This is a genomic window from Lysobacter sp. Hz25 (genome assembly GCF_046097045.1).
In the GTDB taxonomy this organism is placed as follows: Bacteria; Pseudomonadota; Gammaproteobacteria; order Xanthomonadales; family Xanthomonadaceae; genus Lysobacter; species Lysobacter antibioticus_B.
On the sequence record NZ_CP175666.1, the window covers coordinates 1,252,965 to 1,310,039 of the forward strand.

General features: G+C 67.9%; 49 protein-coding genes (2 of these 49 running past the window's edge). 26 read left to right on the plus strand and 23 right to left on the minus strand.

Annotation, left to right across the window (positions count from 1 at the left end; translation table 11 throughout):
* From ACKN61_RS05215 to ACKN61_RS05240, 6 genes are all read right to left on the minus strand, one after another.
* A protein-coding gene (locus tag ACKN61_RS05215) for a DegT/DnrJ/EryC1/StrS family aminotransferase (RefSeq protein WP_408952605.1) crosses the window boundary here: on the minus strand, positions 1–965 show its 5' portion. It extends 154 nt beyond the left edge of the window; the window shows 965 of its 1,119 coding nt (coding positions 1–965); its start codon is at positions 963–965; the stop codon falls past the left edge of the window.
* A gap of 4 nt (positions 966–969) precedes the next feature.
* Positions 970–1,371 carry a GtrA family protein gene (locus ACKN61_RS05220; protein ID WP_408952606.1) on the minus strand — a complete coding sequence of 134 codons (402 nt, stop codon included), beginning with the start codon at positions 1,369–1,371 and terminating at the stop codon, positions 970–972.
* Positions 1,372–1,381: 10 nt separating this feature from the next.
* Positions 1,382–2,005, minus strand: coding sequence for a NeuD/PglB/VioB family sugar acetyltransferase (locus ACKN61_RS05225; protein WP_408952607.1), 624 nt, complete (start codon positions 2,003–2,005; stop codon positions 1,382–1,384).
* A gap of 233 nt (positions 2,006–2,238) precedes the next feature.
* Positions 2,239–3,180, minus strand: a complete 942-nt coding sequence (locus tag ACKN61_RS05230; RefSeq protein WP_408952608.1) for an electron transfer flavoprotein subunit alpha/FixB family protein — start codon at positions 3,178–3,180, stop codon at positions 2,239–2,241.
* The gene (locus ACKN61_RS05235) at positions 3,180–3,926 is read right to left on the minus strand and encodes an electron transfer flavoprotein subunit beta/FixA family protein (RefSeq protein ID WP_408952609.1); all 747 of its coding nucleotides are present in this window, start codon (positions 3,924–3,926) and stop codon (positions 3,180–3,182) included. Before ACKN61_RS05235 ends, ACKN61_RS05230 begins: the two co-directional genes overlap by 1 nt.
* 189 nt (positions 3,927–4,115) lie before the next feature.
* Complete coding sequence (locus tag ACKN61_RS05240; RefSeq protein ID WP_408952610.1) at positions 4,116–4,952, minus strand: D-hexose-6-phosphate mutarotase; 837 nt, start codon at positions 4,950–4,952, stop codon at positions 4,116–4,118.
* Positions 4,953–5,108: 156 nt separating this feature from the next.
* Between ACKN61_RS05240 and ACKN61_RS05245 the strand changes: the two genes are divergently transcribed.
* Positions 5,109–6,521, plus strand: a complete 1,413-nt coding sequence (locus ACKN61_RS05245; RefSeq protein WP_408952611.1) for a mannose-1-phosphate guanylyltransferase/mannose-6-phosphate isomerase — start codon at positions 5,109–5,111, stop codon at positions 6,519–6,521.
* A gap of 103 nt (positions 6,522–6,624) precedes the next feature.
* Here ACKN61_RS05245 and ACKN61_RS05250 read toward each other — a convergent pair whose 3' ends face one another.
* Positions 6,625–7,536: a RimK family alpha-L-glutamate ligase gene (locus tag ACKN61_RS05250; protein ID WP_408952612.1), complete on the minus strand. Its 912-nt coding sequence runs from the start codon at positions 7,534–7,536 to the stop codon at positions 6,625–6,627.
* Positions 7,537–7,653: 117 nt separating this feature from the next.
* Between ACKN61_RS05250 and ACKN61_RS05255 the strand changes: the two genes are divergently transcribed.
* The 3 genes from ACKN61_RS05255 to ACKN61_RS05265 all read left to right on the plus strand — a co-directional run bounded on the left by ACKN61_RS05255 (position 7,654) and on the right by ACKN61_RS05265 (position 11,832).
* Positions 7,654–8,391 (plus strand): CoA transferase subunit A, encoded by a 738-nt coding sequence (locus tag ACKN61_RS05255; protein ID WP_408952613.1) that lies wholly within the window; start codon positions 7,654–7,656, stop codon positions 8,389–8,391.
* A 276-nt stretch (positions 8,392–8,667) separates the two neighbouring features.
* Positions 8,668–9,300, plus strand: coding sequence for a CoA transferase subunit B (locus ACKN61_RS05260; protein WP_408952614.1), 633 nt, complete (start codon positions 8,668–8,670; stop codon positions 9,298–9,300).
* A gap of 279 nt (positions 9,301–9,579) precedes the next feature.
* Positions 9,580–11,832, plus strand: coding sequence for an FG-GAP-like repeat-containing protein (locus tag ACKN61_RS05265; protein ID WP_408952615.1), 2,253 nt, complete (start codon positions 9,580–9,582; stop codon positions 11,830–11,832).
* 107 nt (positions 11,833–11,939) lie between these two features.
* Here ACKN61_RS05265 and ACKN61_RS05270 read toward each other — a convergent pair whose 3' ends face one another.
* Positions 11,940–13,589: an electron transfer flavoprotein-ubiquinone oxidoreductase gene (locus ACKN61_RS05270; RefSeq protein WP_408952616.1), complete on the minus strand. Its 1,650-nt coding sequence runs from the start codon at positions 13,587–13,589 to the stop codon at positions 11,940–11,942.
* A gap of 231 nt (positions 13,590–13,820) precedes the next feature.
* Here ACKN61_RS05270 and ACKN61_RS05275 point away from each other — a divergent pair, with 231 nt between their 5' ends.
* Positions 13,821–14,414 carry an alpha-ketoglutarate-dependent dioxygenase AlkB family protein gene (locus ACKN61_RS05275; protein WP_408952617.1) on the plus strand — a complete coding sequence of 198 codons (594 nt, stop codon included), beginning with the start codon at positions 13,821–13,823 and terminating at the stop codon, positions 14,412–14,414.
* 244 nt (positions 14,415–14,658) lie between these two features.
* Here ACKN61_RS05275 and ACKN61_RS05280 read toward each other — a convergent pair whose 3' ends face one another.
* The 6 genes from ACKN61_RS05280 to ACKN61_RS05305 form a co-directional block, all read right to left on the minus strand.
* The gene (locus tag ACKN61_RS05280) at positions 14,659–15,846 is read right to left on the minus strand and encodes a family 16 glycosylhydrolase (protein WP_408952618.1); all 1,188 of its coding nucleotides are present in this window, start codon (positions 15,844–15,846) and stop codon (positions 14,659–14,661) included.
* A 168-nt stretch (positions 15,847–16,014) separates the two neighbouring features.
* Complete coding sequence (locus tag ACKN61_RS05285) at positions 16,015–16,701, minus strand: ABC-type transport auxiliary lipoprotein family protein (protein WP_408952619.1); 687 nt, start codon at positions 16,699–16,701, stop codon at positions 16,015–16,017.
* A 77-nt stretch (positions 16,702–16,778) separates the two neighbouring features.
* Positions 16,779–17,708, minus strand: a complete 930-nt coding sequence (locus ACKN61_RS05290) for an MlaD family protein (protein WP_031371531.1) — start codon at positions 17,706–17,708, stop codon at positions 16,779–16,781.
* Between the two features lie 46 nt (positions 17,709–17,754).
* Entirely contained in the window at positions 17,755–18,639 is an 885-nt protein-coding gene (locus ACKN61_RS05295) for a lysostaphin resistance A-like protein (RefSeq protein WP_408952620.1), read from the minus strand.
* The gene (locus ACKN61_RS05300; RefSeq protein WP_408952621.1) at positions 18,636–19,481 is read right to left on the minus strand and encodes an ABC transporter ATP-binding protein; all 846 of its coding nucleotides are present in this window, start codon (positions 19,479–19,481) and stop codon (positions 18,636–18,638) included. Before ACKN61_RS05300 ends, ACKN61_RS05295 begins: the two co-directional genes overlap by 4 nt.
* A gap of 81 nt (positions 19,482–19,562) precedes the next feature.
* Positions 19,563–20,684, minus strand: coding sequence for an ABC transporter permease (locus ACKN61_RS05305; protein WP_408952622.1), 1,122 nt, complete (start codon positions 20,682–20,684; stop codon positions 19,563–19,565).
* A 133-nt stretch (positions 20,685–20,817) separates the two neighbouring features.
* Between ACKN61_RS05305 and ACKN61_RS05310 the strand changes: the two genes are divergently transcribed.
* On the plus strand, positions 20,818–22,068 hold the full coding sequence (locus ACKN61_RS05310; protein WP_408952623.1) for a threonine/serine exporter ThrE family protein: 1,251 nt from the start codon (positions 20,818–20,820) through the stop codon (positions 22,066–22,068).
* 206 nt (positions 22,069–22,274) lie between these two features.
* Here the strand turns inward: ACKN61_RS05310 and ACKN61_RS05315 are convergent, their stop codons facing one another.
* The 3 genes from ACKN61_RS05315 to ACKN61_RS05325 all read right to left on the minus strand — a co-directional run bounded on the left by ACKN61_RS05315 (position 22,275) and on the right by ACKN61_RS05325 (position 25,458).
* Entirely contained in the window at positions 22,275–22,658 is a 384-nt protein-coding gene (locus ACKN61_RS05315; protein ID WP_408952624.1) for an H-NS family nucleoid-associated regulatory protein, read from the minus strand.
* Between the two features lie 445 nt (positions 22,659–23,103).
* On the minus strand, positions 23,104–24,816 hold the full coding sequence (locus ACKN61_RS05320) for a proline--tRNA ligase (RefSeq protein ID WP_408952625.1): 1,713 nt from the start codon (positions 24,814–24,816) through the stop codon (positions 23,104–23,106).
* A gap of 159 nt (positions 24,817–24,975) precedes the next feature.
* Positions 24,976–25,458, minus strand: a complete 483-nt coding sequence (locus ACKN61_RS05325; protein WP_408952626.1) for a DUF4124 domain-containing protein — start codon at positions 25,456–25,458, stop codon at positions 24,976–24,978.
* 112 nt (positions 25,459–25,570) lie between these two features.
* On the opposite strand from ACKN61_RS05325, the gene pssA reads away from it, so the two are divergent.
* The 3 genes from pssA to rimI are packed head-to-tail and all read left to right on the plus strand — an operon-like array spanning position 25,571 to position 27,209.
* Positions 25,571–26,347, plus strand: coding sequence for a CDP-diacylglycerol--serine O-phosphatidyltransferase (gene pssA / locus ACKN61_RS05330; protein ID WP_408952627.1), 777 nt, complete (start codon positions 25,571–25,573; stop codon positions 26,345–26,347).
* Positions 26,344–26,721 carry a hypothetical protein gene (locus ACKN61_RS05335; RefSeq protein WP_408952628.1) on the plus strand — a complete coding sequence of 126 codons (378 nt, stop codon included), beginning with the start codon at positions 26,344–26,346 and terminating at the stop codon, positions 26,719–26,721. Before pssA ends, ACKN61_RS05335 begins: the two co-directional genes overlap by 4 nt.
* Positions 26,722–26,774: 53 nt before the next feature.
* Entirely contained in the window at positions 26,775–27,209 is a 435-nt protein-coding gene (gene rimI, locus ACKN61_RS05340) for a ribosomal protein S18-alanine N-acetyltransferase (RefSeq protein ID WP_408953762.1), read from the plus strand.
* A 28-nt stretch (positions 27,210–27,237) separates the two neighbouring features.
* Here rimI and ACKN61_RS05345 read toward each other — a convergent pair whose 3' ends face one another.
* The 5 genes from ACKN61_RS05345 to ACKN61_RS05365 all read right to left on the minus strand — a co-directional run bounded on the left by ACKN61_RS05345 (position 27,238) and on the right by ACKN61_RS05365 (position 34,013).
* Positions 27,238–28,119, minus strand: a complete 882-nt coding sequence (locus tag ACKN61_RS05345) for a DUF2785 domain-containing protein (protein WP_408952629.1) — start codon at positions 28,117–28,119, stop codon at positions 27,238–27,240.
* Between the two features lie 415 nt (positions 28,120–28,534).
* Entirely contained in the window at positions 28,535–31,585 is a 3,051-nt protein-coding gene (locus ACKN61_RS05350; protein WP_408952630.1) for a valine--tRNA ligase, read from the minus strand.
* A gap of 143 nt (positions 31,586–31,728) precedes the next feature.
* Entirely contained in the window at positions 31,729–32,154 is a 426-nt protein-coding gene (locus ACKN61_RS05355) for a DNA polymerase III subunit chi (protein ID WP_408952631.1), read from the minus strand.
* A gap of 9 nt (positions 32,155–32,163) precedes the next feature.
* Positions 32,164–32,541 (minus strand): hypothetical protein, encoded by a 378-nt coding sequence (locus ACKN61_RS05360; RefSeq protein WP_223619705.1) that lies wholly within the window; start codon positions 32,539–32,541, stop codon positions 32,164–32,166.
* A 2-nt stretch (positions 32,542–32,543) separates the two neighbouring features.
* Entirely contained in the window at positions 32,544–34,013 is a 1,470-nt protein-coding gene (locus ACKN61_RS05365) for a leucyl aminopeptidase (protein ID WP_031371546.1), read from the minus strand.
* Positions 34,014–34,213: 200 nt separating this feature from the next.
* On the opposite strand from ACKN61_RS05365, the gene lptF reads away from it, so the two are divergent.
* On the plus strand, positions 34,214–35,296 hold the full coding sequence (lptF, locus tag ACKN61_RS05370; protein ID WP_408952632.1) for an LPS export ABC transporter permease LptF: 1,083 nt from the start codon (positions 34,214–34,216) through the stop codon (positions 35,294–35,296).
* Positions 35,293–36,393, plus strand: a complete 1,101-nt coding sequence (gene lptG / locus ACKN61_RS05375) for an LPS export ABC transporter permease LptG (RefSeq protein ID WP_408952633.1) — start codon at positions 35,293–35,295, stop codon at positions 36,391–36,393. Before lptF ends, lptG begins: the two co-directional genes overlap by 4 nt.
* Before the next feature lie 567 nt (positions 36,394–36,960).
* Here the strand turns inward: lptG and ACKN61_RS05380 are convergent.
* Positions 36,961–37,449: an RDD family protein gene (locus ACKN61_RS05380; protein WP_408952634.1), complete on the minus strand. Its 489-nt coding sequence runs from the start codon at positions 37,447–37,449 to the stop codon at positions 36,961–36,963.
* Between the two features lie 44 nt (positions 37,450–37,493).
* Between ACKN61_RS05380 and xerD the strand changes: the two genes are divergently transcribed.
* The 15 genes from xerD to ACKN61_RS05455 all read left to right on the plus strand — a co-directional run.
* The gene (gene xerD / locus ACKN61_RS05385) at positions 37,494–38,441 is read left to right on the plus strand and encodes a site-specific tyrosine recombinase XerD (RefSeq protein WP_408952635.1); all 948 of its coding nucleotides are present in this window, start codon (positions 37,494–37,496) and stop codon (positions 38,439–38,441) included.
* Between the two features lie 1,135 nt (positions 38,442–39,576).
* The gene (locus ACKN61_RS05390; protein WP_408952636.1) at positions 39,577–40,458 is read left to right on the plus strand and encodes a DsbC family protein; all 882 of its coding nucleotides are present in this window, start codon (positions 39,577–39,579) and stop codon (positions 40,456–40,458) included.
* 269 nt (positions 40,459–40,727) lie between these two features.
* The gene (gene purL, locus ACKN61_RS05395; protein WP_408952637.1) at positions 40,728–44,684 is read left to right on the plus strand and encodes a phosphoribosylformylglycinamidine synthase; all 3,957 of its coding nucleotides are present in this window, start codon (positions 40,728–40,730) and stop codon (positions 44,682–44,684) included.
* Positions 44,685–45,043: 359 nt separating this feature from the next.
* Positions 45,044–46,837 carry a type II secretion system ATPase GspE gene (gene gspE / locus ACKN61_RS05400; RefSeq protein WP_408952638.1) on the plus strand — a complete coding sequence of 598 codons (1,794 nt, stop codon included), beginning with the start codon at positions 45,044–45,046 and terminating at the stop codon, positions 46,835–46,837.
* Positions 46,838–46,965: 128 nt separating this feature from the next.
* A complete protein-coding gene (gene xpsF, locus ACKN61_RS05405; protein WP_408952639.1) occupies positions 46,966–48,183 on the plus strand; it encodes a type II secretion system protein XpsF in 1,218 nt (405 codons plus the stop codon).
* Positions 48,184–48,412: 229 nt separating this feature from the next.
* The gene (gene gspG, locus ACKN61_RS05410; RefSeq protein ID WP_057916903.1) at positions 48,413–48,847 is read left to right on the plus strand and encodes a type II secretion system major pseudopilin GspG; all 435 of its coding nucleotides are present in this window, start codon (positions 48,413–48,415) and stop codon (positions 48,845–48,847) included.
* 142 nt (positions 48,848–48,989) lie between these two features.
* Positions 48,990–49,433, plus strand: coding sequence for a type II secretion system protein XpsH (gene xpsH / locus ACKN61_RS05415; protein ID WP_408952640.1), 444 nt, complete (start codon positions 48,990–48,992; stop codon positions 49,431–49,433).
* Positions 49,430–49,918: a type II secretion system protein XpsI gene (gene xpsI / locus ACKN61_RS05420; protein WP_408952641.1), complete on the plus strand. Its 489-nt coding sequence runs from the start codon at positions 49,430–49,432 to the stop codon at positions 49,916–49,918. Before xpsH ends, xpsI begins: the two co-directional genes overlap by 4 nt.
* 29 nt (positions 49,919–49,947) lie before the next feature.
* Entirely contained in the window at positions 49,948–50,610 is a 663-nt protein-coding gene (locus ACKN61_RS05425; RefSeq protein ID WP_408953763.1) for a prepilin-type N-terminal cleavage/methylation domain-containing protein, read from the plus strand.
* A 134-nt stretch (positions 50,611–50,744) separates the two neighbouring features.
* On the plus strand, positions 50,745–51,596 hold the full coding sequence (locus ACKN61_RS05430) for a general secretion pathway protein GspK (RefSeq protein WP_408953764.1): 852 nt from the start codon (positions 50,745–50,747) through the stop codon (positions 51,594–51,596).
* Positions 51,593–52,765 carry a PilN domain-containing protein gene (locus ACKN61_RS05435; protein ID WP_408952642.1) on the plus strand — a complete coding sequence of 391 codons (1,173 nt, stop codon included), beginning with the start codon at positions 51,593–51,595 and terminating at the stop codon, positions 52,763–52,765. Before ACKN61_RS05430 ends, ACKN61_RS05435 begins: the two co-directional genes overlap by 4 nt.
* Positions 52,755–53,420, plus strand: coding sequence for a type II secretion system protein GspM (gene gspM / locus ACKN61_RS05440; RefSeq protein WP_223619711.1), 666 nt, complete (start codon positions 52,755–52,757; stop codon positions 53,418–53,420). The genes ACKN61_RS05435 and gspM overlap by 11 nt, the downstream gene beginning before the upstream one ends.
* On the plus strand, positions 53,410–54,240 hold the full coding sequence (locus ACKN61_RS05445) for a hypothetical protein (protein ID WP_031371562.1): 831 nt from the start codon (positions 53,410–53,412) through the stop codon (positions 54,238–54,240). The genes gspM and ACKN61_RS05445 overlap by 11 nt, the downstream gene beginning before the upstream one ends.
* A 9-nt stretch (positions 54,241–54,249) precedes the next feature.
* Positions 54,250–56,490 carry a type II secretion system secretin GspD gene (gene gspD / locus ACKN61_RS05450; protein WP_408952643.1) on the plus strand — a complete coding sequence of 747 codons (2,241 nt, stop codon included), beginning with the start codon at positions 54,250–54,252 and terminating at the stop codon, positions 56,488–56,490.
* 363 nt (positions 56,491–56,853) lie between these two features.
* Positions 56,854–57,075: the 5' portion of a glycosyltransferase family 2 protein gene (locus tag ACKN61_RS05455; protein WP_408952644.1), read on the plus strand. It continues 618 nt past the right edge of the window; 222 of the gene's 840 nt are visible here — the first part of the coding sequence; its start codon is at positions 56,854–56,856; its stop codon lies off the right edge, out of view.

Genomic DNA, 57,075 nt, shown 5'->3' on the forward strand with positions numbered 1-57,075 from the left:
AACGCCGGATGTGCACGCAAGGACGGCGAGTACCAGCGACGGCTCTGGATGCCCTGTTTCGCCAGGTGCTCGCTCCAGCGGGCGGCAGAGGCTCCAGAGGGCAGCAGGACGGGCAGCAGCGGATAGATGCCGTCGGCGGGTTTGGTCTGATAGCCCAGGAACGGACAGTTCTGAGCCAGTGCTTGGGCATAGCGGCCGCTCAAGTCGCGCCGGGCGCGCTTGGTGTCGTCCCATTGATCGAACGAGGCCAGGCCGATGGCAGCGTGGTACTCGCTCATCTTGCCGTTGGTGCCGATGGAGTCGAGCATCCCGATCGAGGTGTCGATCCCGAAATTGGAAAGCTTGCGGATATGTTTGATCCGCTCGAGCGAACGCGACAGCACCGCACCGCCCTCGGCGGTGCCGAAGGATTTGGTGGCATGGAAGCTGTACACGACATCGATCAGTTCGCCTGGGCCTTGGTTGCCGAAGGCGCCGGCCGCGTCCACCACCACCGGTAACGAGGTATCGCGAACGAAAGCATCCCATTCGGCGGTGTCGTGCGGGCAGGCGAAGGTCGAGACCGGGATGACCGCATCGATACGGCCGCTGGCAATGGCCGCGCGGGCCAATCGTGGGTTCAGCAGCCAACTGTGACGGTCCACGTCGGACAGCACCGGCGTCATTCCGACCCGAATGACCGAGGTCACGGTCGCCGCGAAGGTGATGGCTGGAATCAGGACGCGCGCTCCCGGCCGCAGCTTCAGCGCCTGCAGCGCGAGCTCGAGGCCGACGGTGCAATTGGAGACGGTCGTGACCTGCTCAGGCAGCCATTGCCGGCCCGCATCGGCGGCGATGCGGCGTTCGAACTCGGCGTTGAGCGGACCGAAATTGGTGTAGTGCCGGTTCTGATCGATCTGCCGTAGATACGGCAGCAGACTGTCCGCTTGCGGCATGTGGGGCACAAGCAAAGGAATGATGGTCATGGAGTCAGCCGGCGAACGAGTAATGCTTATGGACGAGATAGCTTGCGACCGTCGAGCCGACGATAAACAAAGCCTGGCCGAGCAGGGGGCTCGTGTCGGTCATCGCTACGAAGAGGGGGAGCAGGATCAGGTTCGCCGCGAATATGGCGCTGTTGCTGCCGAGGAACCGCAGGAACTGCCTGCGCCAATCGTGTTGGGCGCGTTGGAACACCAACAGGCGTTGGGTAAGGAACGACTGAGGCAAGGCGAGGCAGTAGGCGGCCACGACGGTTGCGGTCGGATGCCATGCCCGACCGAACAGCAGGTGCACGGCCACGAACGCCAAATAGCCGAACAGGGTGTTCCAGGCTCCGACGATCAGGAACCGTCGCTTTTCGGACCGCCAGGCGTGGCGCAGCCACTTCATCGGTGTGCGGTCAACCGATGGGTTTGAGGCGGGCGGGGTTGCCGATGTAGACGCCGCCGGCTTCCGCCAAGTCGCCCACGACTACCGCGCCCATGCCGACGATTACATCGGCAGCGACGGAGACTTTCTCGCGCAGGCAGCTGTTGGTGCCGAAGTATGAGCCGGCGCCTAGGAGGCAGTTGCCGCTGATGTTTACCGAGGGGGCCGTGGTCACGAAATCCCCGAGGCGGCTGTCGTGCCCGACGATCGTCGCCAGATTCAGGTTGACCTGCTGGCCGATGATCACGTCGCAAGTGACGATGCTGCCCGCGCAGACGATGCTGCCTTCGCCGACGCTACTGCTGCGATGGATGCGCGCATCGGGGTGCACCAAGGTCGGGTATCGGGTCTGCTTCGGCAGCGAGGACCGCATCTTGCGCCGTGCCTGCGGGGTGCCGACCGCTAGCACCAATTCAGTGGTGGCGGGATCGAAACGGCTGATGGGCTGGGTGGCGATGCCGGCGACGACGCGCTCGGTCCAGATGTCGTCGCTTTCGTACAGGGCCGCCACGCGGTCGCCCAAGCCCATGTCTTCCAGCAGCATCAAGACTTCGCGCGCGAAACCGCCACAACCATAAAGTGCGAGCTTTCTCATGCTGCCTGTTGAGTGCTGGAGTGGCGGCTAAGTGACATCGACGGGATGTTCATTGGGGCCCGGGTACGGTCGCGGACGCATGTCTGGCTGGCCAATCGCGAGTCTGGGACCATTTCCCGCATCCGTGCGTGACTGCCTTGCGTTTGCGCGTAAGCCGAGCCTTATAACAACCCCGCCGGCGCGGTCTTGCCGGCGGGTATCACGGTCCTGTTGAAAGCGGTCGCGAAGGCGGGTTAGCCCAGCGCCGCTTCCAGCTCCGGCAACAGCTTGAACAGGTCGCCGACCAGGCCGATGTCGGCGATCTCGAAGATCGGCGCTTCGCCGTCCTTGTTGATCGCGACGATGGTGCCGGCGTCCTTGATGCCGGTCAGGTGCTGGATCGCGCCGCTTATGCCGACGGCGACGTAGAGCTCCGGCGAGATGATCTTGCCGGTCTGGCCGACCTGCATCTCGTTGGGCACGTAGCCGGCGTCGACCGCGGCGCGCGAGGCGCCGACCGCCGCGCCAAGCTTGTCGGCGAAGTCGTAGATGATCTTGAAGTTGTCCGCCGAGCCCACGCCGCGGCCGCCGGAGACGACGCGCTTGGCGCTCTGCAGGTCGGGACGGTCGGACTTGCCGGCGGCCAGGCCGACGTAGCGGGTGTGGCTCGGCAGGGTCGCTTCGACCGAGGCGGCCTCGACCGAGGCGCTGCCGCCCTTCGCCGCTTCAGGCCACGACGCGGTACGCACGGTGGCGACCACGGTGTGGTCGGCCGGGGCTTCGACGGTGACGATGGCGTTGCCGGCGTAGATCGGGCGCTTGAAGGTGTGGCTGCCTTCGACGGCCATGACGTCGGAGACCTGGGCCACGCCGAGCAGGGCGGCGACGCAGGGCAGGAGGTCCTTGCCGAAGGTGGTGCTGGGGCCGAACACGTGGCTGTAGCCCTTGGCCAGCGCGGCGACCTGCGGTGCGAGCACCTGCGCGATCGCGTTGGCGTTGGCGGCGTTGGCGATGGTCAGCACCTTGGCGACGCCGGCGATCTGCGCGGCTTCGGCGGCGACCGCGGCCGGGTCGGCAGCGAGCACGACGATGTCGATGGAGTCCGGCTTCAGCGCTTGCGCGGCCGACACGCACTTGGCGGTCGACGCGTTGAGCTTGCCGTTGAGATGTTCGGCGACGATCAGAACTTTGCTCATTACAGCAGCCCCTTAGCCTTGAGTGCGGCGACCAGTTCGGCCGCGTCCTTGACCATCACGCCCTTGCTGCGCTTCGGCGGCGGCGCGTAATGGGTGGTCTTGAGCGTGTCGCCGGTGTCGACGCCGAGGTCGGCGAAGGCGATGGTCTCCAGCGGCTTGCTCTTGGCCTTCATGATGTCCGGCAGCTTGATGAAGCGCGGCTCGTTGAGGCGCAGGTCGGTGGTGATCACCGCCGGCAGATCGACTTCCAGCGTTTCCAGGCCGGCGTCGACTTCGCGCGTCACCGTGGCCTTGCCGTCGGCAACCTCAAGCTTGGAGGCAAAGGTTGCCTGCGGGCGGCCCCACAGCGTGGCCAGCATCTGGCCGGTCTGGTTGGCGTCGTCATCGATGGCCTGCTTGCCGAGGATGACGATGTCCGGCTGTTCCTTCTCGATCAGCTTGAGCAGGGCGCGCGCGGCGGTCAGCGGCTGGATCGGCTGGTCCGAAACCACGTGCACGGCGCGGTTGGCGCCCATGGCCAGGCCGTTGCGCAAGTGCGCCTGGGCGTCGGCCGGGGCGATCGTCGCGACCACGACCTCGGTGGCGATGCCCTTGTCGCGCAGGCGCAGGGCTTCTTCCAGGGCGATTTCGTCGAAGGGGTTGGCCGACAGCTTGACGCCGTCGGTGACCACGCCGGAGCCATCCGGCTTGACCTGAATGCGGACGTTGTAGTCCACCACGCGCTTGTAACCGACGAGAATCTTCATCGTGCGGGGATTCCTTGTGGGGTGCTGGGCCAGGAGCGGCCGAGAGCCCACGATTCTAGCGGAGACGGCCGGCCCACGCAGGAGCGAAGACTCTAGAAACGCGGTGGGCTCGGCCGCGCCCGACGGGGGCTTCCCAGGCCTGGATCGTCCGCCGCCAGCGCCCGAGAGGCGTGCGGTCGGGGCGACGGCTCAGGCGTCCGCCCGTGCCTCGACCACCAGGGTCTGTGCACCGGTCCAGGACTGTTCCGGTTCGAGCCGGATTGGGACCAGCACCGCGGCGGCTTCGACGCAGACGAAACGGTGGTACTCCTCGGCGCCGAGATCGCTCATGCCGGCGGCGAGGGCCCGGCCTGGGTTCCAGACCACGACGTCGCTGAAGCCCTCGGCTTCGAGCCGCAGCAGTTCCTCGCCGTCGGTCAGGCGCAGCGGCCTGCGAACATCCGGGTAGATGCGATCGAGCTCGGCTTCGAAACGCACCGGAGCGTCGTCGGGCTCGCACTGCAACCCCTGCCGGGTCGAGTCCAGGTAGGGCCGGTCTTCGAGCCCATGCACGAGGGTGCCGGCGACATCGGCCACGCGCAGGTAGGTGTGCAGGGCGGCGGTGAACTCGAATGCCTCGTCGCCGCGGTTGCGGATGCTCAGTGCGGTGCGCAGCCGGTCCAACGCGGGTTCGACGCTGAGCTCGGCGACGAAGCGGTGCGGCCACGACGCCCGCGTCGTCTCGTCGTCGGCGAAGCGGAACAGCAGGCGTTCGGGCCCGGTCTCGACGGCATCCCACGCGCAGGTCCGGGCGAAGCCATGGCGCGGTCCGGGGCCGCGTTCGGCGAACTGCGGAAAGATCACCGGGATGCCGCCGCGGATCGCCTTGCCGGCGCCGAAGCTGGCATGCGGGCTGAGGTACAGGCGCTCGCGCCCGCGGCAGCGCCACGACAGCACGTGGGCGCCGAAAGCGGTGGCTTCGACCGTCGATCCCGAAGATCCGGCAGGGCTCAGGGACAGCGGCGAGGCGATCGGAGCATTGGTCATGGCGTCCTTTCCTGGCTGCGCGATGGGTGGTCCGTACCGGACGCTACGGCTCATTTTAACGGCCCCGGGCCAGCTCCGGTTAAGTGCCGTGAAGCCTGATGGCGGGGCGTTCGGCTATTCTTAGCGCCCTTTCCCGTTCCGAAATCTGGAGCCAGGATGCTTCATCCCGTCGTTCTCAGCGGTGGCAGCGGTTCGCGCCTGTGGCCGCTTTCGCGCCAGAATCAACCCAAGCAGTTCCTCACGCTGATCGGCGATCACTCGCTGTTCCAAGAGACCATTCTGCGCGCCAACGCCTTGCCCGATGCCGGTGCGCCGGTCACGGTTTGCGCCGAGGACCACCGTTTCATGGTCGGCGAGCAACTGCAGGCCATCGGTGTCGCCAACGGCGCCATCCTGCTCGAGCCGATCGCGCGCAACACCGCGCCGGCGATCGCCCTGGCCGCGCTGCATCTGGTTGCGAAAGAGCCGGAGGCGACCATGCTGGTGCTGCCGGCCGATCACTTGATCGAAGACGTGCAGGCCTTCCGCGATGCCGTCGCGCGTGCGGCGGCGCTGGCCGATCAGGATTGGCTGGTCACCTTCGGCATCCATCCGGACTATCCGGAGACCGGCTACGGTTACATCGCCCGGGGCGAGTCCCTCGGCGAGGGCGGTTACCGGGTCAGTCGTTTCGTCGAGAAGCCCGACCTGGCCACGGCCGAGGGCTATCTGGCCCAAGGCACCTATGCCTGGAACTCGGGCATGTTCCTGTTCAAGGCCCAGCGTTTCATCGACGAACTCGGCCGTCATGCGCCGGGCATCCTGAGCGCGGCGCGTGCAGCCTACGCGCAGGCGCAGACCGACCTGGACTTCATCCGCGTCGGCAAGGAGGCGTTCGCCGCCAGCCCGAACGATTCGATCGACTACGCGGTGATGGAGAAGACCGACCGCGCCGCGGTGGTGCCGGTCAGCTGCGGATGGAGCGATATCGGCTCCTGGTCGTCGCTGTGGTCGGTGGCCGAGCGCGACGAAGACGGCAACCGCTACGAAGGCGATGTGATCTCGGTCGACACCACCGGCAGCCTGGTGCGCGCCTCCGAGCGCCGCATGATCGCCACCATCGGCGTCGAGGACCTGGTCATCGTCGACACGCCCGACGCGACCCTGGTCGCGCGCAAGGACCGGGTGCAGGACGTCAAGACCATCGTCGACAAGCTCAAGCAGGCCGGTCGCCAGGAGCACCTGTTCCACCGCAAGGTCTACCGCCCCTGGGGCAACTACGATTCGATCGACATGGGCGAGCGTTTCCAGGTCAAGCGCATCGTGGTCAAGCCCGGCGGTGTGCTGAGCCTGCAGAAGCACCACAAGCGCGCCGAGCACTGGATCGTGGTCTCCGGCGTGGCCGAGGTGACCTGCGACGACAAGGTGTTCGATCTGCACGAGAACCAGAGCACCTACATCCCGCTCGGCAGCGTCCATCGCCTGCGCAATAACGGCACCGAGCCGGTCGAGTTGATCGAGGTGCAGTCGGGCGCGTATCTGGGCGAGGACGACATCGTCCGCCTCGAGGACGTGTACGGGCGTTCGTAAGCGGCCCGTCGCGTCCGCGCATGAAAAAACCGGCCGCGAGGCCGGTTTTTTCTTTGCGGCGCCGTGCCTGCGAGGCCGGTGCCGCCGCCGCGGATCGGCCGGCTCAGTCGACCTGCAGCGTCGCCAGCAATTCGGCCAGCACTTCGGCGAAACGCTCGGCGCTGCCTTGTGCGTGAGCGAAGAACAGCGAGGGTTCGCACAACTCCAGCTCCAGCAACTGCGGCCGGCCTTCCCCGTCGCGGATCAGGTCGACGCGGGCGTACGGCAACGGCTCTTCGAGATCGAGCCGCGCCGTCATCGCGGTCAGCGCATGCAGGGCGACCCTGCGTTCGTCGTCGCCGGCCTCGCGCGCGGTGATGCGTTCGACCGCGCGCAGGTTCAAGGCATCCTCGCGTTGCAGCATCGCGCCTTTGCGGATGGCGTGACTGAACACGCCGTTGAAATGCATCAGCGCGGTCTCGCCGTCGCGATCGACCGAGGCCAGATAGGGCTGCAGCATCGCGCTGCGGCCCTCGTCGAGCAGGCGCGCGAGGTGATTGGCCGCGGCGAATTCCTGCGCGCGCGCATAACGCTGGGTGTCGCGCGAGCCGGCGCTGATCGCCGGCTTGACCACGAATTCGTCGGCGTCCGGATAGGCGGCGAGAAACTCCTGCAGGGCCGGCAGCGCATCCATGTCGGGTTCGACGAACGCGCTCGGCACCACCGGCACGCCGCGCGCGGCCAGGTCGGCCAGATAATGCTTGTCGGTATTCCAGCGCACCACCGGCCAGGGATTGAGCAGGCGCGTGCACGCGTCGACGCGTTCGCACCAGGCCAGGAATTCGTCGAGGCGTTCGGTGTAGTCCCAGGGCGAGCGCAGCAGTACGGCGTCGTATCGTGCCCAGGCCACGCTGGGGTCGTCCCAGGCGCGGATCTCGGCGGCGATGCCGCGTGCGGCACAGGCCTGGAGCAGGGGCGACAGGTCGTCGTCCTGCCCGGCGGCGGCGATGGCGGTGACCAGGGCGAGTCGGCTCATGTCGCAAGTCTAGCGTCGGCACACGATCGGGGCATTGTCGCGGTATTGCCCGAAAGTCCGCTACGTCCGGACCCGGCCGCAGGCTAAACTGCGCCCATCCCGCAAAGGAGTTGTCCCATGGCCGAGGCCATCGCCGCGACGCCCACCGGCGCCGCGAAGAGCAAGCTGTACCCCAGTGCGAAACAAGCCCTGCAGGACGTGGTGGCGGACGGGCAGACCCTCGCCGTCGGCGGCTTCGGCCTATGCGGCATTCCCGAGGCTCTGATCGGCGCGCTGCGCGACAGCGGCGTCAAGGGCATCACCGCGATCTCCAACAACGCCGGCGTCGACGGTTTCGGCCTGGGCCTGCTGCTGGAAACTCGCCAGATCAAGAAAATGATCTCGTCCTACGTCGGCGAGAACAAGGAATTCGAGCGCCAGTTCCTGTCCGGCGAACTCGAACTCGAATTCAATCCGCAGGGCACCCTGGCCGAGCGCCTGCGTGCCGGCGGCGCCGGCATCCCGGCCTTCTTCACCCGCACCGGCTACGGCACCGTGGTGGCCGACGGCAAGGAGACGCGCGAGTTCGACGGCCATCACTACGTCATGGAAACCGCGCTCAAAGCCGACGTGTCGCTGGTCAAGGCGTGGAAGGCCGACAAGGCCGGCAACCTGGTGTTCCGCAAGACCGCGCGCAACTTCAACCCGGCCTGCGCGATGGCCGGCAAGGTCTGCATCGCCGAAGTCGAGGAACTGGTCGAAGTCGGCGCGATCGATCCCGATCACGTGCACCTGCCGGGTATCTACGTCGATCGGATCGTCGTCAATGCGACGCCGGAGAAGCGCATCGAGCAGCGGACGGTGCGGGCTGGGTGAGTGGGCGGGCCGTATTGACCTTATGCGCGTCTTTGCGATCGATGCGCTTAGGTTGGAGCGGTCGCTGCGGCTCGCACGCCGGTTTTCTGCCTCGTCGATTTCGATGCGCCCAGCTATACGGGAAAAACTCTCGGAGCCGATCGTCGCAAACCGATTTTCTCCGTAGTCGATTCGATACATTCAGCTATACGGGAAAAGCTTCCGGAGCCTGTCGCCGTAAACCGGCTTTCTCCGTCGGCACTTCAATTGCGTCCACCTATACAGGAAGAATTATCAATGTCTTGGTCCCGCGATGAAATGGCGCAGCGCGCCGCGCAGGAACTCACCGATGGCGCCTACGTCAACCTCGGCATCGGCCTGCCGACGCTGGTCGCCAACTTCATTCCCGACGGCATGGACGTATGGCTGCAGTCCGAGAACGGCCTGCTCGGCATCGGTCCGTTCCCGACCGAAAGCGAGATCGACGCCGACCTCATCAACGCCGGCAAGCAGACCGTGACCGCGCGCCAGGGCGCGAGTTACTTCGGCAGCCACGACAGCTTCGCGATGATCCGCGGCGGTCATATCGACCTGGCGATCCTCGGCGCAATGCAGGTCACCGACAAGGGCGACCTGGCCAACTGGATGGTGCCCGGCAAGATGGTCAAGGGCATGGGCGGCGCGATGGATCTGGTCGCCGGCGTCAAGCGCGTGGTCGTGCTGATGGAGCACAGCGCCAAGAACGGCGAGCACAAGATCCTGCCCGAATGCACGCTGCCGCTGACCGGCCTGGGCGTGGTCAATCGCATCATCACCGAGCTCGCGGTCATGGACGTGACCGAGCGCGGTCTGGTGCTGGTCGAGACCGCTCCCGGGGTGAACGAAGACGAACTGCGCACGAAGACCGGCGTGCCGCTGCTGACCGCCTGAATAGCCTGGGGGCGGCCTCGCGAGAGGCCCGCCCTAGCGGCTCGCTGCAAAATTGTGACCTGGTTCTCGATTAGTTTTTCGTGCGTTTGGGATCAGCATTGAAGTATCCGCGCTGCGGATGCAGGATGCGGCGCTGCTTTTATCTGGCTGATCGCGATGCGCAATTTGGTTTTCCTGGGGATGCTGGCGCTGTTCTTGGCCGGCTGCTCGTCATCCGACTCCGGTTCTTCCTCAGTCGCTCCAGGGCTAGCGAGCGCAGCGGCGACGTCCGCTCCGCCAATGCGTTCGGCAACGAGCCCATTCGCAGATCCGGTATCGGCACGGCTTGCGACGCGCCGCATCGCCGCTGCCGGCTTCGCACGTCTTCCCGATCGCGGCGACCTGACCGCTTATCCGACCAAGCAGCCGGTCGTTTCGGACGGCGCCTATACCTGGCACCGCGTCGAATTGAGCGAGCAGCACGCGCTTGCCGCGATCATCGGCGGCCATCTGCGCATCACCACGCCCTCCGGCGAAAAACTCGACTTCCGTTACGAGCGCCACGTCGAGCATCCGAGCGGCGACTGGACCTGGGTCGGACGCATCGACCGCGGCGGCCTCGCCCAAGAGGCCATCATCACTTTCGGCGAACGCGCGGTATTCGGCAGCATCGCCCAGCCCGGCAAGCCCGCACTCAAGTTGACCTTGCGCGACGGCAAGTCGTGGTTGGTCGAGACCGATCCGGCCAAGCTGGCGCTGATCGAAAATTCGATCGGTCCCGATCATGCCGACGACTATCTGATACCGACCGCGGCGGCGAATGCATCGAGTCTCGCGCCGACGAGCGCTTCGATCGGCGCCGCGGCGACCGCGGCCGACGGCCAGGTCCTGGTCGATGTCCTGGTCGGCTACAGCGACGGTTTCGCCAACGGTCTGGGCGGCCCCTCCCAAGCCGTGACCCGCCTGAACTATCTGGTGGAAGTGACCAATCAGGCCTACGTCAACAGCCAGATCACTTCGCGCATCCGCATGGTCCACGCCATGCAGGTCAACTACCCGGACGACTCCGACAACGGCGGCGTGCTGGAAAAGATGACCGGCACGCGCACGACGCCGGTCGATCCCGCCTTCAATGCATTGCGTGCGGCACGCGAGCAATACGGCGCCGACCTGGTGTCGTTCGTGCGCAAGTACGATCGCGCCGCGCAGGACGGTTGCGGCATCGCCTGGCTGCTCGGCGGTAATCAGCAGCCGATCAGCGCGTCGTCGGCGACCAACGGTTACTCCGTCGTCGGCGATGGGCGCCAGAACGATGGCGGCACGACCTATTTCTGCCGCGACGAAACCTTCGCGCACGAGCTGGGCCACAACATGGGCGCGCAGCACGATCGCGATACGGCGTCATCCAGCGGCACCCTGCAGTACGGCGCGTACGCCTATTCGTTCGGCTACAGGGCCGGTGCGGTCACCGGCAACTTCTACGACATCATGGCTTACGGCGATCCGGGCCAGACCTCGTATCGCGTGTTCTCGAACCCGCGCATCAGCACCTGCGGCGGCTACGCCTGCGGTGTCGTCGGCCAGGCCGATACCGCCCAAACCCTCAACCAGACCCAGCCGATCATCGCCACCTTCCGCGCCACGGTCGTACCTCCGGTGCCGATTGCCCCGCAGTTTCCGGAGCTGATCGATGCGCGCGCCCAGGACGTGAATGGCGACGGCCGCTCCGACCTGCTTTGGCGTCTCGATGCCAAGACCGACTGGGCGTATTGGACGATGAACGGCGGCAGCAAGACCGGCGGCGCCGGCTATTCGGTCGGACCGACCTGGAGCGTCGTGGCCACGGGCGATTTCCGCGGCGACGGACGCATGGACCTGATCTGGACCGACGGTATCCAGATGCAGATGTGGGAAGGCAACGGCACTGCGTTCGCCGGCGGCGTCATGCGCACCTATCCCGCCGGCTATCGAGTGATCGCGGTCGGCGACGTCAACGGCGACGGCCGCACCGATCTGGTGTGGCGCGACGAAGCCAACTCGCTGATCAGCATTTGGCTGATGAATGGTCCGGAGATTTCCGGCAGCAGCGTGCATGCGACGTCTCCCGCATGGCGCGTGCTCGGCAGCGGCGACCTGAGCGGCGACGGACGCCTGGACCTGATCTGGACCGACGGTACGTCGATGCAGTTGTGGGCAGGCCGAGTTGGCGGGGGGTACGCGGGTCTGGACATGGGCGGCTACCCCACGGGATGGGCTTTGTTCGGTGTGGTCGATATCGACGGCGACGGCAAGGACGACGTGCTGTGGCGTCATCAGCCGACGGGCCAGGTCGCGTATTGGCGCATGGACGGCGGCACGCGCCTGTCCGGTGCGGGCTTCAACGCATCGACGGCGTGGCGGCCGATCCAGGTCGGCGATTGGAACGGCGACGGCCGTGGCGACATCGTCTGGAGCGACGGTCAGTCGATGCAGATCTGGGCATGGAATGGGACGACTTTCGCGGGACAGGCATTGCCGGGCTACCCGGTCGGCTGGAGCCTGATTCGTCGCTGACCTCATACGCATGGCCGGAGCCGGTCATGCGTGGACCTAGGAAGTACGGGCAGGCGGCGTCATGCGACGCCGCTGCCTCATGAGCGCCGCGCAGGCGGCGCCAGACCTCAGAGGTTCTGGTAATTCGGCCCCGAGCCGCCTTCCGGGGTGACCCAGTTGATGATCTCGTACGGGTCCTTGATGTCGCAGGTCTTGCAGTGCACGCAGTTCGCCGAGTTGATCTGCAGGCGCTTGGCGCCGGCCTCTTCGACGATCTCGTAGACGCCGGCCGGGCAGAAGCGCGTGCAGGGGTTGCCGTATTCCTCGGCGCACTGGGTAATGCAGATGTTGGTGTCGGCGACCTTGAGGTGCACCGGCTGGTCTTCGTCGTGCTCGGTGGCGGCGAAGTACACCGAGGCGAGGCGATCGCGCGGCGCCAGGCTGCGATCCACATAATCGCGCTTGGGCTTCTCGGCCTCGCCGAGCTTCTGCAACGACGACCAGTCGGCCTTGTTCTTCAAGGTCCACGGCGAAAGTCCGCCGGTGACGGTTTCCCAGGCGGCGTTGAGCATGCCGAACCACAGGCCGCGCTTGAACGCGGGCTTGATGTTGCGGACCTTCTTGAGCTCGGCCATCGCATCGGAAGCGCGCAGCTTGGCGTCGAAACCTTCGCTGCTCAGCGACTGCGCCAGGTGTTCGGCGGCGAGCATGCCGGAGCGGATCGCCTGGTGGGTGCCCTTGACCTTGGGCACGTTGAGCAGGCCGGCGGTGTCGCCGATCAGCAGCGCGCCGGGCATCTCGACCTTGGGCAGCGACTGATAACCGCCGGTGACGATCGCGCGCGCGCCGGCCGAGACCAGGTTGCCGCCTTCCAGCAGCGGCTTGACCATCGGGTGGTTCTTCCATTGCTGGAAGGCCTCCCACGGCTTGTAGTCGGGGTCGCGGTAATCCAGGCCGCTGACGTAGCCGAGCGCGATGCGGCCCTTGTCGAGGTGATACAGGAAGCTGCCGCCGTAGGTGTGGCTGTCGGCCGGCCAGCCGAAGCCGTGCACGATCTTGCCGGGGCTGACCCGGTCTTCCGGCACCTGCCACAGTTCCTTGATGCCGATCGAATAACCCTGCGGGTCGCTGTCGGCATCGAGCTTGAAGCGCTTGATCAGGCGCTTGGTCAGATGGCCGCGCGCGCCTTCGGCGAACACGGTGACCTTGGCGCGGATGTCGATGCCGGCGGTGAAGCCGGACTTGTGGCTGCCGTCCTTGGCGATGCCCATGTCGCCGATGCGCACGCCGGCGACGCGGCCGTCGGGGTCGTGCAGGGTCTCGGCGGCGGCGAAGCCGGGGTAGATCTCGACGCCGAGGGCTTCGGCCTGCGGCGCCAGCCAGGCGCACATCGCGCCGAGGCTGACGATGACGTTGCCCTGGTTGTGCATGCCCGGCGGCACCGGCAGCTTGCGCCCGCCGGTCTTGCTGAGCAGCCAGAACTCGTCGTCGGTGGCCGGCACGCAGATCGGCGGCGGGTTGTCGCGCCAGTTCGGCAGCAGCGCGTCCAGCGGCCCGGTCTCGATCACCGCGCCGGACAGGATGTGCGCACCGATGGTGCTGGATTTTTCGATCACGCAGACCGACAGCTCCGGATTGAGCTGCTTGAGCCGGATCGCGAACGACAGCCCGGCCGGGCCGGCGCCTACGGTGACGACGTCGTACTCCATGACGTCGCGTTCGATTTCGATGGCTGGCGTGTCGGACGGCTGGACCGTATCGATCGGCTGTTCGCTCATGCTGGCGGGACTCTGGCGTGCGATCCGCATATTGTCGCGGGTTTGCGGTGGCAGCGCCAAATGTGACCCTGTCGGCGCCGCGCGGCGCCGGTGTTTGAAACGCTTTGCGTACTGTTGCGCACGCGTTCCCGGACGTTCGCGGCGAGGGGCGTATGGAGGCCAGGCGATGGCCGCCGGGCGGGCGCAAGATCCGGATCGCGAGGCCCGCGCGACGCGTGCTAGCGTGCCGCCATGCCCTTGCAACGCCTGCCTCTGGAAGACGCCGAACTGGCTTTCGATCCGCACTGGCTGGAGCGCGCCGCCGCCGATGCCCTACACGCCGCCCTGGTCGAAGACATCCGCTGGGAGGTACACCGCATCCGCCTGTTCGGGCGCGAGCACGATTCGCCGCGGCTCAGCAGTTGGATCGGCGACCCCGAGGCGCACTACCGTTACTCCGGCGCCGACTTCCGTCCGTATCCCTGGCCCGCTGCGCTGGCGCCGATCCGCGAGCGGCTGACGCGCGAGCTCGGGGTCGGCTTCAACAGCGTGCTCGCCAATCGCTACCGCAATGGCCGCGATGCGATGGGCTGGCACAGCGACGACGAGCGCGAGCTCGGGCCGAGGCCGGTGATTGCGTCCTTGAGCCTCGGGGCGACGCGCCGCTTCGCGTTCAAGCATCGGCGCCGCGCGGAGTTGAAGGGCGCTTTGGAACTGGGGCACGGCAGTTTGCTGGTGATGTCGGGGCCGACCCAGGCGAATTTCCGCCATGCGTTGCCGCGCACGGCGCGGCCGGTGGGCGAGCGGATCAACCTGACGTTCCGGGTGATCGGGCCGCGGGTTTGACAGGGCCTCGGTTCTGTGCGGGTGACGCAGTCGGCGCGTTGGCGCGATCGCGGCTCGCGCCGCTCCTGCCCAAGAGCAAGAGCCAGCCGAATCCAACCGAAGCGCCTTGTAGGAGCTGCGCAAGCTGCGCCCGCGAATCCGCAACTACGACGCGACTGAGAGGATGCGGTCGCGGCTTGCGCCGCGCCTGCCCAAGAGGTTGGATCAGCCGAAGCCCTTCCGGCCTTGCGGCCGAACGACTCCGCTACGGCCGCTGCCAGGCGCGGACGTAATCGACCCAGGTGATCGCCGATTGCGTCGTCACCGCAGGAGGCTTGCCTGCGTAGACGAAATGGTCGATCAGGATCGAGGTTTCGATCTGGCTGACGTTGGCGGTGGTGCGCACCAGTTGGCCGTCGATGTAGAAGCGCGTCGCATCGGGGGCGATGTCGGCGCCGTAGACGTGGTAGCCGGCGCTCGGGTCGAAGCTGGTGGTGTGGATGTAGCTGTCCAGTTGCTCGGCGCCGTTCTTGATCACGTACTGGTTCAAGTACAGCCGGCTCTTGTTGTCGGAGTAGTACTCGAACACGTCGGTCTCGTTCCACTGCTGCGCGCCCGGTGCCTGGAAGGTCCAGAACGCGGGCCAGAAGCCGGCCGCGCCCGGAAGCTTCATGCGCGCTTCGATGAAGCCGTAACGGAAGTTGTAGCGTTTGTGCGAGGACAGCAGGCACGAGGTCCAGTCGTAGGTGCGGCCCGAAGGCGAGCGCACGCTCTCGCGCTTGGCGAACATCGACAGCACGCCGTTGCTCACCGAGCAGTTCTTGCCCTGATTCCATTCCAGTTGCTGATTGCCGGGGTTGCCGTGGCCGTGGTCGGCTTCGGCGGAAGAGTCGTCGGCCCACTTGGTCCAGTCGACCGCGTTGCCGTCGAACTCGTCGCCGAAGCGATACACCCAGTTCGTGCCGGCGCCGAGCGGACGCGTCGCGGTGGGGTCGGTGACCGGCGTCGTGGTTACGGTGAAACTGCGCTGCGGCGCCAGATCGGTCCAGCGCCCGTTGGCGTAGTAGGAAACCCAGTAACGATATTGGCCGGCCGGGAAGCGGCCGCTGCCGGTGAGTTCGCGCACGCTCGTGCCGACCGTATAGCCGCTCTGGTGGCCGAGGTCGTAGTTGCGGTCGGCGCCATCGCGCACCGCGAACACGATCTGTTCGTAAGTGACCGGCGCGGGATTCGCCAGCTGCGCACCGAACAAGACGTTGGTAGTGGCATCGGGCGTCTGCACGTCGCGACCGAGCGCGCGCAGCGGCGTCGCGCCGATGGTTTCGTAATCGATCGTGCCGGGCGGGGTTGCCTGCGCCAGGCCGATCCAGGCGATCAGTTCCAGGGCCAGGGCGAGCGCGAGCAGGCTGCGTCGTGCGCTGGCGCGCCGGCGCTGCGAGAACGGTGCGGTCATGCCATTTCCCCGATGCGCGCCACGACGGCGACAGGCGCAGTCTAGGCAGCGGGTGCGCGGCGGCTTGTGTCGGCGGTCACCGGGTACATTCTTGCGCAAAGCCTTCACGCGTTTTTCGCGCGGCGGTCGCGGCGCGGCCGCCGGGGCCCGTTGGAGCCGCGGCCTGGGTCAGCGCTTGTGGGTCTTGTCGTGCGCGTTGCCCGAAGTCAGCGTCCAGCCGGCGATCTCGCCGGTGACGGTTTCCAGCGAGCGCTCGAAGGCCTCGACCACGTCGGGCACCGCGGTGGTCGCGGCGGGTTGCGCCTGCAGGAAAGTGTGCGAGGCGACCACCTTCTGGTCGGAGTTGTGCATCAGCTTGGCATTGATCTCGATGATCGCCGACGGCACCGCCGCGCCCTGGCCGTAGTCCGACTCGAAGCGGCGCATGTCGAGCACCAGCTTGTAGTCGCCGCCGATGCCGCTGCCCTGGCGCGCGACCGCGGCGATCTTGCCGGAGTCCTCGAGCGTACGCAGCAGGGCGTCCTCGATCATGCTGCTCGGCAGCTTGGCCCAGGCCGCGCCCTTGTAGACCTCGATCTCGTTGCCGGTCGGGCGCACGGCGATGCGCAGGCTGTCGATCATGCGCGCGGCGTTGGGCGCGCTCAACGACAGCTGCCAGTTCGCGTTCGGCCACGACGGATCGGCCTGCACGCGCGGATCGGGCGCGTACTGGGTGGTCGGCTTCTTCGGCTTCTCGCCGAGGATCGACGAGCAACCGGTCAAGGCCAATACGGCCGCACCGGCGAAGAGCCAACCGAAGCGACGTACGAAAGCGGAGCTGCCGGAGGATGCATCGAATCGGGGAGTCTGAGTCATGATCGTCTTCGCAACATGGTTCGAACGTTCGCCGGCTTGGTCTGCCGACCGCTGTATCGATGGGCTCGCCATACGCCTCATTCGGGCTCGAATTCCTTGGTCGCATCGCGGCCCAGCAGGTAGCGGGTCGGGTTGTTGTCGAGGCGGTCGCTGATCCGACGCAGGTCGCGCACCAGCGAGCGCAGTTCGCTGAGGGTCGGGCCGAGCTGGGCCAGGCCGTCGTTGGCGAAGCTGCTGATCGCGGCGCGGTTGTCGGTGAGGATGCCGTTGGCGCCGGTCGCGGCCGAATCGAGCTTGGTCAGGGTGCTGTCGAGCTTGGCGATCAGGCCCGGCAGCTTGTCGACCAGCTCGCGGTCGACGCTTTCGACCGCGCGGTTGGTGGTGTTGAGGGTCACGGCGAGTTGCTCGCTGGACTTGCGCGCGTTGGTGATCAGCGCACGCAGGTCTTCGCGCTGGCCTGCGATGGAACCGGTCAAGGATTCGATGTTGGCCAGCGTGTTCGACACGTGCTTGACGTTCTCGTCGCTGAGCACCTGGTCCATGCGCGCGACCAGGCGGTTGGCGGTGTCGGCGATGTTCTGCAGCGCCGAGGCCTCGGTCTGGATCACCGGGATGTCGCTGCTGCGCTCGGCGTCGGCCAGCGCCGGGCTGTTCGGGCTGCCGCCGGTGAGCTGGATGATCGGGCTGCCGGTGATGCCGGTCATCGACAGCTTGGCGCGGGTGTCGGTCTTGATCGGCGCGTCGGCCTGCAGGCGCAGCTTGGCGATGACCCGGCGCGGGTCGTCCGGCGCCAGGCTCAGCTGTTGCACGGTACCGACCGAGATGCCGTTGTACTGCACGGTGCTGCCTTCCGACAGGCCGGTGACCGGCTCGTTGAAGATCACCGCGTATTCGCGCCAGCTCTTCTCCGAGGAGTACTTGGCCGCCCACAGGGCGAACAACAGCAGGAACAGCGTCACGACGATCGTGAACGCACCGATGAGGACGTAATTGGCCTTGGTTTCCATCAGGCACCTTTGAACGACGGGGCGTTGCCGTGTTTCATGGCCGGCATCATGCCAGCATGGGATAGGTAAACGCGGTGAAATGAATGAGGTTGAGGCCGAAGTGGGCGAGTACGGCGCCGAACAGGCCGCCCTTGCGATAGGCCCAGCCGTAGGCCAGGCCGGCCAGGCTCGCCAGCAGCACCCAACGCCAGCCGCCGCCGGCGTGGACCAGGCCGAAGGCCAGCGCCGACAGCATCGTGGCGTAGGTCGCGCCGTGCCGCACCTCGCGCCAGCGCCGCTGCAAGGCCTCCTGCAGATAGCCGCGGAACATGGCTTCTTCGGCCAGCGCGACCAATAGCAGGTTGTTGAGCGCCCACACGGCGCCGAAGGCCGGCCACTTCGGTGCCCAGGCGACCGCGCCCAGGGCCAGCGCCAGGCCGAGGCACAGCAGGCCGGCCAGCGCCGCGCCGATCAGGCCCGCCGACAGCGAGGCCGCGAACGGTTGCTCGCCTTCGCCGAAGCGTTTCAGCAACGGCCAACACAGCAGCAACCAGAATCCGGCCAGCGGCTTGTCGAAATTGAAGTACAGCGACATCGGCGCCGCGTCGGGCGTCAGGCGCAGATCGGTCAGCAGCTGCGGGTTGTGGAAGCCCGGCATCAGGTGCAGGCCCAGGGCGAAGGCGACCAGCACGAACAGCGCGTGCCCGGTAATGCGCCAGGCTTTGCTGCGGGCCGGCCGCACCAGCCAGGCGGCGAGGCCGAGCAGGGCGAAGGACAGCAAGGCGATGGGATCGAGCAACCCGCGCAGCAGCGCGCCGGCCACGACCGCGCCGAGCAGGAACAGGCTCGCCGCGCGCGCCTTCGGCCACCACAGCAAGGCCGCGGCCGCGCACAGCAGTCCCCACAGCGACACGCTCCACAGCGCGTCGGCCGGCAGCCCCCAGGCGGTCATGGCGGCGGCGCATCCGCGAGGTTCTGGTCGCGCGCGACTTGCGCGGCGCGCGCGCGCGGGCCGTGGAAATATTCCTGCACCCAGGGGTGGTCCAGCTTTTCGACTTCGGCGATCGGCGCGCAGGCGATGACTTTCTTGTCGGCGAGCACGGCGATGCGGTCGCAGATCGCGTACAGGGTGTCGAGGTCGTGGGTGATCAGGAACACGGTCAGGCCGAGCGCCTGTTGCAGGGTGCGGATCAGGCGGTCGAACGCCGCCGCGCCGATCGGGTCGAGGCCGGCGGTGGGCTCGTCGAGAAACAGCAACGGCGGATCCAGCGCCAGCGCGCGCGCCAGGCCGGCGCGCTTGCGCATGCCGCCCGACAGCTGCGAGGGCAGCTTGTTGATCGCATCGGCCGGCAGGCCGGCCAGCTTGACCTTGAGCAGCGAGAGTTCGTAGCGCAGCGAATCGGGCAGGTCGCTGTGGTACTCCTTCAGCGGCACCTGCACGTTTTCGCCGACGGTCAGCGACGAGAACAGGGCGCCGTCCTGAAACAGCACGCCGGTGTTGCGCTCGATCTCGCGGCGCAGGCGCGGGTCGGGATTGCGCGCATCGATGCCCAGCACTTCGATCTCGCCGGCATCGGGCTTACGCAGGCCCAGGATCGACCGCATCATCACCGACTTGCCGGTGCCCGAGCCGCCGACCACGCCGATGATCTCGCCGCGCCGCACGTCCAGGTCCAGGTCATCGTGGACGACCTGTTCGCCGAAGCGATTGACCAGGCCGCGGATGCGGATGATGACGTCGTCGCCTTCGGCGCCGACGTCGGGATTTGGGATTCGGGATTCGGGATTAGTCAAAGCATGGCTCCTGCGGCGAACGCGGCCGCGCACGGCTTTGGCTTTTCACCAATCCCGAATCTCGAATCGCCAATCCCGGCTTCACCAGCCCATCTCCATGAACCAGATCGCGAAGAAGGCGTCGAGCACGATCACCAGCGAGATCGCCTGGACCACGCTCGAGGTCGTGCGTTCGCCGACCGACTGCGCGGTGCCCTCGACCTGCAGGCCTTCCAGGCAACCGATCAGGCTGATCAGCAGGGCGAAAATCGGCGCCTTCGACAAGCCCACGAGGAAATGCCGCAGTTGCATGGTGTCGTGCATGCGCGCCAGGTATTGCTGCGGCGGAATGTCCAGGCCGTAGGCGCCGACGGTGAGGCCGCCGAGCAGGCCGGCGACCATGGCGATGAAGGTCAGCAGCGGCAGCATCACCAGCAGGGCGAGCACGCGCGGGATCACCAGCAGGTCGATCGGGTCCATGCCGAGGGTGCGGATGGCATCGACTTCTTCGCGGCTGACCATCGCGCCGATCTGGGCGGTGAAGGCGCTGGCGGTGCGGCCGGCCAGCACGATCGCGGTCAGCAGCACGCCGAACTCGCGCAGGAAGGCGATGCTGACCAGCTCGACCACGAAGATGGTCGCGCCGAAGTCCTTGAGGATGGTCGAGCCGAGGAAGGCCACGACCGCGCCGACCAGGTAGCACAGCAGTGCGATCAACGGCACCGCGTCCAGGCCGACCTGCTCCATGTGGTGGACCGTGGCGGTCGGGCGAAAGCGCCCCGGTTCCTTGAACAGGCGCAGCATCTTGACCAGGGTTTCGCCGAAGAAGGCGACCAGGGCCAGGACTTCCTTCCAGTTATCGGTGACCGCGAAGCCCAGGCGCGCGAGCGCGGCCTGGAAGCCGTACTCGCGCTTCTTCTTCGGGCGCTCGTCGGCGACGTCCTCGATCGCGCTGACCAGGGCGCGGTGACTGTCGTGGAAGGTGAAGGCGGTATCGAAATCGAGCTCGTGCCGGCGCGCATAGCGCATCAGCTGCAGCACGCCGACCGAGTCGAGCCGTTCGACGCCGCTGGCGTCGATCTGCGTGGCGCCTTCCGGGGCGCTCTTGAGGGCTTCGGAAATCTGGATCGCGTGCTCGAGCGTCCAGCAACCGGAAAGGCGTAGCCGCGAGGGCGCTTGGCCATCGGCGGTGATTTCCGGCGCGTGCGTGGTCGATGCGGTCATAGAGCCTCGGGCGGAGAATACAGGCTAGGGACGGCAAGGTGAGTGTCGCGTGCAACGCCGGCTGACCGAGGCCCGAGCCCGGTCGCGCGGCCCGTCTGCCCAGCGGCGCGCGCTCATGCGATGCTTCGCCGTTATGTCGACCCCGCATCCGCTCAGCGCCACCAGCTATGCCGCCCGCATCGCCTTCGTCGTCGAGCTGGCCGAGCGGCTGCACAGTTACGGCACCACCGCCCAGCGCCTGGAAGGGGCGGTGACGGCGGTCGCGCAGAAGCTGCGCCTGGAATGTGAGCCGTGGTCCAACCCGACCGGCCTGATCCTGACCTTCAGCGATCCCAACCGGCCGCTCGGCGACAGCGATACCACGCGGGTGATCCGCCTGCCGCCCGGCGAGAACGATCTGTACCGGCTCAGCGAAACCGACCGCATCGCTGAAGAGGTCATGGCCGGCCGTCTCGACCTCGCCGCCGGCCATGCCGCGCTCGAACAATTGGACCGGCCGCGCAGCAGGCGCTGGCGCGCCATGCAGGTGGTCGCGTATGGCTTGGCCGCCGGCGCGGTCGCGAGCCTGTTGCGGCTGCCGTGGCTGGATATCGGCGTGGCTGCGGTCAACGGCCTGATGATCGGCCTGCTGGTCGACATTTCCGGCTCGCGTCCGCGCTTCAAGGAAGCGCTGGAAGCGATCGCGGCGATGTTCGCGGCCAGCATGACCGTGCTGGTCGCCAGTTTCATCGCGCCCTTGAACCAGAACACGGTGATCATCGCCTCGCTGATCGTGTTGCTGCCCGGGTTGGCCCTGACCAATGCGGTCAACGAGTTGACCAGCCAGCATCTGGTCTCGGGCACGGCGCGCTTCGCCGGCGCCCTGACCACGGTGGTGAAACTCGCGGTCGGCACGGTGATCGCGCTGTACCTGACCGATCTGATCGGCCTGCAGCCGCAGATCCGCGCCTCGCGTCCGCAGGAGGCCTGGGTCGAATGGTGCGGGATAGCGGTAGCCGCCTACGCGTTCGCGGTGCTGTTCCGCGCCCATCGCAGCGATTATCCCAAGGTCATGGCGGCCGCCGCCGGCGGTTATCTGATTTCGCGTTTCGTCGGCCTGGCCTGGGGCAGCCCGGCCGGGATATTCCTCGCCGCGCTGACCCTGACCGCGGTCGGCAATGCCTACGCCCGCTGGGGTAATCGGCCCGGGGCGATCATCCGCGTACCCGGCATCATCATGCTGGTCCCCGGCAGCGTCAGCCTGCGCGGCTTGCTGTCGATGATCCAGCAACAGGACGTCCACGTCGGCCAGGACGCCGTACTGGCCGTGCTCAATATCCTGCTGGCGCTGATCGCCGGCCTGATATTCGGCAATCTGCTGCTGCCGGCGCGGCGGAATCTCTAAGCCCGGCCGGGGAACGCCAATCCGCGCAGGCCGTAGTGCCCCGTTCGGGGGCCGCGGCGCGAGCCCGGCCGGCTCGGCGATTCGCTTGCGGCGATCGGTTTTCCGAGGCGGCGAGCCAGATCTCCGCCGATCCTACGCCCGCCCCAGGATTTTCCCGCCCACAAAAAAGCCGGCGCAGGGCCGGCCTCTTCGCTGCGTATCGCCGATTACTTGATCAGGAAATCGTCGATCTTGCGACCCGCGGCGATGTACGCGGCCAGCCAGCGCGGCTGCTTGCCGCGGCCGGTCCAGGTTTCCGCGGTATTGCCGGGGTTGCGGTATTTCGGCGCGACCTTGCCGAGCGGCTTGCGGGCCTTGCGGTCCGCGGCGGCGGGCTTGGCGGCTTTCGTGGCCTTGGTGGCGCGGCTGGCGGGAGCGGCGCTGCCGAACAATTCTTCGAGGGTGTATCCCTCGGTCTTGAGCACCTGCGCGACCTTCTTGCGCACCGCAGCAATGGGCTTGCGCTTATTGAGGGTGGTCTTGCGCTTCTTGGCCTGGCTGATCAGTGACTCGAGTTCTTTCGCGGACAACGTGGAGAGATCGATCGACATGGAGCCTCCGGGGAGTGGGTTCGGATTTTGGCCAGTCCCTGGCGCGCGGCGGAATAGTAAAGGCACATTCACTCCGCGTAAATGTGCCGAAGGTCCGTGCAGATATTCGCGTTCTTATAGGGGGCGAATCCATCGGGTTCGCCGTCGACGCGTGGATTAATGTAATCGGGTATTGGCCGCTGCGCTAACTGCACCAAGGTACTAGGCGGGACAGGCCTCGCCGCGGCCCCGTCCTGTCGTGCCGTCGGGTGCGGGGCGCGGTTTGCCATGTAATTGCCATAAACCGCGCGCACCGTACGGGCGGGCCGTATTCGGGTCGCTGCGGATAATCGATCGGGGCCGGTCGCGCCGGCGGCGGACGAGCCCGACTTACCTCCTGCGACTTACCTCGCCCGACTTATGTTCCTTGGGGCGGGGAGGTAAGCGGGAAAGTAATCGCCCGGGCTTATCCGCCGATCCGCGCCAACACCGCGGCGCGGTCGAGATTCTCGGCTTCGCTGGCGCGGCGGTGGCGGTATTCGAAACTGCCCGCGGCCAGGCCGCGTTCGGACACCACCACGCGGTGCGGGATGCCGATCAATTCCATGTCGGCGAACATCGCGCCGGGACGCAGGCCGCGATCGTCGAGCGCGGCGTCGACGCCGGCCGCCAGCAGTTCCCGATACAGGGCCTGCGCCGCTTCGGTCACCGCGGCGTCGTTCTTGGGATTGATCATGCACACCACCGCCTGCCAGGGCGCCATCGCCTCGGGCCAGGCGATCCCGGCGTCGTCGTGGTTCTGCTCGATCGCCGCGGCGACGATGCGCGACACGCCGATGCCGTAGCAGCCCATCGCCGGCGTGGCGGCCTTGCCGGTTTCGTCGAGCACGGTCAGCTTCATCGCTTCGGCGTACTTGCGGCCGAGCTGGAACACGTGGCCGACCTCGATGCCGCGGGCGATGCCGAGCGTGCCCTGGCCATCGGGCGAGGGATCGCCGGCGACGGCGTTGCGGATGTCGGCGACCTCGTCGGGCTCGGCCAGGTCGCGGCCCCAGTTGACGCCGGCCAGGTGGTAGCCGTTTTCGTTGGCGCCGACCACGAAATCGTGCATCGCCGCGACGCTGCGGTCGGCGATCACGCGGATGGTCTTTACCGGCTTGAGCGGGCCCAGGAAGCCCGGCTGCGCGCCGAGGTGTTCGAGGATCTCGGCTTCGGTGGCGAGGCGGTACTCGGCCAGGCCGGCGAGCTTGGACAGCTTGATCTCGTTGACCACGTGGTCGCCGCGCACCAGCGCCAGCACGAACTGCGGCTTACCTTCGCCATCGGCGCCGACGATCGCGACCGACTTGACCGTGCGCGCCAGGGCGATGCCCAGCAGCGCGGCGACGTCTTCGCAGGTCTTCTGGGTCGGCGTGTCGAGCTTGCGCAGGTCTTCGGCGGCCGCGGCGCGCGCATGCGGCGCCACCGCTTCGGCGAGTTCGACGTTGGCGGCGTAGTCCGAACCGTCCGAGAACGCGATCGCATCCTCGCCCGAATCGGCCAGCACGTGGAACTCGTGCGAGGCGCTGCCGCCGATCGCGCCGGTGTCGGCGAACACGGCGCGGAACTTCAGGCCCAGGCGGGTGAAGATGCGGCTGTAGGTGTCGTACATGTTGCGGTATTCGCGATCCAGGTCCTGGTCGCTGAGATGGAAGGAGTAGGCGTCCTTCATCAGGAACTCGCGTGCGCGCATCACCCCGAAGCGCGGGCGGATCTCGTCGCGGAACTTGGTCTGGATCTGGAAGAAATTGACCGGCAGCTGCTTGTAGCTGGCCAGTTCGTTACGGGCGAAATCGGTGATGACTTCCTCGTGGGTCGGGCCGTAGCAGTACCAGGCTTCCTTGCGGTCCTGGATCTTCAGCAACTGGCCGCCGAATTTCTCCCAGCGCCCGGTCTCTTCCCACAGCTCCTTCGGCTGCACCGACGGCATCAGCACTTCGATCGCGCCGGCGGCGTTCATCTCCTCGCGCACCGCGCGCTCGACCTTGCGCAGCACGCGCAGGCCCAGCGGCGACCAGGTGTACAGGCCGGCGGCGAGCTTGCGGATCATGCCGGCCTTGAGCATCAGCTTGTGGCTGACGATTTCGGCTTCGGCGGGCGTTTCCTTGCTGGTGTGGAGATGGAATTGCGACAGACGCATCGGCTGGGGTTCGCGTACGTGGAAAGCGAACAGTTTGCCATGCCGAGGCGGTGGCTCCGTCCGCCGGGGTGGGTCGGGCCGGTCCCCGGAGCGGCGGGGGCCGGTCCGGGGCGGGAGAGGCGGCCCGGTCGGGCTGCCGGGAGCATCAGGCCGCCGGGATCAGGCGTCGCCCTGCTTGGCGGTCGACGGGCGCGTCGAGGCAGGTGCCACGGCCGGAGCCGCCGGCTGCATGCAATAGGCCTTGACCGCCGATTCGGCGAGCTGGACCTGGGCCGCGCGTTGCTGCGCGTCGAGGACGTTGTCGGGCTTGCCGTCCTTGTTGGCGTCGACGCCGACCGAGGCCGAGCTCTGCAACTGCTTGAGGTTGCCGCGCGCGGTCGTGCACTGGGCGTTCTCGGCCGGGCTGTCCTCGGTGGCCGACTGGGCCGAGGTGGCGGTGCCGGATTTGTTCTTGATCACGCGGTTCTTGACCCCGCCCTGGTTCGGCGGCGGCGAATCGGAGTAGTGGGTGACGCCGTTGGCGTCCTTCCACTGGTACAGCTCGGTGGCGGCCGCCGGCGCGGCCAGCAGGGCGAACAGGACCGCGCTGGCGGCGAGCGCCGGAAAGGCGCGAAATAGCGAGTGGCGGGACGGGCAGGGCATAGCGAAGCTCCGAGGCAGGCAAACGGAACGGACGGCGTAAAGCCGGTCGAGCGGGGGAAGCGACGATTGCAGCATCCTGCCGAGGCACAGGCAAGCGCTACACTTCCCAGTTATGGAACCCCATCACACGCCCCGCCCGCGCGGACGCGGCATTTACCTGCTGCCCAACCTGTTCACCACCGGCGGCCTGTTCGCCGGCTTCTACGCGATCATCGCCGCCACCCAGGGCCGCTTCGACGAGGCCTGCATGGCGATCTTCATCGCCGCCATCCTCGACGGCGTCGACGGCCGGGTCGCGCGCCTGACCAACACCCAGAGCGAATTCGGGGTCCAGTACGACTCGCTGGCCGACCTGATCAGCTTCGGCCTGGCGCCGGCCCTGGTGATGTATCACTGGGCGTTGGAGTCGACCAAGCTCGACGGCGTCATCCCCGGCAAGATCGGCTGGATCGGCGCCTTCCTGTATGCCGCCTGCGCGGCCCTGCGCCTGGCCCGCTTCAATTCCCAGGTCGGTCAGGTCGACAAGCGCTGGTTCATCGGCCTGGCCAGCCCGGCCGCGGCCGGACTGGTGGCGAGCTTCGTCTGGACCTGTCACAGCTTCGACCTGGTCGGCGAGCAACTGCGCTACGCCGCGCTGGCGCTGACCGTGGTGGCCGGCCTGCTGATGGTCAGCCGCATGCGCTATTTCAGCTTCAAGGGCAGCGGCCCGCGCAACGACCGGGTGCCGTTCCTGGCGATCCTGATCGTGGTGGTGGTGGTGATCGCGATCGCGATCGACCCGCCGCGCGTGCTGCTGGCGATCTTCGCCCCGTACGCGCTGTCCGGCCCGGTCCATGCCGCGTATCGGCGCCTGCGCCGCATGCCGCCGGCCGAGGCCGGCCCGCCATGAGCGCGCTGTGGAGCGCCGAGCAGCGCGAATGGCTGCAGGCGATGGGCCACTCGGTGATGAAGCTGGCTTCGGACAAGGTCGAGGAGGCGCCGGTCGTTGCACGCGAGGCATCTGTGCCGGCGGCGCAGGCTGCTTCGAGGGAAGCGGTCGCGACGGCGCAGCGCGCCGAGCCGGCGCGCCCGGTCGCTCCCGTGCGAGCGACGGGCGCCGACAGCGCCTTGCTGCGTGCGGTGTTGCGCGCCGCCCGCCGCGGCGCCGACGATCCGGCGGTGCTGGCATTGTTCGATGCGCAGGCGCTGCGCGGCGATGCCGCCGCCAAGCGCGCGCTGTGGCCGCAGTTGCGCGCCCTGCGGCGCGGGGGCGCGGCGAGGTGAGCGCACAGGCGTCCGAGTTCGATCCGGGCACGGCGCCGGCCGCGCTGCGGCCGATGCGCGAGGACGACCTCGACGTCGTCCATGCCATCGAGATCCGCGCCTACGAGTTCCCCTGGACCCCGGGCATCTTCCGCGACTGCCTGCGCGCCGACTATCCGGCCTGGGTGCTGTCCGAGGGCGAACGCATCATCGGTTACTTCCTGATGAGCGTGGCCGCCGGCGAAGCGCACGTGCTCAACGTCTGCGTGGCGCCGGAAGCGCACGGCCACGGCTATGGCCGCAAGCTGCTGCGCGCGTTGGTCCATATCGCCCGCGGCCGCGGCGCCGAGCGCGTGTTCCTGGAAGTGCGGCCGTCCAATACCGGCGCGATCGCGCTGTACCACAACGAAGGCTTCAACGAGATCGGCCGCCGCCCCCGTTACTACCCGGCGCGCGGCGGGCGCGAGGACGCGCTGGTCATGGCGATCGAGTTGTTCGCCGAGGAATAAGCGGCGACGGCGGTCGCGCCGCGCGCGGTTACTGCACCGGTTTCAAGGCCGCCAGGATCGCCGGCTTCAGTGCCTGGATCGCAGCGTCTTCGCTCTGATCCGCCTGCACATACAGACCGCTCAGAAACGCGGTCAGATCGTGGCGACGCCCGAGCCAGCCGGCGTAGTCGGTGCGGTCGAGCTTGCCGACCTTCGCCGATAAAGCGGCGAACCACGCCTGCCAATCCTCGGCCGACAGCAGGCCGCGTTGGGCCGCGAACAACAGCGGTCGGGCCAGGCGCTCGGGTTCGCCGAACACATAGGCATGACCGTTGCGCGGCACCGCCTGCGATGCGATCGCGGTCAGGATGCGCTGGTACTGCGCGCGTTCCAGGGCGGGATTCAAGCTCAGCTGCATCAGCCAGTCGGCGCCGTGGGCGACGCCGTGCCGCCAGCCTTCGCCTTCGCCATAGCCGCGGTAGTCGCGTACCGATTCGACGTAGGCCGCGGCGCGTTCGACCATCGCCACTCTTTCCTGCGTCGCCATCCACGGCTTGATCCGGTCGGTGCGCGCGAGTTCCGACAGCACCAGGGCCGCGAACGGTTTGCCGAACCCTTGCGGGTCTTCGCCGTCGAGCGATGCATACAGCGAGTCGCGCATCGTCCGCAACGCATTCGCGTCGAAGTCGCCGGTGCGCAGCCACTGGCTCAGGGCTTCGAAGGCGATGCCATCGCGCAGCTCTGGATCGGGGGCGGACAGGCAGCCGATCAGGCCGGTGGCCAGCGCTTGTTTTTCCGCCGCATCGGGCAGGGCGAACTGGTGCGCTTTCAGCGCCTGCAAGGACGCCGCGGTGTGGCCCGCTGGTGGGCAATTCTGGGCGAACGCCGGCGTCGCCAGCAGGCAGACGCTTAGCAGCAGGACGAGTCGCATGGCTTCCGCTTCCCCAGGGCCAGAAGTTCCAGCCTAGGTTGCCGGCTTACGGCGCCGCAAGGGCTGGAGTTGCGGGTTGGTGAGCTGGAAGGCCTTGGGCGGTCGGCCGGAGTTGGCAGGGTAGAGCAAAGCAAATCCCCCCTTGCCCCCTTTTCCAAAGGGGGGATGCACGACCGGGTTTCGGTTTCGGGAGTGGTGAGGCCGGAGATGGGCTGGGTTTCTACGTTGCGGTTCGGTATCCGCCTCGCGCGTCGCCGATTACCACCAAGAATCTCCGAAGCCTTTCCCCCCTTTGGAAAAGGGGGGCAGGGGGGATTTGCTTCTGCCTTTCGCTCAAATCTCCCCGCAAAGAAAAAGCCGTGGCTAGGCCACGGCTTTATCCTCGCAAGCGGCAGCGCAACGCCGCCGGACCCGCTCAGCCCAGCTTGGTGCGCTGCGCGGTCAGGCCTTCCAACTGCACGTTCCAGTCGACCAGGCGCTTGCGCTCCTGCTCGACCACGGCGGCGGGGGCGTTCTGGACGAAGGTCTCGCTGGCGAGCTTGCCCTGGCATTTGCCGATTTCGCCGGCGACGCGCTTGATCTCCTTGTCCAGGCGCGTGCGTTCGGCGCCCAGGTCGACCAGACCTTCGAGCGGAACCAGCAGGGTCAGTTCTCCGACCACGGCCGAGGCCGCGGGCGGCGCATCGTTCGCATCGCCGATGAACTCGATGCCGTCCAGGCGATTGAGGAAGCGCAGCTGCGAGCCGAAACGCGCGGCGCGATCGCGATCTGCGGCATCGCCCTTGGCCAGCAGCAGGCCCACGCTCTTCTGCGGCGAAACGTTGAGCTCGCTGCGCACCCTGCGCAGGGCCGAGACCATGGCCTTCAGCCATTCCACGTCGGCTTCGGCCTGGGCGTAGTCGGCGCCGAGGTCGCTGGCCTGCGGATACGGGCGCAGCATCACCGTGGTCTCGGCGATGCCGAGCTTGGGCGCGACCTGTTGCCACAGCTCTTCGGTGACGAAGGGGATCAGCGGGTGCAGCAGCGACAGCAGTCGTTCCAACACGTACAGCAAGGTGTGGCGGGTGCTGTCGGCGGCGGCCGCGTCGTCGCCCTGCAGCGCCGGCTTGGCCAGTTCGACGAACCAGTCGCAGAACGCGTTCCAGGCGAACTCGTACAAGGTCTGTGCGAGCAGGTCGAAACGGTAAGCGGCGAAATGGGTCTCGGCTTCGGCCGCGGCCTTGGCCAACTGCGCCAGGATCCAGCGTTCGGCGTCGGTCTTCGGCTGCGGCGCGCCCGAGAAGCTCGCGTCTTCGGTGTTCATCAACACGAAGCGGGTCGCGTTCCACAGCTTGTTGCAGAAGTTCTTGTAGCCCTCGGCGCGGCCCAGGTCGAACTTGATGTCGCGGCCGGGGCCGGCCAGCGCCGTCATGGTGAAGCGCAGCGCGTCGGCGCCGAAGGCCGGGATGCCGTCGGGGAATTCCTTGCGCGTGGCCTTTTCGATCTTCGGCGCGTCCTGCGGCTTCATCAGGCCGGTGGTGCGCTTGGCGACCAAGGCCTCGGCGGTGATGCCGTCGATGAGGTCCAGTGGGTCGAGAATGTTGCCCTTCGACTTCGACATCTTCTGGCCATCCTTGTCGCGGACCAGGCCGGTGATGTAGACGTCGCGGAACGGCACGCGGCCGACCAGCTCGTCGGTCATCATGATCATGCGCGCGACCCAGAAGAAGATGATGTCGAACCCGGTCACCAGCACGCTGGTCGGCAGCGCGATGTCGAAGCCGAGTTCGCCCATCTTGTCTTCGTTCGGCCAGCCTTGCGTGCTGAAGGGGAACATGGCCGAGGAGAACCAGGTTTCCAGCACATCCGGGTCTTGAGTCAACTCGATCCGATCCTTGATCTGCTCGTAGTTGTCGCGACCGAGCGAGCCGAGCAGCTTCGCGTGAGCGGCGACCTCGGCGTCCGCTTCCGTCCGGGCGACTATGTCCCCGATCAGCGGCGTGAAATCCGATTCGCCCGAGCGAACGGTCCAGGCGGGGATGCGGTGGCCCCACCAGAGCTGACGCGAAATCGTCCAGTCCTGGATGTTCTCCAACCAATGGCGGTAGGTGTTGATCCAGTTCGCCGGGACGAACTTCACCTCGCCCGACTCGACGAGCTCGAGTCCGCGTTGCGCCAGGGTGTCCATCTTCACGAACCACTGGTCGGTCAGATACGGCTCGATCACCTGCCCGCTGCGGTCGCCGCGCGGCACCTGCAGGCGATGGGGTTCGATCTGGATCAGCAGTTCGGCGACATCCAGGTCCGCGACGATCATCTTGCGCGCTTCGAAGCGATCGAGGCCTCGATACGCCGCCGGGATGTACTTCTCGACGATCGCGGCGATGCCCTGATCGGCGAACAGCGAAAAGTCGTCCGCGTATTGATTCTGCTGAAGCGTGCAGGCGTCGCGATCGATCTTGGCGAAGTCCGGGTCGGCGGAAGACAGCACGTGCTTGAGCGCGGTCGGGCCGGACAGCGTCCAGACCGATGCGTCGGGCGCGAAGATGTTGATCGACAGCAGCGAATGGCGTTGGCCCACCGCGTAGTCGTTGAAGTCGTGGGCGGGCGTGACTTTGACCACGCCGGTGCCGAACTCGCGGTCGACGTAGCTGTCGGTGATTACGGGAATGCGGCGGCCGGTCAGCGGCAGATCGACGAACTTGCCGTGGATGGCGGCGTAGCGTTCGTCCTCGGGGTGCACCATCACCGCGGTATCGCCCAGCATCGTCTCCGGGCGGGTGGTGGCGACCACGACGTAGTCGCGGATTTCGCGCAGGGTTTCGTTGCCGTCGGCGTCGCGCTCGACGTATTCGTAGCTCGCGCCGTCGGCCAACGGATAGCGGATCGACCACATGTGGCCGTTCTCTTCCTCGTTGGCCACCTCCAGGTCGGAGATCGCGGTCTTCAGCACCGGGTCCCAGTTGACCAGGCGCTGGCCGCGGTAAATCAGCCCCTTCTCATGCAGGCGCACGAACGCTTCGGTGATCGCGTCCGAGGCCATCGGGTCCATGGTGAACACGCTGCGCGACCAGTCGCCGCTGGCGCCGAGGCGGCGCATCTGGCGCTCGATGGTGCCGCCGGACTGCTGCTTCCAGTCCCAGACCTTCTCGATGAATTTGTCGCGGCCCAGCGAGTCGCGGGTCTCGCCCTTGCCTTCGATGGCGAGGTTGCGGCCGACCACCATTTCCGTGGCGATGCCGGCATGGTCGGTGCCCATCTGCCACAAGGTGCGATAGCCGCGCATGCGGTGATAGCGGATCAGCGCATCCTGCAGGGTGTGCTGGAACGCATGGCCCATGTGCAGGGTGCCGGTGACGTTGGGCGGCGGCAGCAGGATCGTATAGGGCTGGCCCTCGCCGCGCGGCTTGAATACGCCGCTGCTCTCCCACTGCTCGTAGAGGCGGGCTTCGAACTGCTTGGGGTCGTAGCTGGAGGCGAGGGACATAAGAACCGGGATTCGTTATTCGGGATTTGGGATTGGTTGAAGCAACAGCCGAAGAGCAAAAACTTACAGATCACAGGGCCGGTCGGAACTGGGCGGATCCGCTTCGCGAATCCCAACTCCCGAATCCCCAATCCCGGCCTTCCTCACATATCGTGCTTGTTGAGCGTCAGCCCGCGGGCCTGGTATTGCTTCCAGCGCTCGCGCAGCGGGCCGCGCGCGGAGTCGTCGGCGGGGACCACTTCCAGGACGCGGTCGAAGCCGTCGCGCACCGGGGCGTCGCGCAGGTTGATCACCAGCGGCCGCAACGGCGCGTCGGCCTCGGGCGCGGCGATCAGCACGTCGGCTTCTTCCTCGTCGAGGTCGGCGCCGGCGATCTGGTGCGGGATGTAGGCATCCTCGCCCATGTCCCACAGCATGTCGTCGAGCGCTTCGGCCTGTTCGGCGTTGCGCGCCAGGATCAGCGTGGGCAGGCCGGCGTCGTGGGCTTTGCGCGCCAGTTCGCAGACCAACCGCAGCGGTTGTTCCTTGAAGCGCGGCGTTTGGATCAGATAGAAATCAGCGCGGGCCATGGGCGGGTATCAACCGGTATATGCGGCCGAGCCGCCGAAAACGAAATAGCCCAGCAGGGCGCCGCCGATGTTCAGGGCGAACCAGCCGAGCAGCAGCAGGAAGAACCCGACGACCGCCTTGAGCTTGCGTCCCGCCGGCCGGGTCCGGGCCAGGTAGATCGGCACGAACAGCATCGCCAGCACGACGATGCCGATGTTCATCCACGGCGAGCGGCGATGGCCGAACTCCTGCTGGTCGCCATGCAGCCACATGAAGATCCAGAACATGCCCAGCGCCACGAACAGCCAATCCACCAGGGTGAAACCGGCCTGCGCAAGCGGCGACATCGAGTAGATGCCGCTGGCCAGGCCGGTGATCGCCGCGAGGATCAGCGCATTGCGCTTCATCGTCAGGCGGTGCGCTCGAGCAACCACTGCGAGAGCAGGCCGACCGGACGGCCGGTGGCCAGGCCGCGCTTGCCTTCTTCGTTGGAGACGCCGGCGATGTCGAGGTGCGCCCAGCGCTGGCCTTCGGTGAAGCGCGACAGGAAGCAGCCGGCGGTGATGGCGCCGGCCCAGCGGCCGCCGATGTTGTAGACGTCGGCGAAGGTCGATTCGAGCTGGGTCTGGTACTCGTCCCACAGCGGCAGGCGCCAGGCGCGATCGAAGACCTGCTCGCCGGCGCTGGTCAGTTCGGCGGCGAGGTCGTCGTCCTTGCTCATCAGGCCGGTGGCGAACTTGCCCAGCGCGACCACGCAGGCGCCGGTCAGGGTCGCCACGTCGAGCAGGGCCTGCGGTTCGAAGCGCTGCGCATAGGTCAGCGCATCGCACAGGATCAGGCGGCCCTCGGCGTCGGTGTTGCCGACCTCGATGGTCTTGCCGGACATGCTGGTGAGCACGTCGGAGGGACGGTAGGCGTCGGCGTCGGGCATGTTCTCGACCGCCGGCACGATCACCACCAGGTTGATCGGCAACTGCATGCCGACCGCCGAGACGAAGCTGCCCAGCACCGAGGCGGCGCCGCACATGTCGAACTTCATCTCCTCGATGCCGCCCTGGACCTTGAGGTTGATGCCGCCGGTGTCGAAGGTGATGCCCTTGCCGACCAGCACATAGGGCTTGGCGTCGCCGCCGTTGTCGTACTTGAGCACGATCAGCTTGGGCGGATTGGCCGAGCCGCGCGCCACGGCGAGCAGCGAGCCCATGCCGAGCGCCTGCATCTGCTCGCGGTCCAGCACTTCGCACGAGGTGTTGTCGAAGCGGCCGGCGAATTCCTGCGCCTGCTCGGCCAGGTAGGCCGGGTTGCAGATGTTCGGCGGCAGGTTGCCGAGCTCGCGAGCGAAGGCGACGCCGGCGGCGATCGCCTGGCCCTGGGCCAGGGCGGTGGCATCGTCGCCGCGGATCGACAGCTTGCGCAGGCCGGGCTCGTCTTTCTTCTTGCCGAGCGTCGCGGTGTAGCGGTAGCAGGCATGGTCGGCGGCGATGGCGGCCTGGCGGATCGCCCAGGCGGCGTCGCGGCCGGTCACCGGCTCTTCGCTGAGGGTCAGCAGCGCATGCTCGACCGGGCCGGCCTTGAGCGCGCGCGCGGCGTCGCCGACCGCCTTGAGGTACTGGGCGACGCCGAACTTGCCGGCCTCGCCGAGGCCGATCACGAGCACGCGCGGCGCGGTCACGCCGGGCAGGTCGTGGAGCAGGGAGGTCTTGCCGGTCTTGCCGCTGATGTCGCCGCGTTCGAGCAAAGCCGTCAGGCGCCCGCCGCTGACTTCATCCAGCGTTCGCGCGGCAGCCGTCAGGGTCTTGTCGGCGAAGGCGCCTACCACGACGCAATCAGTTTGAGCGGCCGCGAGCGCGTCGCGGTTCAGGTCGAATTCGAGGGTCATCCAACAGATTCCCAGCAGCTAAGAAGAGTTTGTCCGTACAATCGAACGGCTTTGCGGGGCGTCGGCCCCGGGCTCGATGCCCGTGCCGCCATCCTGGGTCCTCGACCTCGCGCCTCCGGCTATCCCGGAGCGCCAGCAGACAGGTCGGCCGTCGAACGAACCCCCGAGTTTAAAGCAAGCCTGCCCGATGCCGAAGCCCGATGCTCAAGCTTGACCGTTACCTGACTGGCGAATTCGCCCAGGCCGTCTTCGCGACCCTGGTGGTGCTGCTGATCGTGAGCGTCGGCGGCGCCTTCACCGACGTGCTCGAGGACATCGCCAAGGGCAAGGTCCCGGCTGGGCTGATGCTGCTCCAGCTCGGCCTGGTGCTGATCAAGTGGCTGCCGCTGATCCTGCCGCTGGCGTTGATGCTGGGGCTGATGCTGGGCATCGGCCGGCTCTATCGCGATTCGGAAATGCCGGTGATCGCCTCGATCGGCGTCGGCCCGCGCCGGCTGCTCAAGCCCTTGCTGATGGTGGTCGGGCCGATCGTGGCCGTGGTCGCCGCCTGCTCGCTGTGGCTGGGCCCCTGGGCCGACCGCGCCTCGCGCGAGATGATCAACGAGGCCAGCCGCAGCCTGGTCGTGGCCGGCCTGGAGCCGGGCGCCTTCACCGGCCTGCCCAACGACAACGGGGTGATCTACGTCGGCGCGATGTCCAACGACGGCACCCGTTTCGAACGCATCTTCATCTACCGCAACAAGCCCGACCGTCAGGACGTCACCACCTCCAAGACCGGCCACCTGACGGTGCGCCCGAACGGCGACCGTTATCTGACCCTGGAGGACGGTTTCGAGGTCGAGGGCCCGAAGGACGGCGGCCTGAACTACCGGCTGATGCGCTACGCCAGCAACGACGTGCTGCTGCCGGCCAGCGAGGACCGCTACGACCCGTCCCTGCCCGAGATGATGTCGACCACCCAGTTGCTCGGCGATCCGCGCCGCGAGGCCGCGGCCCAGCTGCATTACCGGATCGCACCGCCGCTGCTGGCCCTGGCTTTCGCCCTGCTGGCGGTGCCGCTGGCGCGCAGCACCCCGCGCCAGGCCCGTTACGGCAGCGTGTTGATGGGCTTTTTGGCCTACCTGATCGGCAACAACTTCATGATGATGGGCAAGGGCTGGATCGAGGACGGCAAGATCCCGACCTTCCTCGGCCTGTGGTGGCTGACTTTGCCGCTGTTGGCGGTCGCCGGCTGGCTGTATTTCCGCGACGGCCGCGTCGCGCGCAGGCGGGTGGCCCGATGAAGCCGTTCCCGAAGATCCACGACGTTTACGTCGGCAAGACCGTGCTCGGCACGGTGCTGCTGACCTGGGCGGTGCTGCTCGGCCTGGATTTCATGCTCAGCCTGGTCGGCGAGTTCGGCGACGTCGGCAAGGGCCGCTACGGCCTGATGCAGGCCCTGGCCTATATGGCCATGACCGTGCCGCGCCGCGCTTACGCGCTGTTCCCGTACGCGGCGGTGATCGGCGCCCTGATGGCGCTGGGCCAGCTCGCCTCGACCTCGGAGCTGACCGTGCTGCGCGCGGTCGGCCTGTCGCGGCGGCGCCTGAGCCTGGCCGTGGCCGGCGCGCTCGCGCTGCTGACCCTGCTGATGGTGGTCAACGGCGAGACCCTGGCGCCGGAAGGCCAGCGCCGCGCCGATGCGCTCAAGACCGCGGCCAAGTCCAACAACCAGGTGGTGGCTCAATATTCCGGGGTCTGGGCGCGCGAGGGCGATGTCATCCTCAGCGCCAGCCAGGGCCAGGAACGCAGCGAGGGCCAGGACCGCTGGCTGGAATTGCGCGACGTCAGCCTGTACCAGTTCGGCCAGGACGGGCGCCTGGTGTCGCTGGCGCTGGCCAAGATCGCCGAACACCGCCCCGGCGGCTGGCTGTTGCGCGACGTCACCCGCACCACCTTCCTGGCCAAGTCGGCCGAGCAGGTTCATGTCGCCGAAGAGCGTTGGCAGTCCAAACTCGACAGCGCGGCGTTGATGAGCGGCAGCAACCGCCCGCGTTACCTCAGCGCCAAGGCCTTGCACAAGGCGATCGAAGACCGCGAGCGCAACCGCCTCGATGCGGCCGAATTCGAAGCCTATTACTGGGGCCGCTGGTTCTACCCGCTCAACGTGCTGACCTTGTGCCTGGCGGCGATTCCGTTCGCCTTCGGCAGCCTGCGCAGCGGCGGCATGGGCAAACGCTTGTTCATCGGCATCGTGTTCGCGCTGTTGTTCTGGCAGTTGCAGACCCAGTTCGTCGAACTGGCCAAGGTGTTCCGTTTCGACTTCCGCCTGGCCTACGCCGCGCCGACCGTGGTGATGCTGGCCGTCTCGGCCTACCTGTTCAAACGTCGGTCGGGGTGAACGCAGTCCGCTCACGCGGCATTGCCGCGTGGACTGCGTGAACGCCCGGCGCGCTGCGCCGGGCCGGGGCCGCAACTACCAGCTCACGCGTTCTCGCAACGGAGCTTCGCCATTGGCTCGCGCTCTCGACGAACGCCCGGCGCGCCGCGCCGGGCCGGGGCACGTCGGGTCAGATCGCGATTACCCCAACGAAGCGGCGGGGGTACTGACTCCATGGCTGGAGCCCTTGCGTGAACTCGGCCGGCGCCGGCACCTCCAGTTACGCGGTCGCGGCTCGCGCCGCTCCTATCCCGCGATAGTTCGAGGCTTCGATCATCGACGCGGGCGGTGCTGCCTCTACATGTCCCTTGGTCGCGGCTCGCGCCGCTCCTACAGTGGTGGCGATATCGGTACCCGCGGCTTCGCAGGACTCTGCGATTTAAAACCTGCCGAGAGCCATTGGAAGCTTAGGTGACCACCGTTCTTATGCAGCGCGGCGATCTTGGGTCGCGGCTCGCGCCGCTCCTACAGTGGCGACGATATCGGTATCCGCGGCTTCGCAGGACTCTGCAATCGCCCCGCCAGCACTCACTTCGGGCGCTTCGGCACCCGCAGCATCCGCGTCCCGCTCGCGCGGTCGTGCCAGGTCAGGCGATCGCGATCGAACCAGGCCCACCAGAAACCCAGGCCGAGCGCGGCCAGCGACAGGGTGCCGACCGCATAGCGGATCGACAGCGCCCGCCATGCCGGCGCAGCGCCGTCGGCACCGATCACGCGCAGCCGCCACGGACGCATGCCGAGGGTTTGCCCGCCGCGCCGCCAGCTCAGCATCGCGTAGCCGCCGGCGATCAGCCAGCACACGAACCACAGCGTCCATTGCAGCGCACTGAAAGGCGGAATGTTTTCGCGCTGCCCATGCCCGGACAAGGTGTAGGCGACGGTGAACGCCGCGCTTGCGACCAGCCACAGCGCCGCGACCGGCCAAAAATCGTAGAACAACGCGAACAGGCGCCAGCCCACCAGGGCGGCGGGCTTGGCGGGTGCGGGATCGGCGGCGGAGGTGTCGTTCGAGCTCATCGCATCAGGATATAGGCAGCCGGACCGCCTGCTAAGCTGCGGCGATGAGTGCCAGTACACCCGCCGAACGCCGCAGCCAGGCGATGGCCTTGCCGCCCTTGGGCGACGCCGACGATGCGGCGATCAAGTCCTTCCTCGACACGATCTGGGCCGAGAACGGCCTGGCCCAGCAGACCCTCGACAGCTACCGCCGCGATCTCGAAGGCCTGGCGCGTTGGCGCGATGGCAGCGGCATCGCCCATGCCGACCGCTCGGCCTTGTTCGATTACCTGGCCTGGCGCACCCGCGAAGGCTATTCGCCGCGCAGCAACGCCCGCCTGCTGTCGGCCTTGCGCGCGTTCTATGCCTTCCGCCTGCGGCGCGGCGAGCGCAGCGACGACCCGACCGCATTGCTGGCGCCGCCGAAGCTGCCGCGCTCCTTGCCCAAGGCTTTGGCCGAAAGCCAGATCGAAGCCTTGCTGGCGGCGCCGGTGGTGGACGAGCCGCTCGGGCTGCGTGACCGCGCCATGCTCGAGTTGATGTACGCCTCCGGCCTGCGGGTGAGCGAACTGGTCAATTTGCCGTCGACCGCGGTCAACCTGCGCCAGGGCGTGTTGCGGGTCACCGGCAAGGGCAGCAAGGAGCGGCTGGTGCCGCTCGGCGAAGAGGCCCAGCACTGGCTCGAACGCTATCTGGCGCAGTCGCGCCCGCAACTGGCCGGCAAACGCGCGCTGGCGCCGCTGTTCCTGGCGGCGAGCGGCGAGGCCCCGAGCCGGCAGGAGTTCTGGCACCTGGTCAAACGCTACGCCGCCGTCGCCGGCATCGACCCGGCCAAGATCAGCCCCCACGGCCTGCGCCACAGCTTCGCCACCCACCTGCTCAACCACGGCGCCGACCTGCGCGCCCTGCAGATGCTGCTGGGCCACAGCTCCCTGTCGACCACCCAGATCTACACCCTGGTGGCGCGCGAGCAGCTCAAACGCCTCCACGCGAAGCACCATCCGAGGGGGTGAAGAGCAGCGCTAGGCGGCACTGCCGCCTGCTGCTCTGAACGCCCGGCGCCCCAGCGCCGGGCCGGGCACGTCCTAGCCGATCGCGAGTACCCCATCGAGGCGGCCGGCGGCACTGCCGCCTGGGCTTGGCGAACGCCCGGCGCGCTGCGCCGGGCCGGGGCACGTCCTGGCAGATCGCGTGTACCCCGAGCAGCGCTAGGCGGCACTGCCGCCTGCTGCTCTGAACGCCCGGCGCCCCTGCGCCGGGCCGGGCACGTCCTGGCAGATCGCGTGTACCCCGAGCAGCGCTAGGCGGCATTGCCGCCTGCTGCTCTGAACGCCCGGCGCCCCTGCGCCGGGCCGGGGCACGTCCTGGCCGATCGCGAGTACCCCATCGAAGCGGCCGGCGGCACTGCCGCCTGCTGCTCTGAACGCCCGGCGCCCCTGCGCCGGGCCGGGGCACGTCCTGGCAGATAGCGTGTACCCCGAGCAGCGCTAGGCGGCACTGCCGCTCATGTTTGGGGCCATTTGCCTGACCCCGGCCGGCGCCGCAGGCCTCAGTTACGCGGTCGCGGCTCGCGCCGCTCCTACCCCCGCGACAATCCGAAGCTTCGATCAGCGACTGCGGCGGTGTGGACGCAGCCAGTCCCGCGGTCGCGGCTTACGCCGCTCCTACAGGGGTAGGGCGCAATGACTGGGGAACCCACGTCGCCGTCCGCAACTACGTGGTCGCGGCTCGCGCCGCTCCTACCCCCACGACAATCCGAAGCTTCGATCGGCGACTGCGGCGGTGCGGTCGCAGCCAGTCCCGCGGTCGCGGCTTACGCCGCTCCTACAGGGGTAGGGGCGCAGTGACGGGTGAACCCACGTTGCTGTCCGCAGTTGCGCGGTCGCGGCTCGCGCCGCTCCTACCCTTGGATGCCGGGCGATTGGCGATCTGTGTGAGTCGCTCGTGTCCGGGAGTCCCGGCAGCTTTGGCAGCCCCGAGCCCGTTTCGCGGGCATCCGCAGCCCAAACCGCGACCCCCTTCGCCACTTCGCCGTGTGACTGCGGTTGCGGAACGGCGTTCGCGTGGCCGGCCGTGCCACAATCGGTAGAACCTATTCCTCGTCGAGCGGTCCAAGACCCCGACCTCAGAACGCCAAGGATTCGATTGATGAAGCGCATCATTTTCGCCGTGCTCGGCGCGATCAGCCTGTCCGCCTGTGCCCAGGCGCCGCAGGGCGCCGCCGCCAAGAGCGATCCGGCCGCCCCCGCCAAGACTGCAGCGGCCGCCAAGGGTTCGGCGCCGGAGGTCAAGGCCGGCAGCGCCGATGCGCTGGCCGTCGAGGCCATCCGCCAGCTCAATCCCAACGTCAGCATCGACAAGGTCGGCCCGTCGCCGGTGCCGGGCTTCCGCGAGGCGCTGGCCCAGGGCCAGGTCGTGTACGTCAGCGACGACGGCCGTTACTTGTTCCTGCCGGGCTCGGGCGGCGCGCTGTTCGACACCCAGGCCAAGAAGAACCTCAGCGAAAACAGCCTCGCCGGCATGCGCAAGGATCTGTTGAAGACCATCCCGGCCAGCGAGCGCATCGTTTTCGCTCCGGCCAATCCGAAGCACACGGTGACGATCTTCACCGACGTCGAGTGCGGTTACTGCCGCAAGCTGCACAGCGAGATCGCCGAGTACAACCGTCAGGGCATCGCGGTCGAGTACCTGGCGTTCCCGCGCATGGGCATCGGCAGCGAGGACTACAAGAAGATGGTCTCGGTGTGGTGCGCGGCCGACCGCCGCAAGGCCCTGACCGACGCCAAGAGCGAGCAGAGCATCCCGACCAAGGACTGCAAGAACACTGTGACCATGCAGTACAACGTCGGCCAGCGCGCCGGCCTGACCGGTACGCCGATGATCCTGACCTCCGAGGGCATCCAGCTCGGTGGCTACGTGCCGCCGGCGCAGTTGCGCGAGGCGCTGGACAAGATCGCCGCCGACGCCAAGCCGGCCGCCTCCGGCGCCAAGCCGACCGCGGCCGTCGCCGTGCCGACCGGCGGGCGCTGAGTAAGACCCCGCGCCCGGATACTCCGGGCCAGGTTCGACCGCATCGCCGCCCACCGGGCGGCGATGTCGTTTCCGGGGCTGCGTTTCGCCGGCGGCCGGGTACGGTCCGAAGACGGAAAGGGGCGGCAGCCGGGGGGAGGGAAGCGGGCACTTCGGCCGCGCCGGCCAAGGGGCCGTGGACCGCCGCGCGGCCCGGTCGGGTGCCGGGCCGAAGCTCGAGGGCGGTTTTGGATACAATACCGGGCCCTGCGTTGCACGGTTCCCCGGACATGATCGTCCTCGAGGGCCATTCGGCCCTGTCTTCGTTCCGCCGCGAGCGTCTCCAAGCTCGACTGTCCGCCCTTCATCCGAGTATCCGCCTGCTCGATGCCTGGCCCGTCTACTGGGTCGAGCCCGACACCGGCGCTACGCCCGACGACGCGACCCTGCGCCGCATCCTCCAGGCCGAACCGCATGAAGCCGCCCGCAGCGATGCGGCGGTCTCGCGCTACGTGACGCCGCGCCTGGGCACCTTGTCGCCGTGGGCGAGCAAGGCCACCGAATTGCTGCGCGGCGCCGGCCAGCCGGTCAAGCGCGTCGAACGCGGCACCCGCTACGACCTGGAAGGCTGGCCGAGCGACGCCGCCACCCAGGGCGCGCTGGCCAAGGTCCTGCACGACCCGATGACCCAGTCGCTGCTCGAAGCGCGCGACGATGCGGCGGCGCTGTTCGTCGTGCCCGCGCGCGGCGAGCTCGAACGCATCGCCCTGGACGATCTCGAAGCCGCCAACAGCCGCCTCGGCCTGGCCCTGGCCGACGACGAAATCGGCTACCTGCGCGAGCGTTACGGCGCGCTCGGCCGCACCCCGTCCGACGTCGAACTGATGATGTTCGCGCAGGCCAACTCCGAGCATTGCCGGCACAAGATCTTCAACGCTTCCTGGACGCTGGAAGGCCGCGAGCAGCCGCAGTCGCTGTTCAAGATGATCAAGCACACCCACGCGCAGACGCCGGAGAACACGCTCTCGGCGTACAGCGACAACGCGGCGGTGGTCGAAGGTTATCCGGCGCGGCGCTTCCGCCCGCAACCCGGCAGCCAGGCCTATGCGGCCGAAGCGCAGATTCCCTCAGCGTTCTGCATCAAGGTCGAAACCCATAACCACCCGACCGCGATCGCGCCGTTCCCCGGTGCGAGCACCGGCAACGGCGGCGAGATCCGCGACGAAGGCGCGACCGGTCGCGGCGGCCGTCCCAAGGCGGGTCTGTGCGGTTTCAGCGTGTCGCACCTGCGCATCCCAACCCTGCCGCAGCCGTGGGAAGGCGAACGCGCGCTCAATCCGCGCATGGCCCCGGCCCTGGAAATCATGCTCGACGGCCCGCTCGGCGCGGCCGCCTTCAACAACGAATTCGGCCGCCCGAACCTGGTCGGTTATTTCCGCAGCTTCGAGCTGTCCGAAGGCCAGGCCGGCAACACCAGCCTCGCCCGCGCCTACGACAAGCCGATCATGCTGGCCGGCGGTCTCGGCGCGATCGACCGGGTGCAGGTCGCCAAGCTCGGCCTGAAGCCGGGGCATGCGGTGATCGTGCTCGGCGGCCCGGCGATGCTGATCGGCCTCGGCGGCGGCGCGGCCAGCTCGGTCGCTTCCGGCGACAGCGCCGAAGCGCTCGACTTCGCCAGCGTCCAGCGCGACAACCCGGAGATGGAGCGTCGCTGCCAGGAAGTCATCGACCGCTGCGTCGCGCTCGGCGAAGCCAATCCGATCGACAGCGCGCACGATGTCGGCGCCGGCGGTCTGTCGAACGCGATTCCCGAGCTGCTGCACGATTCCGGCCTCGGCGGCGTGATCGACCTGGCCAAGGTGCCGAGCGACGATCCCTCGCTGTCGCCGATGCAGCTGTGGTGCAACGAATCGCAGGAACGCTACGTGCTCGGCCTGCCGGCCGACCGCGTCGCCGACTTCGCCGCGATCTGCGAGCGCGAGCGCTGCCCCTTCGCAGTGGTCGGCTATGCGACCGCCGAAGAGCGCTTGGTGGTCGGCTACGGCGCGACGGTCGAATCGGTGTATGGCGAGAACAAGATCGCCGACGCCGATTGGCCGATCGACTTGCCCATGGACCTGCTGTTCGGCAAGCCGCCGAAGATGCATCGCGACACCCGTTATCCCGCCGATGCGCCGTGGCCGGCGCTGCAGTGGGGCGGGCTGGATCTGCGCGACGCCGGTTTGCGCGTGCTCGCGCACCCGACCGTGGCCGCCAAGAACTTCCTCATCACCATCGGCGACCGCACCGTCGGCGGCCTGGTCGCCCGCGACCAGATGATCGGCCCCTGGCAGTTGCCGCTGGCCGATTGCGCGATCACCTTGTCGGACTTCGACGGCCACGTCGGCGAAGCGATGGCGATCGGCGAACGCACGCCGCTGGCCTTGCTCGATGCCGCCGCCGCGGCGCGCATGGCGGTCGGCGAGGCGATCACCAACCTGTGCGCCGCGCCGGTCGAATCGCTGAACCGCATCAAGCTGTCGGCGAACTGGATGGCCGCCGCCTCGCATCCGGGCGAAGACGCGCTGCTGTTCGACGCGGTCAAGGCGGTCGGCCTGGAGCTGTGCCCGGAACTCGAACTGAGCATCCCGGTCGGCAAGGACTCCTTGTCGATGCAAGCGCAATGGGGCTCGGGCGAGAACGCCTCGAAGTCGGTGTCGCCGGTGTCGTTGATCGTCAGCGCGTTCGCGCCGGTGGTCGACGTGCGCCAGCAGCTGACCCCGCTGTTGTCGCGCGACCCCGACAGCGAGCTGTGGTTGATCGGCCTGGGCGCCGGCAAGCAACGCCTCGGCGGTTCGGTGCTGGCCCAGTGCCATCCGGAAGCCGGCAGCGACGGCGGCTTGCCTGCCTTCGCCGGCCTGCCGGGCGAGGGCGCGCGCCATGAAACCGGCGTGCCCGACCTCGACAGTCCGGAGCGTCTGCGCGATTTCTTCGAGCTGATCCGCGATGCGCGCGAAGCCGGTTTGTTGCTCGCCTATCACGACCGCAGCGACGGCGGCGCCTTCGCCGCGCTGTCGGAAATGGCGTTCTGCTCGCGCCTGGGCCTCGACATCAGCCTCGACGGCTGGGGCGAGGATCCGTTCCGCACCTTGTTCAACGAAGAGCTCGGCGCGATCGTGCAGATCGCCGCCGAGGACCGCGCCGAATTCGCCGACCTGGTCGCCCGCCACGGCCTGATCGACTGCGCTCAGCGCATCGCCAAGCCGACTACGGCGGCCGCGGTACGCGTGAAAGAAGACGGCAAGGTCCTGGTCGAATGGCGTTGGGACGAGTTGTTCGATGCCTGGTGGTCGACCAGCCATGCGCTGCAGAAGCTGCGCGACAACCCCGAGTGCGCCGACGAAGAGCGGGCGATCGCGCGCGACTTCAGCGCGCCGGGCCTCAAGCCCAGGTTGAGCTTCGACACCGCCGAGGACGTCGCCGCACCCTTCATCAACACCGGCGTGCGCCCGAAGGTGGCGATCCTGCGCGAGCAGGGCGTCAACGGCCAGATCGAAATGGCCGCGGCTTTCGACCGCGCCGGCTTCGAAGCTTTCGACGTGCACATGAGCGACCTGATCAGCGGCCGCTTCCAGCTCGAAGACTTCAAGGGCTTCGCCGCCTGCGGCGGCTTCAGCTACGGCGACGTGCTCGGTGCCGGCCGCGGTTGGGCCACCAGCATCCTCGAACGCAGCGCCCTGCGCGACGCTTTCGCCGCGTTCTTCGCCCGCGAAGACAGCTTCTCGCTCGGCGTCTGCAACGGCTGCCAGATGCTGGCCCAGCTCAAGCCGATCGTTCCCGGCGCCGAGCATTGGCCGGTGTTCCTGCGCAACCGCAGCGAACAGTTCGAAGCTCGCCTGGGCCTGCTCGAAGTGGCCGAGTCGCCGTCGCTGTTCTTCCGCGGCATGGCCGGCTCGCGCATCCCGGTCGCGGTCGCCCACGGCGAAGGCCAGGCCAGCTTCGCCAGCAACCTCGACCAGACCGCGGCCAACGTCTCGCTGCGTTATATCGACGGCGACGGCCGCATCGCCGACCGCTACCCGCTGAACCCGAACGGCTCGCCCGACGGCATCGCCGGCCTGACCAGCAACGACGGTCGCGCCACGATCCTGATGCCGCACCCCGAGCGCACCCTGCGCAACGCCAACTTCAGCTGGTCGCCGCGCGACTGGAGCGGCGACTCGCCGTGGCTGCGTATGTTCCGCAATGCGCGGGTGTGGGTGGGCTAAGCCACGCGGCAAGGTCGCTCGATCGTTGCCTATAGAACGGACGCCCATTCGGGCGTCCGTTTGTTTTTGTGCTCGGGCCGACTCGCCGGCATCGCCCGGATCGACCGACAGTGGTGGTGTCACACATTCCGATGCGGTTGCGAGCGCGCGTCGCCAATTAGCACAGCTCCGCTGCACCGGCATGGCCGCCCGATGGCGCTCGCGCAAATAAAATGTGACTGATCTTTCAGTCCGTAACTGCGCCTGTTCATGAATCCGAAGCCCTGCGACGCGGGCCGGGCATCCTGATTGACGACTCGACGACCGGGGTTATCTCACCGACGCTCACCGGCGCTGTTCAGGGCTGGTCGAGACTGCGAATGAAACTGCTAAAGTCGGGGAATCACGCGCAGGAGGGTGACGTGAACGCAGTAGCCACATCCAACGAACCGAGCGCCAGCGCCTTACCGGCGGGGGACGCCCAGGCCGCGGTCGACATCCGCATCGTCGATGCCTTGCTGGCGAAGGGGCGTCTCAAGGAGCCCGACCTGGCGCGTGCGCGCCGGCTCCAGGAGGAGACCGGCGGCAGCCTGCTCGCGCTGTTGGCGCGGCTGGGGCTGGTGTCCGAGCGCGACCACGCCGAAACCGTGGCCGCGGCGCTGGACCTGCCCTTGGTCAGCATCAAGGACGCGCCCGAGCTGCCGCCCGAGGGGGTGGCGCTGACGCCCAAGTTCATGAAGCAGTTTGCGGTCTGCCCGGTCGGCGAGGGCGAGCACCACGTCGACGTGCTGATGGCCGACCCGCAGGACATCTACCAGCTCGACGCCCTGCGCCTGGCGACCCAGCGCGAGATCCGCCCCTACGTGGCGCTGCGCTCGGAGGTCGGCGACCTGGTCGAGCGCTGGTACGGCCAGGGCCGCAGCGCGATGGGCGCGATCGTCGAGACTGCCGAAGGCGAGGGCGCGGGCGATCTCGACGACGTCGAGCATCTGCGCGACCTGGCTTCGGAAGCGCCGGTGATCCGCCTGGTCAACCTGGTGATCCAGCGCGCGGTCGAGCTGCGCGCCTCGGACATCCACATCGAGCCGTTCGAGAACCGTCTGAAGGTGCGCTACCGCGTCGACGGCGTGCTGGCCGAGGGCGAGAGCCCGCCGGCCAACCTCACCGCCGCGGTGATCAGCCGCATCAAGATCATGGCCAAGCTCAACATCGCCGAGCGCCGCCTGCCGCAGGACGGCCGCATCATGCTGCGGGTGCAGGGCAAGGAGCTCGACCTGCGCGTCAGCACCGTGCCGACCGCGCACGGCGAGTCGGTGGTGATGCGACTGCTCGACCGCGAGACGGTCGTGTTCGATTTCTACAAGCTCGGCTTCACCGACGAATTCCTGCCGCAGTTCCAGAAGGTGCTCGACCAGCCGCACGGCATCATGCTGGTGACCGGCCCGACCGGTTCGGGCAAGACCACCACCTTGTATACGGCGCTGAGCAAGCTCAACACCAGCGACGTCAAGATCATCACCGTCGAAGACCCGGTCGAGTACCAGATCGAAGGCATCAACCAGATCCAGGCCAAGCCGCAGATCGGTCTCGACTTCTCGCATGCGCTGCGTTCGATCGTCCGCCAAGACCCGGACATCATCATGATCGGCGAAATGCGCGATCTGGAGACCTGCCGCATCGCGATCCAGTCGGCGCTGACCGGCCACTTGGTGCTGAGCACGCTGCACACCAACAACGCCGCCGGCGGCATCACCCGCCTGCTCGACATGGGCGTGGAAGACTATCTGCTGACCTCGACGATCAACGGCATCCTGGCCCAGCGCCTGGTGCGCCGGCTCGAGCCGACCCATGCCGAGAAATACCTCGCCTCGCCCGAGGAAATCGACAAGTTCAACCTGCGCCGCTACCAACCCGAGGGCGACATCTACCTGTTCCGTCCGCGCGGTTCGGCGCTGGCGCCCAGCGGTTACCACGGCCGCACCACGATCATGGAATTCCTGGTCATGAACGACGAGCTGCGGCGCGCGGTGATGCGTCACGCCGGCATGGGCGAGATCGAACAGATCGCGCGCGACAGCGCCGGCATGCGCACCATGTACGAGGACGGCATCGTCAAGGCGCTCGCCGGCCAGACCACGATCGAGGAAGTGCTGCGGGTGACCGAGGATGCTTGAGAGCCGGGAATCGGGAGTGGGGAGTCGGGAATCGTGGTCGTCCCGCCTGGTCCATTCCCCTGGCTTCGAAGTTCCGATGCTTTGGCCTTAACCGATTCTCGATTCCCCATTCCCGATTCCCGGCCTTTATGCCCCTCTACCACTACAAAGCCCTGAACGCGCGCGGTGAGCTGCTCGATGGCCAGATGGAGGCCGCCAGCAGCACCGAAGTCGTGCAGCGCCTGCAGGAGCAGGGGCATCTGCCGGTCGAGGCCAAGCTGGCCTCGGAAGCGGGGGCGTCTTCGTCGTGGAAGGCCTTGTTCAAGCCCAAGCCCTTCACCGGGGCGCGGCTGGTGCAGTTCACCCAACAGTTGTCGACCTTGCTCGGCGCCGGCCAGCCGCTGGACCGCGCGCTGACCATCCTGCTCGACCTGCCCGAGGACGACACGGCCAAGAGCACGGTCGCCGACATCCGCGACGCGGTGCGTGGCGGTACCTCGCTGTCGGTCGCGCTGGAGCGACAGCACGGCACCTTCTCGCGCCTGTACATCAACATGGTTCGGGCCGGCGAGGCCGGCGGCAATCTGCACGAGACCCTGTCGCGCCTCGACGACTACCTCGAACGCAGCCGGGTGCTGCAGGGCCGGGTCATCAACGCGCTGATCTACCCGGCGATCCTGATGGTCATGGTCGGCGTGAGCCTGATGTTCCTGCTCGGTTACGTGGTGCCGCAGTTCGGTGCGATGTACGAAAGCCTCGATGCCGAGCTGCCGATGTTCACGCAAGTGGTGCTGTGGCTCGGCCTGTTCGTGCGCGACTGGTGGATCGTATTGATCGCGATTCCCGCACTCGGCTTCCTCTGGTTCGACCGCAAGCGCCGCGACCCGGCGTTCCGCGAGGCGCTCGATGCCTGGCTGCTCAAGCGCAAGTTCGTCGGCCCGCTGATCGCCAAGATCGAGACCGCGCGCCTGGCGCGCACGCTCGGCACCCTGGTACGCAACGGCGTGCCGTTGATGACGGCGATCGGCATCGGCCGCAACGTGCTCAACAACCGCATCCTCGCCGCCGACGTCGATGCCGCCGGCGAAGACGTCAAGAACGGCGTCGCGCTGTCGACCGCGCTCGGCAAGGGCAAGCGTTTCCCGCGCCTGGCCCTGCAGATGATCCAGGTCGGCGAGGAGTCCGGCGCGCTCGACGCGATGCTGATGAAGACCGCCGAGACCTTCGAGCAGGACACCGGCATGGCCCTGGACCGCATGCTCGCCGCCTTGGTCCCGGTGGTGACCGTAGTCCTGGCCGGCGTCGTCGCCACGGTCGTGATGGCGGTGTTGCTGCCGCTGTACGACCTTACCAATGCGATCGGTTGAGCATGGCGATGTTCGCGCTCGCTCGCCGTCGCCCCGGGGCGCCCGTTCACGCCGTGCGCTTGAACGCCGGCTGTACCGGAGCCGGATTCGCGCGAACTTCGCCAATCGGCGCGGAACAGAATCCTATGCAGTCTGCGGATGCGGGCGGTCGGCTTCGACCCCGTTGCCCCGCCTCGTCCGTTGAAGCACAACGTCTGTCCAGAACCTACCACTATGGATGATCACTGAGATGCGCAATCCCCGTTCGATTACCCGTTCCCCGTCCCCGGCCGGCCAGCGCGGTATGAGCCTGATCGAGATCATCATCGTGATCGTGCTGATCGGCGCAGTTCTCGCCTTCGTCGGCAATCGCGTGCTGGGCGGCAAGGACCGCGGCGACTACAACCTCGCCAAGGGCCAGGTGCAGACCCTCGCCGGCAAGATCGACTCGTTCCAGATGGACACCGGCCGCCTGCCGGGTTCGCTCGAGGAACTGGTCAAGCAACCGGCCGACGCCAACGGTTGGTTGGGGCCGTACGCCAAGGAAACCGAGTTGAAGGACCCGTGGGGTCATGCGATCGAGTACCGCCAACCCGGCGAAAGCGGTCCCTACGACCTGGTCAGCTACGGCAAGGACGGCAAGGCCGGCGGCAGCAGCGTCGACGGCGACATCAAGAACAACTGAGTAAGCGCCTGCGATGAAACGCCTGCGGCACAGGCCCTCCGCCGGAGGGCGGGGGGACCGGGCCTGGGCGAACGCCGTCCGGCGCGCTCCCGCGTGCGCCGTGCGTGCGAGCCGCGCAGGCGGCCCGCCGCGGTCGGCGGCGATGCGCGGCATGTCGCTGCTGGAAATGCTGTTGGTGATCGCCCTGATCGCGGCGATCGGCGTGTTGACCGTCGGCATGATGAGCGGCGGCATGAGCGGCATGCAGCTGCGCTCGGCGTCCAAGGAAATCGCCTCGCAACTGCGCTATACGCGCAGCCAGGCGATCTCGACCGGGCGTTCGCAGAAGTTCACCATCGATCCGGCGGCGCGCACCTGGACCGCGCCGAACGGGCGCAATGGGGATATTCCCAAGGCGGTTGGAGTGACCTTCACCGGCGCGCGCGAAGTGCAGCCGCGCCGCGGCGAGGGCGCGATCATGTTCTTCGCCGACGGCGCGTCCACCGGCGGGCGGATCAAGCTCAACGTCAAGCAGGCGGCGTGGAACGTCGATGTCGCCTGGCTGACCGGCGAGGTCAAGCTCAAGCGCGGCGAGGCGCCGCGATGAGCGCGCGTGCGCGGTCCGCCGCGTCGGCCGGTTCTTTGCGCCGTCCCGGCGCGCTGCCTCGCGCGCCGTCGTCGCGCCAACGCGGCTACACCTTGCTGGAAGTGATCGTCGCCTTCGCTTTGCTGGCGATGGCGCTGTCCTTGTTGCTCGGCACCTTGTCGGGCGCGACGCGGCAGGTGCGCTGGTCCAGCGATGCCGGCCGCGCCGCCTTGTATGCGCAATCGCTGATGGACCAGGTCGGGGTCGGGCAACCGCTCAAGCCCGGTCAACGCAGCGGCGAGTTCGAGAACGGCCGCTATCGCTGGACCCTCGGGGTGGCGCCGTGGCGCGATCCCATGCCGGCCTCGTCGCAGCCCATCGATCCGAATGCGATGCGCTTGTTCGAGGTCCAACTGGCGGTGGAGTGGGGCGAGGGCGGCGGCGGTCGGCGCCTGCTGCTGCGTACCTTGCGCAGCTCGGCCGCCTCCAACGAGGTGCAGTTCTGATGGCGCGCTCGGTGGATCCGATGAAGGCGATGCATGGCGTGTCCTCGCGCCAGCGCATGCGCGGTTTCACCCTGATCGAAGTGCTGCTGGCGATGGTGCTGCTGGTGGCTGGCCTGACCTTGGCTTTCGCTACTCTGTCGGCGGCGACAAAAACCGCCACACGCGGCGAGGCCCTTGCCCAGCGCAGCGAACGCGAACGCGCAGTCGAAGGCTTCCTGCGCAAGCGCATCGCCGCGACCCGGCCGATTCCGTTCGCGTTCGACCAGAGCACCGCGGTGCCGCAGCGCTTCGTCGGCGAACCCGACCGCCTGCGTTTCGTCGCCGACCTGCCCGATTACCTGGGCCAGGGCGGGCCGTACCTGCACGACTTCGTGATCGAAGGTGATGGCGACCAGGCCCGCATCCTGTTGTCCTTGTCGATGGTGCTGGCCGGCGAAACCATCAAGGAGGCACGCGAGCGTCCGCCCGAGCTGCTGGTCGAGGGCCTGAAGTCGGCGCGCTTCCGTTACCGTTCGATGGACCCGCAACGCGGCGAACTCGGCGAATGGCAAGAGCGCTGGCAGACGCCGGAGCAACTGCCTTTGTTCGTGGAAGTCACACTCACCGACCGCGACGGCCGTGCCTGGCCGCCGCTGGTGGTGGCCCTGCCGCTGGCCAGCGCGACGGCCGGCGGCTTCGTGCCGGAGCTGTGATGAAGACAGTCCGAGCCACGAGGACGACAGCAGACGGCATCGCGCAGCGCGCGGCGCAGCGGCGGGTTTGCGTTGGAAGACGTCGTGATGCGGTAACCGCGTCCCGGCGCTCGCGTGGAGCGGCGCTTCTTTTGGTGCTGTGGGTGATCGCTCTGCTGACTGCGCTGATTGGCGCATTCGCGTTGTCGGCGCGCACCGAGAACCTGCAAGGGCGGGTGCTGGTGCGCGGCCTGGTCGCGCAGAACGCCGCCCGGGCCGGGCTCGAATACGCGATGACGCGGGTGGCGATGACCGACACCAAGCTGCAGTGGCAGCCCGATGGGCGCCCGAATCCATGGCGCTTCGGCGAGGCCAAGCTCGAGATCAAGATCGTCGACGAGAACGGCAAGGTCGACCTCAACCAGGGCGATTTCGCCTTGCTGACCGCGTTGATCCAGGGCGTGGGCGGGATGGAGCAGGGCGAGGCCGCGCGCCTGGCCGCGGCCATCCTCGACTGGCGCGATGCCGACACCTTGACCCAACCCGCAGGCGGCGCCGAAGACGCCGACTACGCGTCCGCCGGCCGCCCTTACGGCGCCAAGGATGCCGAATTCGAAAGCGTTGCAGAGTTGGAACAAGTGCTGGGCATGACGCCGGCGCTGTATGCCAAGATCGAGCCGCTGGTCACGGTTTACAGCGGTCGTACGCGCCCGGAGCCGGCGTTCGCGGCGAAGGAAGTATTGGATGCTATGGGAATGAACGGCGCCCAGCTCGTAGAGCAACGGCGCAGAACGCCGCCCGGGTCACAGTTGACGGGTGCGCAAGTCGGCGGCGAACTCGCTGGTCTCGTCGGCGAACGCAGCGGCACCTATAGTATCGACAGCCATGCACGGCTAGCGGATGGCCGTGAATCGGTATTGCGAGTGGTTGTGCGTGCAGGGGGGAGTTCCGTTCCCGGAATGGCCTATACACCGCTGCGTTGGGAGGAGGGAGCTTCGTCACGATGAACTCGCAGGTTGCCGAAAGCCGGTTGGGGGAAAACCGGTTCAGACGTTTAAGCGCGCGCTTCGCACCCGGAGCGGGCGGCTTCTTCTCGTGGTGGGGACGTACTCTGGCCTCGTGGTTGCCGTTGCGCATGCGCCAGGCCTTGGGCGTGGATCGCGGCCGTTTGTTGTTGCAGGTCGACGGCGACAGCGTGCACCTGCGCCTGCAGCAGGCCAACGAGGTGCGCGACTTGGCCGTGCTGCCGAGCCTGGCCGATTTGAATGCACCGGCCGGCGCCGTCGCCGCCGATCCGCTGGCGCCGTTGCTGCCGCCGCGCGTCGGCGAGTTGCCGCGTTGGCTGCTGTTGCCGCCGGCCGCGAGCCTGCGCCGGCGCCTGACCTTGCCGGCCGCCGCCGCCGACCGCCTGCGCGACGTGGTCGGTTTCGAGATCGACCGCCAGACCCCTTTCACCGCCGACGCCGTCGCCTACGACGCGCGCGTGCTGGCCCGCCGCGACGGCGACGGCCAGCTCGACGCCGAATTGGTGGCGGTGCCGCGCCAATCGCTGGACCCGCAGCTCGTCGCGATCGGGCCGCTGGCTTCGACCCTGTCCGGGATCGAGGTCGCCGGCGCCGACGGCGTGCCGCTCGGGGTCAACCTGCTGGCGCCGTCGCAGCGCCGCACCCGCAGCGACCCCTTCCGTTACTGGAACCTGGCCTTGGCCGCGGTCGCGCTGTTCGCGCTCGCCGCCGCGATGTGGCAGGTGCTCGAAAACCGCCGCGAGGCCAGCCAGACCTTGCAGCAGACCATCGCCAAGAACGCCAACGCCGCGCGCCAGGCCGCGACCCAGCGCCAGCTGCTGGTCGACCTGATCGACGGCCAGGCCTTCCTCGACCGCACCCGCGCCGCGCGCCCGAGCACGGTCGAGGTGATCGACGAGCTCAGTCGCCGTTTGCCCGATTCGACTTATCTGGAGAAGCTCGCGATCGAGGACGAAAGCCTGTTGATGATCGGCCTGAGCCGCGAGGCTTCGTCGCTGATCGGCAAGCTGCAGGGCACCAAGCTGTGGCGCTCGCCGGCCCTGACCGGCGCGGTCCAGCCCGACCCGGCGACGAGCCGCGACCGTTTCACCCTGACCGCCGAGATCGGCCCGCCCAAACAGCAGACCCCGGAGGCCGCGCGTGAGCAGTAACTGGCGTACCTGGGCCGCCGACCGCGAGCGCTGGCTCGCACTGGGCCTGCTGCTGGCCGCGCTCGCGATCGCCTATGCGGTGCTGGTCCACCCGTGGTGGACGGTGCCGATGATGGAAGCCGGCGAACAGATCGACAATCTGCAAGAGCGCGAACTGCGCCAGCGCATGGAACTCAAGCAGGCCCCGCAGATCCGCCTGCGCCTGGAGGAGGTGCGCAAGCAGCAGGCCAGCCGTCCCGGCTTCCTGCCCGAGGCCACCGCCGAACTCGCCACCGCCGGCCTGGTCCAGCGCCTGGAGACGGTGGTGCTGGAGGCCAGCCCCGGCAACCGCAGCTGCGGCATCGTCAATCGCTCGCCGCTGGCCGAGCCGCGGCGCGACCGCTATGCGCGCGTGGTGGTGCAGGTGCGCTTGCGCTGCGGCGCGCCCGAAACCGCGGCGGTGCTGCATTCGCTCGAAAGCGGCTCGCCGCGCTTGTTCGTCGGCAACCTCAACCTGCTGTCGACGCGCGGCTACTTCGTGCCCGGAACGGCCGGTCCGGCCAACGACGGCGGTCTCGACGTCAGCTTCGATCTGTACGGTTACCTGCGCCCGAGCCCGGCGCCGGCCGCCGCATCCAATGCCAACGCACCGGCGGTGACTTCCAATGCGCCTTGACGACGCCAGCCCGCGCACTTGGCTGCTGGCCACCGCCGCCGGGTGGGCGCTGTTGACCTGGGTGCTGGCGCTCGCCGGCATGGGCCGCAGCGTCGATCCGCTCGATGAAGACCCGAGCCTGGTCAAGGCCCTGCCGCAGGTGCGCAAGAGCGCGACCGATGCGCTCGGCCCCCTGAGCAAGTACGGCGAAATCGCCGCGCGCCCGTTGTTCGTCGACGACCGCCGGCCCAAGCCCTTCTTCATGCAGGGCAAGGGCGAGGGCGAGAACCAGGCGGCCGCTTTCGACTATCTGCTGACCAGCGTGCTGATCACTCCGCAGTTGTCGATGGCCTTCCTGCAGCCGGCCGACGGCAGCGAGTCGGTGCGGGTCAAGCTGGGCGAGGTGCCCGAGTCGCATCCGGCCTGGCGCCTGACCTCGCTGGAGCCGCGCCGGGCCGTGTTCGAAGGGCCGGAAGGCCGCCGCGAACTCGACCTGCGCGTGTTCAACGGCCAGGGCGGCGAACCGCCGACCGCGATCGCCCCGCCGCAGCCCGGCAGCGCGCCGCAACCGGGCGTGCGTCCGGTGCCGCCTCCGCCGATGCCGGTGCCTTCGCCGCAGCCGCAGTCGCAGACGAACCGGGCTTCCACGGTTTCGCAGGTGCCGCCTGCGCCGCCACCGCCGGTGCAGAACAAACCCAACGAAGCCGGACAGACCGACAACAACGCATCCGCGCCGCTCACCGAGCAGGCGCAGATGGAAGCCATCCGCAAGCGGATCGAAGCGCGTCGCGCGCAACTGCGGCAGCAACAAGCCGCTCAACCACCGGCCAACACGCCGTAGAGTGAACGCATGAAGCTACGTCCCCAGCAATACGCCTCTCACGCACTGGTTGCGGCGATCATCGCCTCGCAACTGGCCTCGTGCGCCAGTGTGATGTCGCCGCGGCTGCATCGCGACGGCGATCCGGCCTCTCTCAAGGGACCCCAGGGCGAGGATGCCCGCGCCCGCCTGGTTCGCGACGGCGTCGTGCAGCAGCCGCTGGAGGGGCAGGCCGACGAGGAAGGTCCGAAGGCGCAGATCCGCCGCGGCACCGGCCAGGTCATCAACCGCAGCGCCGCCGCGGCGCCGCCGCCGGGCCTGGGCGCGACCAACGGCACGGCCACCTTCAACTTCGAAGGCGAGTCGGTGCATGCGGTCGCCAAGGCTATCCTCGGCGACATGCTCGGCCAGAACTACGTGATCGCGCCGGGCGTGCAGGGCACCGTGACCCTGGCCACGCCCAAGCCGGTCAGCGCCTCGGAAGCCGTGAACCTGCTCGAGATGGTGCTGGGCTGGAACAACGCGCGCCTGGTCTATACCGGCGGCCGCTACAACATCGTGCCGTCCGACCAGGCCCTGGCCGGCAACGTCGCGGCGCGCACCGGCTCGCCGGGAGCCGCGCGCGGCTTCGAAGTGCGCACGGTGCCGCTGCGTTTCATCTCGGCCACCGAGATGGAAAAGATCCTCAAGCCGTACGCGCGCCCGAACGCCATCGTCAACGTCGACAACTCGCGCAACGTCATCACCGTCGGCGGCAGCCGCGCCGAACTCGAAAACTACCTGCGCACGATCGAAGTGTTCGACGTCGACTGGCTGTCGGGCATGTCGGTCGGCGTGTTCCCGCTGCAGTCGGGCAAGGCCACCAAGGTCGTGGCCGACCTGGAAAAAGTGTTCGGCGAACAGAGCAAGTCGCCGGTCTCGGGCATGTTCCGCTTCATGCCGCTGGAAGGCGCGAACGCGGTCATGGTGATCACCCCGCAGGCCGATTACCTCGACGACATCAAGGACTGGCTCGACCGCATCGACAGCGCCGGCGACAACGTCCAGTTGTTCACCCTGGAACTCAAATACATCAAGGCCAAGGACCTCGCCGACCGCCTCGCCGAAGTGTACGGCTCCAACCGCAGCGGCAACGGCGGCGGCGACAACGGCCCGCCTTCGCTGATGCCGGGCCTGGAATCGGTCGAGCTGCGCGACAGCGACAACGGCACCTCGAGCGCCGACATCGGCAAGAGCGGCAGCGACGGCGGCTCGGGCTCCAGCGGCGGCCTCGGCGGCGGCGCGTCGCTGGGTTCGCGCCAGTCCGGCAACGGCTCGGTCACGCTCGAGGTCGATGGCGCCAAGGTCGGCGTATCGGCGGTCGAGGAAACCAATTCGATCCTGGTGCGCAGCAGCCCGCAGGCCTGGAAGTCGATCCGCAACGTGATCGACAAGCTCGACGTGATGCCGATGCAGGTGCACATCGAGGCGCAGGTGGCCGAGGTCGAGCTCGGCGGCGCGCTCGAATACGGCGTGCAGTGGTTCCTCGACCGCGCCACCATCGACAACGGTTTCGGCGATCTCAACCGCAGCACCAATCCGGCGGTGCCGCCGAAGTGGAGCACGCTCGCGGCGAGCATCGGCGGCGTCAGCGGCAACGGCCTGTCGTGGTCGCTGATCAAGAACAATGCCGCGGCGGTCCTTTCGGCGCTGGATTCGGTGACCGACGTGCACGTCCTGCAGACGCCTTCGGTATTCGTGCGCAACAACGCCGAAGCCACGCTCAACGTCGGCACGCGTATTCCGATCGAATCGGTCTCGGTCAACACCGGCACCGGCAACAACAACACCGTCAGCCAAGTCCAGTACCTCGACACCGGCGTGATCCTCAAGGTGCGTCCGCGGGTGAGCCGCGACGGCATGGTGTTCATGGACATCGTCCAGGAAGTCAGCTCGGTCGGCGCACCGCTCAACAACACCAGCACCAACGTCACCATCAACACCAAGAAGCTCAAGACCGAGGCCGCGGTGCAGAGCGGCGAGACGGTATTGCTGGCGGGCCTGATCGCCGACGAAACGCGCCGCAGCTCGGGCGGCTTGCCGGGTCTGAACCGCGTCCCCGTGCTGGGCGCACTGTTCGGTAAGCAGAAGTCGGCGACCACCCGTCGCGAGACCATCATCCTGTTGACCCCGACCCTGGTGCGCAACCCGCAGGAGTCGCGCAACCTGACCGACGAATACAGCCGCCGTTTCCGCGCCATGGAACCCTTGCAGCCCAAGCCGAGGAAGTAAGCCCTCGCGCTGCGCGGTGTTTGACTGGGGCCGGCTTTGCCGGCCCCATTGTTATGCAGGCCGTCGCCGGCTTACCGGCCCCATTGTTATGCAGGCCGTCGCCGGCTTTGCCGGCCCCATTGCTGTGCAGGCCGTCGCCGGCTTGCCGGTCCCATTGTGTTGCAGGCCGTCGCCGATACGCCGCCCCAGTGCTTTGTGCGTGACCGACGATGCGACGACGCCGTCGTGACCCGGCTTCAGGTCGAATACGTACCGCTATGTCCGCCGCCCGTTACTGCTGGAACCGACGATCGGCCGCCGTGCCGGCGATGCGCGCGGTGGCGTGGGCTATGGGACCATGCGGCTTCGTGATAGAACCCCGCCATGACTGAATTGCCCATCGTCGTAGTGCCGGTCGGTGCCGACGACGACGCACTCGATGCCTGCCTCGCCGCGCTGGAGCTGTGCACGCCGCCGGGTGCGCGGGTGTGGCTGGCCGACGACGCCCGCGCCGGGCCGCGCGGCTATGCGATCGTCGAGCGCTGGTTGAAGCGCACCGCGCTCAAGGCCGATTACAGCCGCCGTCAGCGCAGCCTGGGCGAAGTC

Coding starts and splice junctions, on each gene's coding strand:
- xpsI (WP_408952641.1), top strand. CDS start 49,430: ATGAGCGCGCGTGCGCGGTCCGCCGCGTCGGCCGGTTCTTTGCGCCGT.
- ACKN61_RS05220 (WP_408952606.1), bottom strand. CDS start 1,371: ATGAAGTGGCTGCGCCACGCCTGGCGGTCCGAAAAGCGACGGTTCCTG.
- gspG (WP_057916903.1), top strand. CDS start 48,413: ATGCGCAATCCCCGTTCGATTACCCGTTCCCCGTCCCCGGCCGGCCAG.
- gspE (WP_408952638.1), top strand. CDS start 45,044: ATGAAACTGCTAAAGTCGGGGAATCACGCGCAGGAGGGTGACGTGAAC.
- ACKN61_RS05335 (WP_408952628.1), top strand. CDS start 26,344: ATGAGCGCGCTGTGGAGCGCCGAGCAGCGCGAATGGCTGCAGGCGATG.
- ACKN61_RS05245 (WP_408952611.1), top strand. CDS start 5,109: ATGCTTCATCCCGTCGTTCTCAGCGGTGGCAGCGGTTCGCGCCTGTGG.
- xerD (WP_408952635.1), top strand. CDS start 37,494: ATGAGTGCCAGTACACCCGCCGAACGCCGCAGCCAGGCGATGGCCTTG.
- ACKN61_RS05365 (WP_031371546.1), bottom strand. CDS start 34,013: ATGACCCTCGAATTCGACCTGAACCGCGACGCGCTCGCGGCCGCTCAA.
- ACKN61_RS05320 (WP_408952625.1), bottom strand. CDS start 24,816: ATGCGTCTGTCGCAATTCCATCTCCACACCAGCAAGGAAACGCCCGCC.
- lptF (WP_408952632.1), top strand. CDS start 34,214: ATGCTCAAGCTTGACCGTTACCTGACTGGCGAATTCGCCCAGGCCGTC.
- ACKN61_RS05305 (WP_408952622.1), bottom strand. CDS start 20,684: ATGACCGCATCGACCACGCACGCGCCGGAAATCACCGCCGATGGCCAA.
- ACKN61_RS05315 (WP_408952624.1), bottom strand. CDS start 22,658: ATGTCGATCGATCTCTCCACGTTGTCCGCGAAAGAACTCGAGTCACTG.
- ACKN61_RS05295 (WP_408952620.1), bottom strand. CDS start 18,639: ATGACCGCCTGGGGGCTGCCGGCCGACGCGCTGTGGAGCGTGTCGCTG.
- ACKN61_RS05345 (WP_408952629.1), bottom strand. CDS start 28,119: ATGCGACTCGTCCTGCTGCTAAGCGTCTGCCTGCTGGCGACGCCGGCG.
- ACKN61_RS05325 (WP_408952626.1), bottom strand. CDS start 25,458: ATGCCCTGCCCGTCCCGCCACTCGCTATTTCGCGCCTTTCCGGCGCTC.
- ACKN61_RS05350 (WP_408952630.1), bottom strand. CDS start 31,585: ATGTCCCTCGCCTCCAGCTACGACCCCAAGCAGTTCGAAGCCCGCCTC.
- pssA (WP_408952627.1), top strand. CDS start 25,571: ATGGAACCCCATCACACGCCCCGCCCGCGCGGACGCGGCATTTACCTG.
- ACKN61_RS05250 (WP_408952612.1), bottom strand. CDS start 7,536: ATGAGCCGACTCGCCCTGGTCACCGCCATCGCCGCCGCCGGGCAGGAC.
- ACKN61_RS05310 (WP_408952623.1), top strand. CDS start 20,818: ATGTCGACCCCGCATCCGCTCAGCGCCACCAGCTATGCCGCCCGCATC.
- ACKN61_RS05270 (WP_408952616.1), bottom strand. CDS start 13,589: ATGAGCGAACAGCCGATCGATACGGTCCAGCCGTCCGACACGCCAGCC.
- ACKN61_RS05280 (WP_408952618.1), bottom strand. CDS start 15,846: ATGACCGCACCGTTCTCGCAGCGCCGGCGCGCCAGCGCACGACGCAGC.
- ACKN61_RS05265 (WP_408952615.1), top strand. CDS start 9,580: ATGCGTTCGGCAACGAGCCCATTCGCAGATCCGGTATCGGCACGGCTT.
- ACKN61_RS05290 (WP_031371531.1), bottom strand. CDS start 17,708: ATGGAAACCAAGGCCAATTACGTCCTCATCGGTGCGTTCACGATCGTC.
- xpsH (WP_408952640.1), top strand. CDS start 48,990: ATGCGCGGCATGTCGCTGCTGGAAATGCTGTTGGTGATCGCCCTGATC.
- rimI (WP_408953762.1), top strand. CDS start 26,775: ATGCGCGAGGACGACCTCGACGTCGTCCATGCCATCGAGATCCGCGCC.
- ACKN61_RS05255 (WP_408952613.1), top strand. CDS start 7,654: ATGGCCGAGGCCATCGCCGCGACGCCCACCGGCGCCGCGAAGAGCAAG.
- ACKN61_RS05260 (WP_408952614.1), top strand. CDS start 8,668: ATGTCTTGGTCCCGCGATGAAATGGCGCAGCGCGCCGCGCAGGAACTC.
- xpsF (WP_408952639.1), top strand. CDS start 46,966: ATGCCCCTCTACCACTACAAAGCCCTGAACGCGCGCGGTGAGCTGCTC.
- ACKN61_RS05275 (WP_408952617.1), top strand. CDS start 13,821: ATGCCCTTGCAACGCCTGCCTCTGGAAGACGCCGAACTGGCTTTCGAT.
- ACKN61_RS05425 (WP_408953763.1), top strand. CDS start 49,948: ATGCATGGCGTGTCCTCGCGCCAGCGCATGCGCGGTTTCACCCTGATC.
- ACKN61_RS05355 (WP_408952631.1), bottom strand. CDS start 32,154: ATGGCCCGCGCTGATTTCTATCTGATCCAAACGCCGCGCTTCAAGGAA.
- gspD (WP_408952643.1), top strand. CDS start 54,250: ATGAAGCTACGTCCCCAGCAATACGCCTCTCACGCACTGGTTGCGGCG.
- ACKN61_RS05230 (WP_408952608.1), bottom strand. CDS start 3,180: ATGAGCAAAGTTCTGATCGTCGCCGAACATCTCAACGGCAAGCTCAAC.
- lptG (WP_408952633.1), top strand. CDS start 35,293: ATGAAGCCGTTCCCGAAGATCCACGACGTTTACGTCGGCAAGACCGTG.
- purL (WP_408952637.1), top strand. CDS start 40,728: ATGATCGTCCTCGAGGGCCATTCGGCCCTGTCTTCGTTCCGCCGCGAG.
- ACKN61_RS05225 (WP_408952607.1), bottom strand. CDS start 2,005: ATGAGAAAGCTCGCACTTTATGGTTGTGGCGGTTTCGCGCGCGAAGTC.
- ACKN61_RS05390 (WP_408952636.1), top strand. CDS start 39,577: ATGAAGCGCATCATTTTCGCCGTGCTCGGCGCGATCAGCCTGTCCGCC.
- ACKN61_RS05445 (WP_031371562.1), top strand. CDS start 53,410: ATGCGCCTTGACGACGCCAGCCCGCGCACTTGGCTGCTGGCCACCGCC.
- ACKN61_RS05360 (WP_223619705.1), bottom strand. CDS start 32,541: ATGAAGCGCAATGCGCTGATCCTCGCGGCGATCACCGGCCTGGCCAGC.
- ACKN61_RS05235 (WP_408952609.1), bottom strand. CDS start 3,926: ATGAAGATTCTCGTCGGTTACAAGCGCGTGGTGGACTACAACGTCCGC.
- ACKN61_RS05380 (WP_408952634.1), bottom strand. CDS start 37,449: ATGAGCTCGAACGACACCTCCGCCGCCGATCCCGCACCCGCCAAGCCC.
- ACKN61_RS05240 (WP_408952610.1), bottom strand. CDS start 4,952: ATGACCAATGCTCCGATCGCCTCGCCGCTGTCCCTGAGCCCTGCCGGA.
- ACKN61_RS05435 (WP_408952642.1), top strand. CDS start 51,593: ATGAACTCGCAGGTTGCCGAAAGCCGGTTGGGGGAAAACCGGTTCAGA.
- ACKN61_RS05285 (WP_408952619.1), bottom strand. CDS start 16,701: ATGACTCAGACTCCCCGATTCGATGCATCCTCCGGCAGCTCCGCTTTC.